Below are 57,671 nucleotides of genomic sequence, written 5' to 3'. Positions count from 1 at the left end.
CTTCCCGCGCTCAACCCAAACCAGCTCCCGGATTAGGTAATATTCCCGCAGGTAGCCCCTTTGCGTCCGCAGCTTCTACTGGGGGCGGCCAAAGCGGGAACCCGGGAACCTCGGGCGCACCGGCGGCAATTACTTTGCCAGATAGTTCTGATCCGGTCGCCAACTTGGAGCGGCAAGCTTTGGAGTGCCTATTGCAGCTCCCGGCCAGCCTTTTCGGCATCGGAGTAGAAACGGTTTCCCCCGCAGCCTTTAGAGTACCCATGTTCAGCGCCCTTTTTGCCGCCATTTCCAGTGTGGGAGGCTTAGAAAAATACGCGGAACTATGGCGAGGTGCCGAGGATGAACTGGGGATGCCAGGGAAACGCGCAGTAATCCTAGCTACTAAACGTTGGGTTGAACTGCTTAATACACAGGTTGGGCAGCAGTTACAAAGTCTACTGTCCGCGCTAGTGGTGTCCCCGCTCCCGCAAGACGATCCCGAGCGTTTAAACGATTACGCGCGGGGAATGTGGGGAGCAATGATTCGCGGCGACCTATCCCGCCAAATTGCGGAGACAAAGGCACGACTACAACGCTGTGACCCCCAAGATGAGCAGTATCAACAGATTTTTTCCGAATTAATGGACCTGGAGAATACCCGCCGTAACCTGCAAAAATATAAATAAGCAACAACTTAGGTACGCAATACTAATTTAAGTCATAGCGCTATTGCTATTTAAATTTAGGGGACGCTATTTTGCATATTAGAATAAAAAAAGCTTTTTACCAGGGAATATGTCTTTTTATTTGTGGGTGGGACATTTCTAAATTTATTTCCTTTTCTTTCGTATATTCCTCGCGTAGATTGAAATTGTCTTAATAAGAAATCTTCAAAGGGGGAACTCAAATGGCAATGCCGGGAGTAAATTGTTCAGCTAGTGATTGCGCTTTCAACGATAATGGTTGCAACGCTTATGCGGTAACCATTGCTAAAGGTGGATGCGTAACCTTTATTTCTCTGGATGAAAAGGGCGGCCTCGGGAAAGTTAATTCCCAGGTTGGTGCTTGCCAGCTTGCAGATTGCAAGTTTAATAAACACCTGCTGTGCCAAGCCGATTCCGTTAAAGTTGGCGCTGATGAAAAGTGCCTTACCTTTGCTACTGCCTAGGTAATTGGGACAGTAAGTAACTAAGTACCCGGGTTCTTACTTAATAAGTAAGGATCGCAGATTAAAGGGGGCTGAGGAGTAATACTATTCCTCAGCCCCTTTAACTATTGGTCCTACCCGCGGCTGACACGTAGCTTAGGGGCAGCCGGACTAAAGCTGCTCTCGGTAGATGGCCCCAAATCTACAGGGAATTGCATTGTTTACAGCAACTGGGCGCGCAGCTGCTCGGGGGAGGACGGTGAATACCAGGCGGGAGGCAGATCCAGGACACTGGCAGCCCCGCGGTGGCCATGTTCGTGCAGACGAACCAGAGCACGAGCGCTGGCAGTCACCATCGAGCCAGTGAAATCGGGGTTGGAATCTAGCTGCAGCTGGAAGCGGACCAAGTGTTTGATTCCCTCGCGGGTATGTCCCACCCGAATCACTTCCCCGCCGTGAGGCATACCCGAATGATCCCGCGCCAGTTCCTCAGCAGAAATAAAGTTAACGGTGGTTTCATAGTCCGCAAAATATTTAGGCATCTGCTTGATCTCGCGGGCAATCGCTTCTTTATCAGCACCGGGAGCCGCTACTACGTAACAGAGCCGAGTATGTTTATCTGCCGTGGTTAGCTGGGGATTCTCACCGCTTTCAACCGCGCGCATCGCCTCTTGGTTGGGGACAGTGTACTGCACAGCGCCCTCCACCCCTTCGATGCGGCGAATAGCATCCGAATGGCCCTGGGAAACCCCGCGTCCCCAGAAAGTCTGAGTGTATCCGTCCGGGAGCACCGCACCGGTGAGGGTGCGGGCAATGGAGAACAATCCCGGATCCCACCCGGTGGAAATCAGGGCAGAATGTCCCGCTTTCTTGGCGGCGGCATCCATATCTGCAAAGTAGGCGGGAATATCGGCATGGGTGTCAAAAGAATCTACGGTATTGAAGTAGGCAACGGCGGCTGGTCCTTGGGTACGCAGATCGGTGGCACTGCCTCCGCAGCAAATACACACATCTACTTTCCCCGCAAAATCAGCCATTTGAGACAGAGAATAAACCGGAGTACCTGCAGTTTTCAGGCTCTCCGGGTCCCGGCGGGTAAAGACTGCCACCGCTTCCATATCGCCGGCGGCATTGACTGCTCGTTCTACTGCCTGTCCCAGGTTGCCATATCCATTTATTGCTACTTTTATCGTCATAGCCAGATATTACAATCTGGGATTGGCTCCATGTAAAAGCTGCCCAAAACTTAGACAGTTAGGGAGCTAAGTTTTGGGCAGCTACGGGAACTTGCTTTAGGCATCTAGCGGAAGATCTGGGTATTTAGACTGCCAGGTCTCGCGATAGTAGTCGGCCAGTTTCAGCTTGCTGGCGGCAGCATCATCGGCAATCACCACCACGTCCAGGTGGTACTGCAGAATCGAGGCAGGGCAAAACGCGCTGACTGCGCCTTCTACCGTGCCGGCCACCGCATCGGCTTTTTGCTCCCCGAAGGCCAGCATAATGGCTTGCCGCGAGCGCATAATCGTTGCTAGACCCTGGGTAATGGCGCGGCGGGGAACCTTGTTTTCATCGCCATCAAAGAAACGAGCATTATCGGTGATAGTGCGAGGAGCCAGGGTAACTACATTTGTGGGGTTGACCAGGCATCCAGAAGGTTCATTGAAGCCGATATGGCCATCGGCGCCGATACCTAGAATTTGTAGGTCTACCCCGGAGGTGATCGCTTCTTCGTAGCGCCGCGCCGACTCTTCCGGGTCGGGGGAAAGCCCATCGGGGGTCTTTAGACTCGAGTCCTTGAGCCCGGTTTTTTCGTCGCCTACCAGTTCGCGGCGCAGTACATTGCGATAGCGTTCTGGGTGGTCAGGGGCAATTCCTACGTACTCATCCAATGCCCACCCGGTGCAATGCTCTAAAGTGAAATCTGTTTCCGCATGCGCCTTCCGCAGCTCGGCGTAGAGGCCCTCGGGGGTAGAACCAGTGGCTAGCCCCAGCCGAAAACCGGGTTTAACCTGGGGGATAATCAGTTTTGCTGCCAGCTTGGAGCCAGCTTCCGGAGTGGGGGTAATCGCAATTCGCATCTAAGATCTCCTTTTCTAGGATTTTTCCGTCATTGGTTAGCGAAAATCATTGCTATTTTCTCACGTCTAGCGGGGCTAACGGTGACGGCACGCGTTAGCTACAATATGTTTCCCAGAAAAATAAATCCGGCGGGTGGAGAAAAATCTTCCCCACCCGCCGGATTTATAGTTGCAGTTCCTAGCGGGAAATCCGTCAATATCTTATGAGGATCCCAGGTAATACCGCTTAGCCAATTCCGGTATCAGCTGCGGAAAAGCTAGATTTTTTCCGGATGAATCTTCCACACCTGACTGGCATAGTCACCGATAGTGCGGTCAGCGCTGAAACGCCCGGATTCACAAATGTTGATCCAGCATTTCCGTGCCCATTCGATCTGGTCAGCGTAGTCTAGAGCTGCCCGGTCACGCACCTCGCGGTAATCAGCAAAATCACCCAGCACATAGTACACGTCTGCAGGTTCGTATCCGTTAGAATCCAGAAGCGAACCTAGCAGATCATGGAATAGGCCGGTACCATCATCATCCAAGGTGCCATCGACAAACGCGTCCAAAGTCCGTTTGAGTCCCGGAACGGTTTCATACAGGTGCCGAGGATCGTAACTGCGCCGCAGCTCTGGTAGCTCTTCCTCTTTCGCCCCAAAAATGTAGGCGTTTTCTTCCCCGACCGAATCCACAATCTCGACGTTCGCGCCGTCTAAAGTGCCCAAGCAGAGCGCGCCGTTCATCATGAATTTCATATTGGAGGTACCCGACGCCTCTTTACCGGCAGTAGAAATCTGTTCGTGGATATCGGCTGCCGGAATAATATGTTCCGCCGGCGACACATTGTAATTTTCGACAAATACTACTTGGATAACTTCGGAAACCTCAGGATCGCTGGCGATCAGTTCCCCAATAGTGTTAATCAACTTGATAATGGCTTTAGCGCGTACATATCCGGGTGCAGCCTTTGCTCCGAAAATAAATACCCGATGCGGCCACGGTTTCTGCGGATTTTCTTTGATTCGGAAATACAAATCCAAAATATAAAGCGCGTTTAACAACTGACGTTTATATTCGTGCAAACGCTTAATCTGGACATCGAAAATCGCTGCCGGATCAATCTTTTCTCCGGAGCGTTGCTCTAACCACTTGGCGAAATCCCGTTTGTTATCGGCTTTCACCCCTATTAGCTGCGCCATCACATCGGAGTCATCTGCCAGGTTACGCAGGCTCTTGAGCTGATCCATATCGGTCACCCAATCGGTAGAACCCAGCTTTTCGGTAAGCAGACTGGCCAGGCGGGGATTGCACTGTTTAAGCCAGCGCCTCGGAGTAACCCCATTGGTCTTGTTGTTAAATTTTTGCGGCCAAATCTCGTACCATTCTTTCAAAGTTTGCCGCTTAATGATCTCGGTGTGCAGGGCGGCGACCCCGTTAATCGAAAATGCGGCATAGCAGGCAATCCACGCCATGTGGATCCGCCCGCCATGAATCGGTGACATGTAGTCGATGCGGGCAGCATCAAATCCGAGGGCTTCTAGCTCCATACGGAAACGGCGGTCAATTTCGGCTACGATCTCCAAAATTCGCGGGAATAGCCGCTGGAAAATGGCGTATTCCCAGGTTTCTAGAGCTTCAGCTAGCACCGTATGGTTGGTGTAGGCGAAAGTGTTCTGTACTATCTGCCAGGCACTTTCCCAATCCATCCCGTGTTCGTCAAGCAAGATTCGCATCAGTTCCGGAATTGCCAGTACCGGGTGAGTGTCATTTAGCTGAATGCAATTGTACTTAGCGAAATCATGCAGGTCATCGCCGTGGTGCTTCACGTAGTTCTCTACCATGTCCTGCAGGGACGCAGATACAAAGAAGTATTGTTGGCGTACCCGCAGTACTTTACCTTCAAAAGTAGTGTCGTTGGGGTAGAGCACCCGGCACAGGTCGGCAACCCGTTCCCGTTCAATAATCGCATCGGTGAAACGCTGCGAGTTGAAAGCCTCGTAGTCGAACTCTTCCATCGGCTCTGACTTCCACAAGCGCAAAGTATTTACGTTGTCAGTGCCGTAACCGGTAATCGGCATATCGTAAGGAATCGCCCGCACCTGCATATCTGCAAAGCTAATAAACCGCGGTTGTTCCTCCCGGCGAATAACGAAGGGATAGCCTTCCTCCATCCAGGGATCCGGGTGTTCGCGCTGGTTTCCGTTTTCGAAAGACTGTTTAAACAGGCCGTAACGGTACAAGATTCCATATCCGCGCACCGGCAGGTTCATAGTGGCGCAAGAATCCAGGAAACAGGCTGCTAGGCGTCCCAGGCCTCCGTTGCCGAGGGAGGCATCGTGTTCGGCCTCTAGCACGTCGGTGAGGTTCATCCCGAAGGCGTTAGTAGCCTTTTTAGCTTCTTCGAGAAGTCCCAGATTAACCAGGTTGTTGAGCAGGGCTCTGCCCATTAGGAACTCTGCCGAGAAGTAATGCTCTTGGCGTCCCGCCGCATACTTGTCGGTAGTTTCTTCCCAGTTGTCAGCGATGCGCTCTACGATCGCTTGCGACATTCCCGTCCAAAACTCCATGGGAGTAGAGTCTTCGGCGCGACGTCCAGAAATAGAACGGGTAAATGAACCTAAAGAATGGGTAAGGTTGTCTGCCATATTCAATCTCCTTGCAAAACTACAATTCCAGGCTATCGGTTAAAGATAAAATGACCGACCTAAAACCAGGTTTTTGGTAGTGTCATTAGTTACACCTGTTTTATAGGGGGTAATAATCCGCCTGAACAGCTCTTTTAGGGGCTATTTGAAGTGGTTTAGGCCATAGAAGACCTAGATTTCAATCCATAAAGTTTGCCCCGGCGCAATTTGGTTTTCACCGCGATTGTGCGAGGTGGCGGCAGGAGCTATCCCCGGGGTTGCCAGCACGGTTTTTGCCGAATTCCCCAGCGCTGCCTCTGGCAGCGGGCGCCAGCCCACCCCCAGGTTAGCTACCACCACCACTTGGCGGCCGCTCGCCCCGCTAACCTGCAAAGCCAGTACCTCGGGATCGCTTTCTAACCAGGTAGCTTCCCCCATTCCTAGGCCGAGGTCGCGCCGGACAGCAAGCATTTTGCGATAAAAGTGTAACGGGGAGTCCGGGTCAGCTTCCTGTACCTGGACCGATAGTTTGCCCCATTCATCCGGCTGCGGCAGCCAGGCCTCTTTCGCACCCGCTGGTGAAAATCCGAAGTTAGAGCCGGGATCATCATTCCAGGGGAGCGGTACTCGGCAGCCATCGCGTCCTCGTACCCTAAAGCCAGAACGCTTCCAGGTGGGATCTTGCCGAGCATCGTCTGGCAGCAAGGTGGCATCTGGCAGCCCCAGTTCTTCCCCGTTATAAAGGTAGATAGAGCCGGGGAGTCCCGCTAGGAAAGCAGTTGCTGACAGGGCGCGATTCAAACCGGTTTCCCGATCTGGTTGCGGGTCGGTTATTCCGATGCCATTTTCAGTATTCGCCCCGCTGGGGTAGCCGAAACGAGTGGCATGACGAACTTTGTCGTGGTTAGAAAGCACCCAGGTGGCGGGGGCTCCTACCGAGGCGGATGCCTCTTGGGTGCGTCGGATTACCTTCCGCAAAGCATCGGGTTCCCAGGGGCAGTTAACTACCGAGAAGTTGAAGGCTTGCGACATTTCATCTTCGCGCACATACAGAGCTTCTTGTTCCGGAGTATTCACCCAGGCCTCAGCCACTAACATCCGGTTGCGGCCATATTCGTCCAGTACTGCGCGCCATTCGCGGTAAATGTCGTGAACTCCGGGCTGGTTATAGAACGGCCCCACATCCGGGGCGCGGCCGTTATCACTGTCCGGGCCGGAATAGTTCAGGCGATCTGGACCCACGGTGTCATCGGGCAGCGTGGGATCCTTAACTAGGCCGTGAGCCACATCCACTCGAAAACCATCGACCCCGCGATCCAACCAAAAACGCAGGTAAGAGCGGAAGAACTCGTGAACCTTGGGGTTTTCCCAATTGAAGTCAGGTTGGGAGGCATCGAAAATATGTAGATACCACCAGTCCCGGTCGCTGGCTTTACCGGTTAGGGGTTCGACTTTTGACCAGGCGGATCCGCCGAACATAGAACCCCAGTTGTTGGGGGTGGTATCCGCGCATTTGCGGAACATATACATATCTCGCGCCGGATCTCCCGGCTCTGCGGCTAGCGCTTGCTGGAACAGGGGATGATCCCAGGAAGAATGGTTAGGAACCACGTCAATGATGGCTTTCATTCCGCGCTCATGCAGCTCACCGAGTACTTTATCGAAAGTCTCCAGGTCACCATATTCGGGATTTATATCTAAGTAATCGGCAACGTCATAACCGGTGTCGTGTTGGGGGGAAGGATAGAAAGGAGAAAACCAGACTGCGTCGATTCCTAGTTTTTCCAGGTAATCAAGTTTTTCTAATACCCCGGCCAGATCGCCAATCCCATCACCGTTGGCATCGGCAAAAGAACGGGGATAAACCTGATAGATAGCGGCGCTGCGCCACCACTGATCCCAGTCACATCGTTCAACGCGGCTCATAGACTACTCCTCTTTGGATAGTTAGTGCTGTTAGTTCGTTTTAGCTGGTGGCAGGGATATTTCCCGTCGCGGCCCGGCTCCTGTTTAGTTCCTCAAATTCTATGAACTTGTCCCCGAGATATCGACTTATTCTCACCGGTGTAAGTGTTTTGGCATTTTCTCTCAAGTAACAGCTAATGCAGATTTGCCTAAAGTTATTTGTAGGCGAGCACCGGGCTAGTCTTCACTACCCTTGCGGCGGCGCCGACGTGCCCGACGCGGACGGGGCTGACGCTGGGTGCCGGCACCTTGGTGACTATCGCGTTCCCGGCGCCGATCACGTCCGCCTCGCGAACCCTTTCCGCGTCCCGAGCGGCCGCGAGAATTTCTCCCGCGTCCATTCCGGCCCTGTCCGCGCCTTGAAGAACCGGTTTCCCCCAGATCTTCTAGTTTTTCCGCGGATAGACCGGCACGTTTGCGCATAGAACGCGGCAGGCGTGCCCCCGCTTCCTCGGGAATATCTAAATCGGTATAGAGGTGAGCGCTGGTGTGGTAGGTTTCCACTGGCTCTTCTTTGCCCAGGGAAAGCTCTTTATTGATCAGTTTCCAGCGAGGCACATCGTCCCAGTCCACAAAGGTAATCGCGGTTCCAGAATTTCCGGCGCGACCGGTACGTCCAATGCGATGGATATAGGTTTTGGCGTCCTCGGGGCACTGATAGTTAATTACGTGGGTAACATCGTCGACATCGATGCCGCGAGCCGCCACATCGGTTGCTACCAGCACATCAACTTTTCCGTTCCTAAAAGCTCGTAGTGCCTGTTCGCGGGCTCCTTGCCCCAGGTCACCGTGGAGCGAAGCAGTCGCGAAACCGCGCTGCTCCAAGTCGTCTGTCACCCGGGCAGCGGTGCGTTTAGTGCGCGTAAAGATAATGGACAGCCCGCGCCCGCGCGCCTGCAGAATCCGCGCCAGCACCTCTACTTTATTGAGGGCGTGGCAGCGGTAAATCACTTGCCGAGTGGTTTTTACCGTCGCTCCTTGATCATCGGGATCTTGCGCGCGAATATGAGTGGGATGCTCCATATAACGCCTGGCTAAAGCCACTACCTCGCCGGGCATAGTGGCTGAAAACAGCATAGTGTGGCGATTTGCGGGGGTGCGCGACAGTAGTACCTCTACATCGGGCAAGAACCCCAGGTCTAACATTTCGTCGGCTTCATCCAACACCATAGTGCGTACCGATGACAGGCTCAGATGTCCCTGTTTCATCAAGTCAATCAGGCGACCGGGGGTGCCCACTACGATCTCGACACCTCGTTTTAGCGCCTCAATCTGGGGTTCGAAAGCGCGCCCCCCATAGATTTCGCAGATACGTACATTGCGATGGGAAGCCGCCTGCGCGGTTTCCCGCGCCACCTGGATGGCCAGTTCGCGGGTGGGCAACACAATCAGAGCCTGCGGATGGCCGGGATCTAAGAGGTCTTCGTAGCCGTCCTCACCCGGGCCTACCACTTCCTCAAGAGCAGGAAGCGCAAACCCCAAAGTTTTACCGGTGCCGGTCTTAGCCTGGCCGATAATATCGTGGCGCTCTAGCGCTACCGGCAAAGTTAGCGCTTGAATCGGGAAGGGGTGGACGATTCCGGCATCTTTAAGCGCCTGGCAAAGCGGAGCCGAGACCCCGAAATCGGCGAAAGTTTTTTCGGAAAGATCCATCGAGGAATCGCCCACTACGTCGGCTTCCGCCTGCTGAATTTGCGGCTCGTGCGCCGCGGAAGTATCAGCGATTCCACTGGTCGTTAGTTTATTTTCTTCAGTTGTCAATCGAATACCTTTCACGGGGAGTTTTCCCCTGGAACTGTTAAGGTAGCCGATCGCGAAAAATCTTGGCTCTGTGCAGCAGAGCCCGGCACATGTGCCCTATAAAAAATACTTCGTTTATAAAAACGATCGGTCAACCCGTCTTCTTCCCATCCATCCTAACCTACCGTCCGGGACGGTAAACAATATGGGTAACGCAACTTACAGTTTGATAGCAGCTTTTTGACAGTCATCAGGCCCGTAGTGCCGCCAAAATCGAGAATCAAACCCGCAAGCGCGTTAATCTAAGAGGGTGAGTGATGCACAAAGACTAGGACTTATCGGGTACTTCACCTTGGCAATGCAGCAGCGGCTAGCAAAAGACGCTTCGCTGTGCCCCACGGTAGAACAAGAAATCGCTTTAGGACGTATGTCAGCGCAGGCATGGGAAAACTATCAGCAGGTTGCTCAGGCCAGTAAAAAGATCGGTGTTGATCTAGCCGAAGAGATGAAGCAGTATCTGGGGCTAACCATCCAGCTAGAGGAGCGCCTGCGCCCTACTGACTGGTATGAACGCCTAGTTAAAAGTTACGTAACTATTGGGGCGATGGCCGATTTTAACCACAGCTTGACCGGGGGACTTTCCCCGCAGGTGCAATCGGAACTCTTAGAGGTTGCTTGGGATTGCGGGCATGAAGCATGGGCAGTACCGGTAATTACTCAGGCGTGCGCGACCCAAGCGACGGTACCTGCTCGACTGTCTCTATGGGGACGGCGGGTACTCGGGGATGTACGTTCTACTTTCCGCCAAGCCATTGTGGGGTATCCCGATCTAGCAACTGAGGGCGGGGAGGATATCCCGGAGGAAATCAAGGAGCATCACCGCGCCCGCATGGAGCGTACCGGGCTAAAAGCCTAAAACTCCAGTAGAGGCCCCAAAATAACGGGTGGACTAACCCGACCAGTATTCTGGCCGGGGCCGAAAGCCTGCCTCAGCTGGCTTTCGGGTATAGCAGGTAGAAAAAGTCTCGTTTTAGCGGGTGCTTACCCGATTCCAAATCCCACCCGTTGCGGCTGGGACTCGCTTATCTGGCAGTAGGCGATTACTCGCGGGTTGATCAGGACCTGCTGTCCTTGCTTATTGGTGAGCGAGAGCAACTCTTCCGGTTTATCTAAAGCTGCCTGCAGGGTAGCTTTGATCTGTTCAGCTTCCATTGCTACTTCCAGATCCAAAGTTTTGGCTACGCCTTTAAGCCCCAGTGAGATATTCACATTTCCCTCCGTTTATCTATTTACTAGCCTTATCCTACCTGTAGGGCGCGACTAGGTGCCCGCTTGCTTGCTAACAGCTAAAGCTTTCAAAAAATAATAGCTTCTTATACCGGGCTTTTGCCTGCAACAAACAAACTGCAATAGCTGATACTTTGTGGAGGTAACTAGCGGGCGCCGGGATCTAGGTGAGGTGCTAAAAACAAATCGATACCGAGAAAGCACCTTTTCCCTATAATTGCACGCATGGCAACCTTTTCTCTGCGCTCTGTTCCTTTCCCAAAAGAATTGGAGATACCGGAGCTAAGTGAAAAGGAAAAGGCTCTGCTTGACAAGCTAGAATCGCCCAGTTCTCTAATAGTTTGTGGACCTGCTGGCAGTGGGAAAACCGTATTAGCTCTGGCCGCTATGAAACTGCTGCATAAACGCGGCAAGCAGATAGTGGGGATAGCTCCTTCACGCTCACGCGCAGAATATCTAAATACTGCCCGGACTAGCCGGAACTTACCTATTTCTCGTCCCTTTATTACTCCGCCGGCCCTGGCTTTTCGGTTGTTACAGCAGTTTGCAAGTAGCCGGCAGCAACAGCTTCCAGAACCGGTGCTGTTAACCGGTTCTCAAGAAGATGCCAGAATTCATGAACTGTTAAGACAGGTAGAGGCGCCTTGGCCGGAATATATTAGCCCCGAGGTCAGACAAAGTGATTACTTCTGCTCGGAAATGCGTGCCCTGTTTGCTACTTGTGCCCATTGGGGGATTAGTGCCCAAAATCTAGATGAGTTAGGGCGCGAACTCGCGGTTCCCGAATGGCAGGCGGCTGCGGTGTTACTTAGCCAATATGAACCATCTTTTAAAGACAACAGTTGGGATGCTGCCCGGATGCAAGATCGCGCGGGACAGGTGTTGAACCGTTGGGAACAAGACGCTGCTTTGCTAGCGCCACCGCAGCTGCCAGATTGGGTGGTGCTGGATGACCTGCAAGATTGTCCTGCCTCTGCGGTGCGGCTATTAGCAGAAATGGGTAAGCGGGGCACTAAAATTTTCGCCCTCTATAACCCCCAGGTGGCAGTAGAAACTTTCCGCGGCGGGTATCCCCACGGTGCCAAATACTTAGCAGAACAGCTAAAATGCCCCCAGGTAACCCTGGATAAATCCTTTCGGGAAACCCCCGGGGGACTAAACCTTTTAGACCCGCTGGCTAGCGAGACTGACACGGATAGCGCGCGGGAACAAAAGTTCGCGGAGTTTTCTACTCTGTCTTCGCAGGCGCGTGCCATCGCCGAATACCTGCGCTACCAGCACTTGAACCGTCATATTGCCTGGACAGATATGGCAGTTATCGCCCGTAACCATTCCCAAATAGATGAAATAGTTTCGCTTTTGCGGGGGCTAGAAATTCCGGTAAACGAGCGCCGGCGGCCTATACTCTTCAAAGCTAACCAGGTTACCGGCGCACTATTGTCGCTTTTCACCTTGCCGGGACAACGCGAGCTCGCCGAGCTGCGCGCGAGGCGAGATCCCAATGCTTCCTATGAGGAAATTTCTTGGTCTGGAGAAGAATATTTCCTAGATGAAAATCTGCTTTCCCCGCGCGGTAAAACCATCCGCAACCTATTGCGCTCTCCGCTATTTTCCTTAGATTCCCTCCAGATGCTGCGCCTGGAACGTGCCCTGGTGGGAGCCGGGATAGCGTTAGAAGCCAAAATGGAAGAGTTTTATGCTGCCATCGGCACTCCCCGCTTCCCCCTTACTCAGGTGCAAATGGTCGAGGGGGGAGAGATATTTATTCTTTGTCACCAGGTATTAACCGCGGCGGTGTCAACTTTGCGGGAACCGCCCCTGGTGGTTTTAGAAAAAATTTGGTCATTGTTAAATCTGGAAGAGGGTTGGTGTAAACGGGCTCTAGACGGAGAAGATTTCGCCGATCAGGCCTTAGACGCGGTGATTGCCCTGGTGCGTCATGCCGAAATTTGGTCACAGCGTCACTTAAATGCTGATATGAGCGACTACTGTAGGGTGCTCTTGCGGCAAACCCAAGCCGAGGACGTGCTGACTGAAACCCACGGGGTAGGCTCGGCGGTAGCATTAGAAACCGTATTTTCAGCAGCGGGACGCACCTGGGATACCTGCGTATTAATCGGGATGCAGGAGGGAGAATGGCCGGCGACATCAGAGCGGGGTTCGATGCTGCGTTCTGGGGAAATTTCTGATCTTCTGCACGCGAATGCGCTACTAAGCCCCACTGGAAAGTTGCAGCTAGTTCCGGGAGAATCTCGCCGGCGTGCCCTGGAGACAGAACGCTGCTTAGCCCGGTGCGCCCTCAGCCGCGCTCGCACTAAGATGCTGGTAACGGCACGTTCCGACTCTGAGGATGTCCCCTCGATATTTTTCGAGACTCTGTGTAAACGCTTGGAAAAAGGTAAGTTTGTTGCCGCGCAATACCTGGGCAGCGAATGGGAGCAAAAGACAGGAACTCTCGCTGAATCGGCTGCGGAGAATGTTGGTCGCCAGCAGTTATTTCCCTCTTTACGTTCTTTGGTGGGGTATTTACGGGCAGTACTGGCTGGTAAACCGGATCCCGAAACTCGCCAAAAAGCGGTGGAAACTTTGGCGTATCTAGCTTCCCAGGGAGCCGAGTTCGCTAACCCTAATACTTGGCGTCAGATAGGAATAGATAAAAGTTGGTGGACCAACCCGGCAGGATTGAAAGTCGGCGGTAGCCGGGCAGCTGTATCTCCTTCTACTTTGGAGCAGCTGAACGAGTGCGAGTTTCGCTGGCTGCTTTCGCGGCGGGGAGGACAGATAATTCAGCCTACCGGTAACGCTGCTTGGGGCACTCTAGTGCACCTAATTGCAGAAGAAATGACGGATAGCACCTTAGAGGAGCGCCTAGAGTACTTTTACTCGCACTGGCCGCAAGAAACGAAAGCTTTCTTTTCCCGCCAGGATAGGAAAAAACGAGAAGAAATGGTGCGGCGCCTCAGCCGTTATTTAGATGAACATAAAATGCCGGCGGTAACCGAACTTAGTTCCTATGCGTTTATAGCAGACTCGGCGGTGCTCGCCGCCCGGATAGATCGTTTAGAAGCCGGTGAGGAGGGGATTAGGATAGTTGATTTTAAGACGGGTAAAACTCCCCCCGCCGAAAGAGAAATCGCTGACCACTTGCAACTTGCCTGCTATCAATTGGTTTTAGAAGCCGCGCTAAAGGCAGGCAATCAGCGATCCCGGGAAGTGCTGGCGCCGGTGCTAGCTGTAGCAACCGAGCAGATTCAAAGCGCCAGTTTGATCTATCTGTCCAAACATATTAGGAAAACTCGCGGGGTAACTGATTACGAAAAAATACCTAAAGAAATGGTGCAAAATCCCCTAACTGATGAGCAAAAAGCACTATTGGTAGACAATGTTATGCACGCGGCGCAGGTGGTTTCCGGATCGGTATTTCGGGCAGTTGAGAATCAAAATTGTGACCGCTGTGCTCTGCGTTCTTGCTGTCCCCTACAGAGCGAAGGTGAACAAGTACTATGAGTAACGATCAGACGATCAGCTACTCCCCGGCGCAGATTGCCGCAGCGATTGGGCAATATCGTCCAAACGCTGATCAGGAAAAAGTTATTACTGCCCCCATTGACCAACCGATGATGGCGATCGCCGGGGCGGGAGCTGGAAAAACCGCCACTATGGCTTTTCGCGTGGTGTATCTGGTGGCTAATGGCTTGGTTGCTCCAGATCGGGTGCTGGGGCTGACTTTTTCTAATAAGGCCGATGTCGAACTGGGAAGCCGTCTCCATAGTTATCTGCAGTTACTGGCCGGCAATCCCGATTTTCCCGAGGTGGCCGACTATCTTACCGATAGTGAAACTGGTGGGGTAACTTTGCCGGTAACTGCCACCTATAATGCTTTTGCCAACCAAATTGTGCGTCAATACGGTTCTCGGCTGGGGGTCTCCCCGGCCTGCACGCTCTTGGATGAGGCGCGACGCTGGCAGATTATGTATGAGATTGTCAGCGAATGGCCAGGGGAGCTGACCACCGACAAGAGTATTGCTACGACGGTAGCCAATGCTTTATCTCTCGGCTCCCAGTTACGCGACCAGCTATTAGATGGCGAGCAGTTGCGAGCGGATTTAGCACAGATGCGGGAACTGTATAGCTCGGGGAGGCAGGCAGGAAATTCCAAGAAACCCAATGCCGGTATGCAAGAATTCTTGGAGTCTTTGACCCATCGGGGAGAACTGCTAGATATTTTTGCAAGCTACGAAGAATATAAGAAAGAAAATGGCTACCTCGAATATGCCGATCAAATCTACTATGCGGCCATGTTGGTAGCGCGTTTTCCCGATATTAGGAAAACGCTCCGGCAGCGCTATGACGTAATTTTACTGGACGAGTTTCAAGATACTTCGGTAGCGCAACTTAAACTATTTTCAACTATTTTTACCGGTAAAGGAGCGATGGCAGTCGGTGACCCCAATCAGGCTATTTACGATTGGCGGGGAGCTTCCGAACTGTCAATGCGAAATTTTTTAACCGAATTTGGGGTGCCGGCCGAAGAAACCAACAATCATATTCAAGATATGCCGATCACCTACCGCAACCGGGAAGCGATATTGCAGGTAGCAAACCAGGTGGTGCAGCCTTTAGGTAAGCTCGCAGCAGGAGAAAGCGCGCAGCAAGTTGAAGCACAAATCAGAGCCCTGGTTGCAGTTCCTAGCCCGGAATATAAATTTGGTTCCGCGCCTATGCCAGAGGACTTCGCCGCCCCGCCCTCCGCTATCAAAGCTAAAGAGCTGGTTACCTGTCCGCAAAAGCAAGACGATCCCGGGAAAGTCCAATTCTACTTCGCACAAGACTGCGAAGAAGAAGCGGAATTAGTGGCGGATTTTTTTGCCGAACGCTGGGGCAGGCGAGACGAAATAGCTCTCAAGAATAAACAGCTGCCAGCGTCTAAGCAGGAAAGTCTACCCACGGGGGCTATCTTGCTGCGTAAACACTCCCAAGGACCGCTAATCACCCAGGCTCTGCGCCGGCGAGGACTTCCGGTAGAAATCACCGGGGTAGCGGGACTGATCTATGACCCGGCAGTTGCCGATGTAATCGCCGCGCTGCAAGTATCTGCAGATGCCGGCCGGGGCGATTCTCTTATGCGCCTAATCAGTGGTTGCGGGGTGAGCCCGGCCGATATCGATCTTTTGTGGCGGTGGGCCAAACATTTAGCTAACCCCGAGGGGATCCCAGACATTGAGCCTCCAGCCTTCTTAATGGATGCGCTAGATAACTTACCGGAGCCGGGGTGGACTCCCCCCGGAGCGGGCAGCGGGTTTAGCGAGGAAGCACACCGGCGCCTGAATATCTTGCGCTCCCAGCTAGCTACGGTGCGCCGTCACCTTCATGATCCTCTGGGATTATTGGTGCAACGCACTATTTTCGCCTTGCGCCTGGACCTAGACGTTAAAGTTCGTCCCGATGGGGGAGTATCGCAGCGCTGCCTCGAAAGCTTTGTGAAGGTCGCTCGCGAATACGAAGCCACCGGGGTGAGCGTAAATCTTCCGAGCTTTTTAGATTGGCTCAGGTTAGCTGACGAACAGGGAAGCGGCCTAGACATGCCGCTACAAGAACCTGACCCGAATGCTATCCAGATCATGACCATCCACGCCGCCAAAGGGTTGGAATGGACCTGGGTAGCGATTCCGGGGCTCGATGAGAACCGTACCTATCAGGGTAATCTTCCCAAATCGCCTTTTAAGGTAGGAAATGGCACCTGCAGTGAATCGTCTTGGATTAAGGATATTGCGATGATCCCCTACGATCTGCGTCCAGACAAGCAAGTGCTTCCTACTATTGAGCGGGGCCTGGAAAACAGCAACTACGATTTTGAAAGTCAACCATATTCGACCAATGCCAAAGTGTTGGACAGCTATAAGTGTGCTTTAGGTTTTACCTCGCAGTTAGCGGACCGACGTCTGGCTTATGTCGCTTTTACCCGCGCCGAGTCGCAATTACTAATTGGAGGGAGCGCGCATACTGCCGCGACCGTAACCGAGCGCGTTCCTTCCCAATTTTTGGCGGAAATAGATACCACTGGAAAAATGCGGGAGCTTCGTAACCGGGAGCCGGCAGCAGATGACGATTGGGACCCGGCCCCGCGCGAAATCTTGTGGCCTACGCCCCCGTCCGGGCAGCTATCGCGACTATCAAGTGCCGCGTCCGAGCTTAGTGGCTTAATCACCAAGATTAATAATGATCCCTTCTTAAATCGGCTTTTAGCTACCAGCAGTGAAGAAGAAGCTTTAGACATGGCAAGCAGTCATTCGGGTTGGATGCGGCAGGCGGTACAGCTAACTCGCGATCAACAAGCTGAACTGCAAGCTCGCTGCGTAGTGGAGTTGCCAATTTCTAGCGGAGTTACCCGAGCTAGGCGCCTACAGGCGGACCCTGCTGGTTTTGCTCTCAGTCAGCGTCGCCCGCTGCCTGAATTTTCCACCGGGGGCGCTACTTTAGGAACTTTATTCCACGAATGGGTAGATCAGGAGCTGCGCGGGCTTGTTTATTCCTTGCCCCCGGATTTAGATGCCGGGCTGGCCAAATCGCTGCGGTGGTTACAGCAGAAATGGAAATCCGGGAAAGTACATCCTGATCGTGGGTGGGAATATCTGGAGTCCGAGATCGAGTTCGCGGCTCCTTTGCAGACCAAATTGGTGGCACGCATTGATGCGATTATGCGTAATCCTCACACGGGTCAGCCCACGATCATTGACTGGAAGACTGATTCCTTAACCTTTGATAGTTCCGGCGAGATTGCCGCTGAAAGTGAAGAGAAGGTAGCAAACTATATGCGCCAGATCAATACTTATCGCTTGGTGTATGCCTATTCTCGCGGGTTGCGACTGGAAGATATCGAAGCCGGGCTATATTTTGTGCGCTACGACTTGCTGTGCGACCTGGACGATTGGCGTAAGCGCCTAGATCTACCGCAAACGCTCGAAGAACTATTCCCCGACTTTATCTAGGACTAGGCGTCCCGTCTTGTTCTGCTGCAGCTGGCGGATCGATCTCGTTTTTGGACGCAGAGTCGTGATCAGCCGGTAGAGGCTCACTCGCGGGGGATTCTTCGGGAGCGTTGGTTTCGTTTTCCTCGTGCTCCTTTGGATACTGTTCTAGATCCTGTCCGTTTTCCTCCTGCTGGGGTTCATCCTGTTCGCTTTCCTTACCCTCCGGTGGATCCTCAAGCCCGGAGTTTTCGCGGAGGGCGGGTAGCAACCCGGTGCTATCCAAAGTATCGGCCAGCTGCGAGATCAACTCGCGAGCGTCAGCAATAATGCTTTCGTTATTTTCTCGTACTCCATGCATCAGCCATTCCAAGAGCACCAGCTCGGAATTAAGCTCGATTCGGGCGCTAAGTTTGGGGTCTTCATATAGCCGTAGCTGATGGTATTGCGCTAGCAGTTCGCGGGCAAACTCATCCGAGGAGGAGGAAACTACCCAGGCTAGGTCGCGGGCAGGGTCACCGAATCTAGCTTGTCCAAACCCGGTTATCCCGGTAATTGTTTCGTCCTCTATATATAGGTATGCCTCTTGCAAATCTGCGTGGATGAAGGCGCTGGCAAATCGCCACAGGGAAATATCTTCTAAGCGTTCCTCCCAACGTTGCCAGAGCCGCGGCGGAATGGCCTGGGTGGAAGCGGCTTCATCTAGCAGGCTCAGCCAGCGTCGCCGAATCTGATCGGCAGTGAAAGCAGGGCGGTCGGCAGCTTGTAAAACCCGGGCGGGAAGATCATGTAGGGCGGCCAGCGCGCCTCCTAGAGAAGCGGCAAGTTTATCTGAAACCGTCAAATCTTCAGAGCGGGCGGGTCTGCCCGGGAAGGCGGGATGTACGAGGGCGTGTTTTCCTCCCACTATCCGCACCGTATGTGCGGGCCAAGGCAGGCAGAAGGGTAAGCGGGCGCCATCATGGGAGAGCGCTTCCATAATCTGACTTTGGATTTGTAACTGGAGATCGCTGTGTTCGGTAAGGGGACAGGTAACTAGCCATTTACGATCAGCGGTGTCTTCGACTGCGCATACTCGCAGATCCTCGGTTTCAAACCGTGGTGAGCATAGCGAAACGAAGTCAGTGTCGGGAAGTGCAGCGGCTGCCATCGCCGCTAATGGAAGGAAGTTGTCCAAGTCATTCACGGTTTTAGGTTATCAACTACGCCGGAGTTGTGGGTTTAAGCCAGGGGGAGTTCTTCTTTTTATATGGGACGTGCCTATAGGAAATGGCTTCACCGCGAATCTTTCCGGCGGAGTTTCGCGTTGCGGATATTAGAAGGGATAGCCCAAAAGCAACGATAAAAATTGATGTGACGCCACGCACCAAATGGTTTGAAGTGATGAGAAAGTTATTAAATAGAGCCCATGTAGCTTTGATTTCTAAGAAAAAATATGCAAAATATCCATTACTTACCAGATGGTAAAAATTAAAAGAATAATCTATCTGTAATCAACGATGGGATTATTAATGCAGGTAGAAGTTGATTTATTAAAACTTAACGACTTTCCACTCAATAAGTTTTTACGAAATGTGACGTAGATCACGCATAAATTTGGGCTATTAGCTTGCTTTCATTTGACCGGGTGGTAATATTAATACCAACAAGAAAGAATTCAGGTCATGAGGGAGACTGAAATGAACAAGGGAACTTCGATTAAGAAGATGGCTGCTTGCGGGATTGCTGCTGCGGCTTTGATTCCTGCTGGCGTGCTGACCGCACAGGCTGCCGAAGGGCTGTCCAATGATGGCGTTCAGACCACCGTTCAGATTCAGGCTCGCACGACCGAGGTTAGCGGCAACCTAGCCGCTAACGATGTTGATGCTACGGCTTATGCGGCCAACAATCTCTCCGCGATTGACCGCATGGGCGGCGCCGGCTCCCTTGCCGGAATCGTTATCTTGGGTGGTATCGGTGCAGCCGGTGCTATTAGCCTTACACGTTCCTTCATGATCGGGTAGATCCTCTTACTACCTGATAAAAACCCCGGGCACCCCTCAACTGCCCGGGGTTTTTCATATCCATTTTTGGTGATAGCTAGGAGCCGTAGGCGATAGGCGTTTTCAAATTATGGGGAGCAGACGGCGCTGATAATATGAAAGCAAAAAGGACTTTTGATGGTTTCTTCTCAGTTAGATCCATTTGCGCCGGCAGGGGTGAGGTTTCGCCCGGTTTCTCTAGAGCTGATAAAGGTGCGTCTGGCAGCTGTGGCGTTTTTCTTGCTGTGCTCAGCTGCGGTGGCGATTATTTTATTTTTCTTACTGCCGCAAAAGTGGATCGGTCTCCTGCTAATCGCGGTGGTGGTGGCAATTGCTCTTTGGCTGCTGTGGCTAATTCCGCGGCAAGTGCGCGCTATGGGGTGGGCAGTTACCGGAACTGACCTACAGATTAGGCGGGGAATAATGTTTAAGTCCCTAACAGTGGTGCCTTTGGGCAGGCTGCAATATGTGGATGTAGAAGAAGGCCCGATTGCTCGTCACTTTGAGATCGCGCAGGTCAAACTGCACACTGCCTCGGCTCATACCGATGCGCAGCTGCCGGGAATACCCCGCGAACAAGCCGCCCAGCTGCGCGAAGAAATCTCCGAACTGGCCGAAGCCAACCTTGAAGGTATTTAGATGGCCGATCAACACCGCGATTTTATAAAGGAAAACCCGCGAGAACTTCTAGGGGATAACCGCGCCGTAACTGCAGATACAAACCAGTCTGTTACTGAGGCCGAGTCCGATAGCCGCAGCAGTGCAGAATACTCCTCCTGGCGTCGGGTACATTGGCTGACTCCGCTACTGCAAGTATCGCAGGCATTAGTGATCATTCTGGTAGTGGTCCTTACCCAATCGCTAAATAACCTGATTATGCTGGTCAAGAGTCTCCGAGAGAATTTGCCGGGACATCCCATGTTATTGCTGCTGGTAGTAGCGGTTCCGCTGGCGATACTAGTGCTCTTAATCGTCTACCTTTACTTTGCGTGGCGAGCGACTTCTTGGAAAATAACCGCCACCGATGTGCAATATCGTCGCGGGATTTTCTTTAAAAAACACCGGAAGATTCCCCTGGATCGGGTGCAATCAGTAGATGTTTATCGGCCGCTAGCTGCCCGCATTTTTGGCTTGGGAGCGCTGCGGGTGGAGTCCGCGGGTGGCCAAGGCTCGCGGGTAGAAATCCAGTTCCTGGCCAATAAATATTTAGATCAGGCCCGGCGAGAAGTAGTAGCTCGTATCGCTGGGCGCTCCCTCCGTGATGAAACCTCTCAACAGACGGGAGCTAAAGGCCTGGCTGGCACCGATCTTTTTGCCGAGGACGACTACCACCTAGCCGCAGACGAATACGAAGTTTATCGGGTTTCACCAGGACGTCTGATAGCCTCCGTGCTGTTGACTTCGCAAACGGTCTGGTTGCTGATAATGGCGCTGATTGTGGCGATTGGCGCTATCGTAGTGTTCATCATGGCGGATCTAACTGTGCAGGGGTTAGTCGCGGGAAGCCTTATCCCCACCATTATTTCCATTGGAATTATTCCCCTGATGATACTGTCTTATGCCTGGTCACGTTTTAACTCCGGTTTCAATTTCAGCGCCAATATCACTCACGATGGGATTCGGATTACTTCGGGTCTGCTCGCTCTAAAATCCCAGACCTTGCCGCCCGGACGTATTCATGCCATCCGGTTTATCCAACCGCTACTGTGGAGACCTTTCGGCTGGTGGCAAGCAGAAGTTACCCTCGCCGGGCATGGGGTGGAAACCAGCGGTAACCAAAAGAAACAAGCTGCCGACAATCTACTTTTGCCAGTGGGAACCTTGGAACAGGCAAAAGTTATTTTGCAGATGGCGATCCGAGATTTAGGGGCCAGTGAGGGCGCAGCAGCCGACAGGCTACTGCAGGCGGCTTTTAACGGCAAGAACTCAGGTTCGGAATCGAAAGTTATATTCACTCCTTGCAGCGAAAAAGCCAAGATTCTAGATCCCCTTGCGCGCTTTCGTCGCGCCTTTGCTGCCACCGCGACCGTGCTTATCTACCGTGACGGGTGGCTGCGGCGCAAAGTTACCTTCGCACCCCACGAACGCGCCCAATCGGTTACTACCAGCGCCGGTCCCCTCCAGCGAAGCCTAGGACTGGCGGGTGTGCGCCTAGATTTAGTACCCGGTACCGCCCAGATGAAAGTTCCACACCTAGATGCAACGCTGGCAGCTCAACTTGCTGAACATGAACTGGCGGTCTCAAAAATACGTTCCCAAGTGGAGCCGAATGCCCAGTGGGCAGAGCGTATGCTACAAACCCTCCGCCCTACCGGACAATAATTGCGACGTGCTTGCGTGCGGGGCTGGCTCGATAAAAGTACTCCAGGGAACCCCATTTTTCTCGCTTCAGCGTGAATGGAGATTGATAACAGGAGGCTAAAAAGCGTGTTTCCGACTAAAAAAGATGGTGACAACGCGTGTGCCTCTGACCTGAATCAGGCGGTGAACGCGCAAAACTTAGGCATACCCGGATTCTTCCGCGCAGTATTTCAAATGGGTAACAACATGCATTGTCAGAACTTCAACACAAGGTTATGATTACAGGGTGAAAGATAGCTGGCGGGTGCTGACTCGTGATGTAAAGCGGATTTTTTCGGTTCCGCGATCGCTGATTATCATCATCGGTATCTTGGTCACTCCAGCCCTATACACTTGGCTAAATATTTTGGCCTTTTGGAACCCCTATAACGCGACAGAAAACCTGCCCATAGCAGTAGTGAATAACGATGTGGGGACGGAATCCGCACTGACTGGTGAGCTCAATGTTGGCGACCTGGTAGTCGACAAATTATCAGATAATAAGCAGCTCGGCTGGCAGTTTACAGATCAAGCCACAGCCAATCACAAAATCAGAACCGGGGAAGTTTATGCGACTTTTGTCATCCCCAAGACCTTTAGTAAAGACTTAGTTGATATTTTCAGTGGCAAACTCGATCAGCCGACCATCGAATACAACGTGAATGAAAAGAAAGGCGCTATTGCGCCAAAAATTACTGATGTGGGAGCAAATGAACTCGATATTCAAATCACGTCAACTTTCCGGGGTCAGGTTGGAGAAGCCATTGCGCAGGCTTTACGCGACGGTGCCTTAGAGATTGACGCTAATGTTGTTGGTGCTCAGGGCAGCGCTTTAGATGCTTTGAGCGGTATTAACCGGGATCTGACCGATGCGCAAGGCACCTTGGATTCCGCCAGTGCATCTTTGACGGGTTCCTTACAGACTATGAAAAAAGTCCGGGCTACGCTGGCTGCAGCTGACCCGGCATTGGCTGATGTTTCCGCGGCTTTGAGCGATGCGCAAGACATTTTAAGGACGGTCGTCTCTGATGCTTCCGAATTTGCTGCAATGGCGGGGCAAGCCAGTATTAACGCCCAAAAAGCACTCAATGAATCCTCGGCGGCGGCAGATTCGGCGGTGTCAAATGCGACAAATAAACTCACCGAAATAGACTCACAGCTGGAATCCGGCATTAAACGGGCGAATACTTCGATAGAAAAAATGCGGGATCAGATTGCGGTTTTGGAAGGATTCCCGCAAACACAAAAGCTCGCTGCGGAGTTGAAAACCCAGCTGAACGAGATGCAGGACCTGCTCAACAAGATCGGGAAAACTGGGTCAGATGCGGCAAAGGCTAGCCAGGATTTGCAGGCACTGATGAAATCCTTTGATCAGGCTCTGACCAACGCGCAACAGGCTGCCACTAATCTGCGCGAACAGTCTACTCGAACCGCATCTCAGTTAAATGCCCAGGTAACGCAGCTTTCGGCGCAGCTGGGAGCCATCAAATCTGCGGTGAGTACCGCGCGGATTTCCCTTAAGGAAATTTCGGCGCTGACCCACGGAATCGATGATCAGATTGTAGACACACAAAATGTGCTTGATCAGGTGCAGAGCAATCTCAACGCGCTGTCCAATATAACCAGCGGAGCTCAAACCGATGTGGCAACTCTCGCTACCGCGCTCCGGACGGGGAGCTTGAAAACAATCATTGGGTTGGATCCGACCAATATCGGACGTTACCTGACCTCACCAGTAAAGTTCGACCAACAGACGCTTTTTCCCATCAACTCTTATGGTTCGGGAATGGCTGCCATGTTCATCAATCTCTCCCTGTGGATTGGTGCGCTTATCCTGGTCATTATTTTCCGAGTAGAAGTCGATAAAGAAGGCTTTGACTGGTTGAGTTTGCGCTCGGCTTATCTGGGGCGATTCATGCTCTCCGGGGTGCTTTCTATAGGGCAGGGGTTGATAGTCAGCGTGGGCAGTTTGCTGCTGGGAGTGCAGGCGGCAAATGTTCCCGCTTTCATCGCTACTTCCATGCTGATCGGACCGTGTTATTTGGCAATTATCTATGCCTTGGCAGCCGCATTCAGTCACGTGGGGCGCGCCCTGGCAATATTGCTGGTGGTGTTGCAGATTCCCGGTGCCTCGGGTATCTATCCGATTGAACTCATGCCCAGATTTTTCCGCCAGCTTTCCCCGGTGCTCCCGTTTTCTTACGGCATCGACGCGATCCGAGAAACTATCGGTGGGTTCTATCACGGGCGTTTCTGGCATGTTATGACGGTTTTATTGCTTATGAGCGTCGCTGTGTTCCTTCTGGGGTTTGTGGGGAGACGTCGTTTCGGTTACTTCACCCAGCTGTTCTATGATGATTTGGCTCGCACTGAACTGGTCGTGAATGAAGACGTTCAGCTGCAAAGTCGCGGTTACCGCTTGAGCAACATCATTGCGCTGCTGGCGAACCGGAAAGAATTTTCCACCCGTATCCGGCAACGTCAAGAAGAATTCAATGCCCGCTATCACGCTTTGATTAATGGAGTGAGCAGCGTGGGGATTTTGGGACTGGTTGTACTCGGGATGATTTCCTGGCTCACCTCCGCCAGTAAGCCACTGCTCCTGGGGATACTAGCGATTTGGGGAGTGGCCATCATGGGGACTCTGGTTGGCGTAGTGGTACTAAAGAGTTCCATCGAACGAGCCGAGAGCTTATCACATCTGACGGAAGATGAACTTTTCGAGAGCCTAGCTCGCCAGCGAGAAACGAATGTTGCTAAAACCGAAAATCGATCGGAGAGCCAAAGCAGCGGAGATTACCGCAGCCGCAGTAAACGTCACCTCATTAGCGCGTCTGTGCGGGCAGACGCTGTGGATGAAAGTACTGAGAAGCCGGCTGGCGAAACCGATGCCTCCGCAACTAGCGAGGAGCCCCGATGAACGAAGTACTTTTCATCATCCGAGACGATTTCCGTCAGATTCGCGGCAGTATCATGGTTCGGATTTCCATGGTTCTGTTGATTGCCGTGCCCTTGTTCTTCACCTGGTTCAACGTGCTGGCGACCTGGGATCCCTTCTCAAATTCGGGACGGCTGAAGATTGCCGTGGCTAACACCGATGAGGGTTACACCAGTAAAATACTGAACGTCAAAGTCAATGTGGGGAATACGGTGCTAAAGGAACTGGCAGTAAATGACCAGTTTGATTGGGTAATAACCAGCAAAGATAAGGCTTTGGAGGGTGCGCGTTCGGGGGAATATTACGCGACAATTGTGTTACCACCGGATTTTTCACGGTCCATGTTTACCTTCTATGCCGGCGGAGCTGCCCCGGCAAATATCACGCTGCACACCAATGAAAAAAAGAACCCGCTTTCAGCTAATCTCACTACGCAAGGCGCTCAGGGGGTCACCGCGCAAATCAACACGACTTTTTCGCGAACCTTGGCAGAAGTGGCCGTAGGTATTGCTGAGGACGTGTCCTCTTATATAGACACTGCTGACACTCAGGCAGCTCTGGATCGGCTGAGTAACCACCTCGAAACCCTATCTGCGGAACTGAATTCCGGGGCGAATACCGTTAGTGCTCTGTCAACTTTGATAGGTTCGGCGGTGCCGCTAGCCACCGGAGCAAAACAGTTGGCTGCGGGGGTACAGGACTCCTTCGAGGGGGCTGTTGACTCCACATTTGATTCCAGAGGAAAAGGCGCCGCCGGAACAACCAATCCCTTCACATCCGTCTCTTCTCGGCTCGATGATGCTGTGCGACTGGCTGAAAACAATATTTCCGACCTGCAAAAGCAGTTAGACAAATTGCTGAATTCGGTCAATAGCGCCAGCCAAAGCAGTGCGGACACAGTCGAACAGCTTAAGACCTTGTTGGATAAGCAAAACGCTGGCTTCCAACAGACGCGGGACGCGCTCGAGCGTGCTCTGGGGTCGGAAGGGGCGGATTTAGTAGGGAAGGATCCGGCTGTCGACCGATTCTTGGCCGAGATGGATGCGGCGATTGCTCGTCAACAAATCCTGGCGGAGCGACTGGGAAGTATTGCGGCTGACCTGCGCAGGGGAGTAACTGTAGATTCTGACCTGAGAAAGAAAGCCCGCCAAGCCATAGCAGATGCGCAAAAAGCTATTGACACCGCTCGGTCCAATTTTGAGAAAAACTTACAGCCAAAGATTGAAGGTCTGCGTAAAAATCTGGATTCTGCCGGAGAAAATGTGAAGGTTTTCCGTTCCTATCTGCAGCAGGTGCAAGCCGATCTTTCGGACAGTGCGGGCGGGATGATTGCGAGTATGCGTCGCTCCCAAAAAACCCTGGACAATACCGCAAAACGGATGCGTGACGGAGCCCGCCGCTTGAATCAGGCTCGGGAACAGATTTCGTCTGCCCAGGCGAAAGGGGACTTGAAAAAAATCGCCACCACGCTGGGAGCTGACCCCAAAGATTTTGCCCGCCTAATTTCTTCCCCCATAGCGGTAAAACGCAATGCGGTGTTCCCCGTAGCCACCTTTGGGGTGGGGATGACTCCGCTATTCACCGTTATAGCCCTGTGGGTTGGGGCGCTGCTGGCGGGGGTTTTCCTGCGCACTGACGTTTCTGAGAATGTGGCTAAACGCTACCTGGCCAGCAGGGGAGCCCGGAAAGATCCTGACGCAGCTACTGGTGCGGATGCGAATGCGGAGGAATCTTCCCGGTTGGAAGGGGCGGAAACGGAACCTAGCGAAACAGTATCGACTCCATCCGCAGAAAAAAAGCCTATATTTACCGGGGCTCAAGAGTACCTGGGCCGTTACCTTATGTTCTGGGTAATTGGGATGGCGCAATCCACATTGCTGATGGTCGGGCTAATTGTGTTTGTGGAGATTGAACCAGCCCATCCCTTCCTGCTGATTTTGGCAGGCTGGGTTATTTCCACTGTGTTTACCGTTATTGTTTATACACTCGTCGTGGCACTTGCTAATGCGGGTAAAGCCTTAGCAGTGCTGTTGCTGGTGTTACAGATTTCTGCTGCTGGCGGAGCCTATCCGTTGGAACTGCTACCGCAATGGTTCCAAAACATCAGTCCCTGGCTGCCCGCCACCTATGCGATTAACTTGATGCGTTCGGCTATCGCCGGGATTTACGCAGGGGATTTTGCCTATAACCTGGTGATAATCCTGCTATTCCTGATTCCGAACCTGGTGCTCGGACTGGTTTTACGGCGTACGATAGCCGGGCGGATCCACGATATGGCTAAAGAGGTTGAAAAAACGAAAGTCATGTAGCCAAAGTGGAGTGAGCGAGGAGGCTAGGTTTTTCCCCGCCCCTACTTGAACGGGAGGAAAAATCCAGCCTCCTCGCGCCCTGGCAGCCCCGCTCCGCCGCACAATCAGCTAGGCAGGTTTTCTTTGGCTTGGTGAGTGCGCTGGTCGTAATCTTCTACGCTGTTGTTCGATTCCCCACCTAGCGGGGATGACACCAGAGGAACTTTCTTGAAGGTTAGCGCCGGGTCATAGGGCATGGGGCGCTGACCTTTGCGGCGTGCCGATGCGATCATAGTCGCCACCCAGGACAGTAGCGTCCAGATCCCCAGCACTACTAGTGCTTTGCCGAAATGTAGTTCTCCGCCCGCAATGGCCGCGCGAATAGTGCGCGCCACATGGGTCATGGGGAACAGCGGGCTAAGGAACTGGAAGAACTTAGGGGCAGTTTCTACCGGGAAAGTAGCCCCGGTGGAAGTGATTTGCAAGCACAGCAAGATCACCGAAAGCGCACGTCCGCGGTAGCCTAAGGCGGCTACGCATGCCTGGTTTACCGCCACGTATCCGATAGAGGCCAGTACCGCTATCAAGATTAAGGCCCCGAAGTTTTGGGCATCTAGCTTCAAGAATAGTTGCAGGCCGGTCACTACCGTGATCGCTTGCAGTGCGCCAAAGAGCGCCCCGATGGACATGGAACGGAAACCGCAACGCCAGAAACTTTCTTCCGGGCGGCGCCGCAAATCTAGGGCGGGGAAGATCAAGAAGATGGCGATCCCGCCGATCCACAGACACAGCGCCATGAAGAAGGGGGCGAATCCGGCACCGTTATCATGTACTGGGTTTTCTCGTACAGATTTTACGTCTGCCACCCCGCTCGCAGCTTTAGAGACTTTTTCTGCCTGTCCCCGGTCAACGGTGGGAACCTGATTAGCGCCATCGCGCAGCCCATCTTCAAGGTCAGAGGCGCCGGTGGTGAGCTTGTCGATTCCGCCAGAAAGCTGCTTTCCGCCCTCGGAGGCTTTACCCGCCCCCTGGGAAAGCGAATCGAGGCCGCCGGAAAGAGAACTGGCGCCCGCGCGCAGCTGCGCAGAATTCTTATCTAAAGTGGCCGCACCAGAAGCAAGTTTGCCTACCCCTTGTTGCGCCTGATTTAGCCCGTTCGCCAGCGCAAAAGTACCATCTTTTAGGGTTGGTTTTTGCTTTCCGGCTTGAGCCGGCGGGGTGAGGGCGGTTTGCCGGCTAAGTTCATTAACGCCGCGTTCGGCTGCGTTGAGTTTCGCCTTGAGTTCCTCAGGCTTTAGCTTCGATAGCTTACCTACACCTTGGAGCAGTCCCTGCGCCTGCGTGATCTTGTCAGAAAGCTGTTGTAGGGTCAGTCCCTGGTCTTTAGCCATTTTGGCTAAGGGGGCGCACTCGGGATAGGAGGGAAGCATTGGGAGAGGAACCTGCTTGCACTGGTCAACGGCTCTCTTAAACTGGGTTAGAAACTGGGAAATCTTAGCGATGTCGCCCCCAGAAGCGGCAAGGGGAGCGAGGGTGTCAACCAGGTCGTTCCCGCTTTTAGCCAGTTCCCTAACCTGGGGTTGCATGGCGGCTACCTGTTGGTGAATCTGGTCAACGCCGCCATCAACTTGCTTAGCTCCGGCGGCCAGCTTCGGCATATTGCCATTGAGCTGCCCTAGACCGGAGTTGAGGCTGGAAACCCCGCCGGTATAGGCGGTGATTCCATCGCGTAGTTTCAGGGAACCATTGCGGATTTTAACGCTGCCATCAGCGAGATCTCCCAAGCCTACCACCAGGGTGTCGGCTCCGTTTTCTAGCTGAGTTCCACCTTCACTAAGTTGACCAGCACCGGAGGCAGCGTCCAGGAATCCCTCTTTTAACGGACCGGTGGAAAGTAAAAGTTGATCGATATATCCGGAGGCTCCCTCGTGAGATAACGCGGCTTGCAGTGCTAAAGCAGCGGAAGTGGCCATCGTTCCCTGCAAATAGTTCACGGCGTCATCAGTGCGCAGTTCTAACTGAGCTTTCTTGCCTGGAACTTGTGCCTGGGGGTCTGCCAGTTTCGCGTAGGAGCTGGATAGATTATTGGGAATCAGCAGGAGGGCTTTATAGGTTCCGTCTTCTAGACCTGATTTGGCTTGGGGGAGGGAAGCTTTTTTCCAGTCGAAACCGGGGGCATCGTTCTTATAGAGTTCTTTTTCCAGACTTTCGCCCAGGTTGAGGGTTTTTTCGCCATTTGCACTGGTGGCGGTAGCTGGCTGATCCAGGTTTACCACCGCCGCTTTTAGCAAGTTGACCCGTTGCATCGGGTCTTCGTATGCCCAGGTAAACAGGCCGGAATACATTAACGGAATCACCAGGATGCCGAGAATTACTATCACGTTGGAAAGAGTGTTCCAACGGTATTTCTTCTCCATCGTGCCTCCCAATTTTATTGGCTTACTTCTTTTCTAAACGGTTACGATACACCAGTGTATCCAGCGGTGTTAATTGCCGGTAGAATCTTTTTTCTTATAGTAAACAAGCTGCCAGCGACAATCCCCGGAGATAGGGCGAAACTCACTATCGGAGCGTGCCGTATCCACCTGCCAAAGCTGCGGACGAATCTGGGGAGCGTGGGCGTAGTCAGGCTGGTCACCCACATCTAAATCCAGATAAGTAACCACCAGTTCATCAGCTACTGCCATCCCTTCCTCATAGAGGCGGGCCCCGCCGGTTATCCAACATCTTTCCGCCCCGGAATCCTCCGCTAGCTGAAGAGCCCCTGAAAACGAGGAAGCTACCTGTGCTCCCTCGGCCCGGTAGCCCTGCTGGGAAGTTAAAACAATATTTAACCTGCCGGGTAAAGGCTGTTTTCCTAAGGCTTCAAAAGAGCGCCGCCCCATAATAATCGGGCTCCCCATAGTGGTGGCTTTGAAATGTTTAAAATCAGCGGGAACATGCCACAGCATTCCCCGGCCATCCCCAATAACCCGGTGCGCTGCTTGCGCCCAAATCATGCCAATCTTCATCATTTGCCTCCTAAACCGCTATCGGCGCTTTAATAGTCGGGTGGTGGCGGTAGTTTTCGATCTCGATATCTTCCCACTTATAGGTATAAAGATTATCGGCGCGGCGCAAATGTAAAGCGGGGAAGGGGTAAGGATCCCGGGAAAGCTGCTCACGCACCTGCTCCACATGGTTGTTGTAAATATGGCAATCCCCGCCAGTCCAAATCAAATCCCCGACTTCCAGCCCGCTTTGCTGAGCCAACATATGGGTGAGCAAAGAATAGGAAGCGATATTGAAAGGAACCCCCAGGAACATATCGCAAGAACGCTGATAGACCTGCAGAGAGAGGCGGCCGGCGGCTACGTAAGCTTGAAAAAGCAGGTGGCAGGGGGCAAGTGCCATTTTATCTAGTTCCGACACGTTCCAGGCCGATACCAACATCCGGCGCGAGGAAGGGTCATTCTTAATGGTGTCAAGCAGGTTTTCGATCTGGTCGATATTGCCCTGTGGGCTGGGCCAAGAACGCCACTGGACCCCGTATACCGGCCCCAGCTCGCCCTCGGCGTCGGCCCAGTCATCCCAGATATGAACCTTTTTTTCCTGCAGAGGACGCACATTAGAGGTACCAGATAAGAACCAGAACAGTTCCTCGGCAACTCCCCGCATAAATACTCGCTTAGTAGTAATTAAAGGGAAAGATTCTGCCAGGTTATAGCGCAGCTGAGCTCCAAACAGGGAACGGGTACCGGTTCCGGTACGATCTTGCTTCTCGCTGCCGGTTTCTAAAATTTTGGCCAGTAAATCCTCGTATTGCCTGTCCGTCACGCGCCCTCACCTTTCGCTAGTCCTTGCCCATATTCTAGCCGGTTATTAGCAATTATCGCGCCGCACTCAGCTGAGAGCGGCAAGCAGGGGAGGAAAAAGTACTGTTGGAATCCGCAGCGTCTTAATCGGCGAAGAAATCAGCTTCCACTTTGGAGGAGCGGGCCGGCTCGGCAGTAACATCAATCACCGGTGCCAGTTCCACCAGCAAATCCTGGGAAGAAATATCACGAATCGGTCCCAAGGCGGCTTGTACGCCCTCGGTGGTGCGCCGCGCTACTGCCTTACCTGATAGGTACCCCACCCCGGCACCAATTCCAAAGGGAATCAGTCTCCCAGCGATCCGGCCTGCGGTACGCCGAGTAAGTTTCTTAGATGCATATTTCATCAGAGCTTTGTTAACTTGCCCCAAAGTCGGGGAAGACAGATTCTTCAGCGAGGAGCGAGCCCAAGCTAGGGTACTGAGTCCCAACTGGTCGGAAACAATCGCGGCGCCCTCTTCTCCGAGCAGGCTAGATAACACCAAAGCTCGGCGCTCTTCGCGATCGGCCGGGCGTACTCCGTGTAGACGCGAAACTCCCAGAATGTAAGTGGTGGTCTGTACCGCATAGACGGCTAGTTCCCCGGCGGTCAGTCCCAAGGCCACCCCGGTGCCACCGCCCGGCAGAGCCGCACCTGCTCCCACTGCTGAGGACGCGTAGGCGGTACGGCGGATATATTGCTTACTTAAAATCTTTTCTAGGTCTGCGGCATTTGCCTGAGGATGGGCCTTTACTAGTTGCAGCAGCTTGTTGTCAATATGTTCACTGGGAATATCTAGGAGGGCATCTACTACCTCCCCAAAACTAGAGGCTCGGCGAACTTTCGTCACTGACTCGCGCAAAGCCGTGGCAATCTCTTTGCTGGAGGCACGATTTTTGGAGCGAAAAAAATGGGGAGTCTTAAAGTCAAACATGAGAGATTTTCTCCTGGCCGTCCTAGTGGTTAAAGTGGGTACAATCTAAATGCTATTTCAGGTTAGCCGCCTCCGCGGGACGCGGCCAGCCTACCGGCAGATGAAACCTTGAAGAAAGGGATAGCGCTTGCGTAAATTCGAGCTAGAAGTTGAGTATCCGGCCTTACCAGAGCAAGTTTGTCAGATGCTCACCGACCCGAGATTTTTGGAATTTCGCTGGACGCAAATGCCGCAAGCTAACTGTCAAGTTCAGGTGGAACGGGCAGGGGAAGAAACTTTTGTTTCGCGGGCAAAGGTAAGGTTGGCTGAACTGGCTGCTGCCTCTGCCTACGCGCGGTTGCTCCCCGAGGAGTTGGAAATCGAAGTGGTAGAAAACTGGATCAATAATCCTCGCCCCGGTCTTTTTGCTCAAGGTGACTTCGAGGTACGGTTCGGCAAAGTTCCCGTACAGGTAACAGCGGGAAGCTTCCTGGAGATTTCCCCCGACGATCCCCGGCAAACCCGGCGGAAGATTAGCGGTACCCTCCAGGTAAATATGCCCCTAATCGGAGGCAAGATTGAGCGAGAGCTGCTATCACATCTGCAGGTTTTCGCTGATGGGGAGGAAGAAGCGGCGACGCGGTGGTTGGCAAATCGGGCCAGCTAAGGCTATGCCGATCCCCTCGGTTCCGACCTCAATCGACACCTAGCATAGACTGGTATTCGTGAGTGGGATGCGGGAACTGATCCGCCGCTACGGGCAGGATCTATCAGAGGGCGATATCGACCATCTGCATATGTTGGTGGGAGACTGGCAGGTGCTATCCGACATAGCCAGTGCCGACTTAATCTTATGGATTCCGGGTGAGCAGGGCCGTTTTGTGGCGATTGCCCACGCCCGCCCCGGATCCGGCTTTACTATCCATCTTGATGACGTGGTGGGGTTGTCGGCGTCGCCAAAACGTTCTGGGATGTTGGCGGAGGCGGTTGGCCCTGACTCGCGACCTACAATTCCCGAGGTGAGTTGGGCAGGGTCTTATTCAGTGATTGCCAGCGCCCTGCCAGTGCGGCATAACGGCCGGGTAGTGGCGGCCCTTACCCAAGAGGTGAACATTCAATCTCTGCGGGTGTTTGAACAGCAGGAACAGTGGTTTCATAAAACCGCAAATGTGCTTTGCGAAATGATTTCTGCCGGGGTGTTTCCCAATTCTGCGATCCCGCCGGCCACTAAGCATGGGATGCCGCGTTTGATCGATGGGGCTATTAATTTGGATGCGAGCGGGCGGGTACTTGACCTGACTCCGAATGCCCGTTCCTGCTTGCGCCGTCTGGGGGTGCGAGAAGAGGTCAATGGCGCGGTACTTGCGGAATTAATAACCGAGGTGATCTCAGACCAATCTGAGGTAGATGAAGCTTTGCCAGTGGTGGTGATGGGTAAAGCTTCTTGGGTAGCGGAAGTAGAATCTTCCGCCGGAATCGTGTCTTTTCGGGCGCTGCCGCTTAAAGAGGACGGTAAACGCGTTGGTGCGCTGTTGCTGTGCCGAGATGTAACTGAGATGCGCCGTCGGGAACGCGAACTAATGACCAAAGATGCCACTATTCGCGAGATTCACCATCGGGTAAAAAATAATCTGCAAACGGTTTCGGCACTTTTGCGCATGCAGATTCGACGCTCGGATTCCCCGGAGGTAAAAGCGGCGCTGGGGGAGGCGGAACGGCGGGTGGCCGCCATTGCGCGCGTGCATGAAGAGCTATCGTTAAATGTTGACGAAACCGTTGAGTTCGACAATATGATCTCTCGCCTCTTGCGGATGTCGGCGGCAATGGCTACTACTGATCAAACAGTTGAAACCGCTTTTACCGGCAGTTTTGGGATGGTAGATGCCGATGCTGCTTCGGCGTTGGCAGTGATAATTTCCGAATTGGTAGCCAACGCGGTAGAACACGGCCTGGGGGAGCGAGGGGGCAAAGTCACCCTAGAGGCTAAACGAGATGGGAATAAACTCGATGTTTGGGTACGCGACAACGGTTGCGGACTGGAGGATAAGCCATTGAATGGTTTGGGAACTTCGATTGTACGCACTTTAGTGCGCGGCAATTTGAATGGCACGATTGACTGGAGCTGCCCCGAACAAGGTACCCAGGTACATATCCACTCCCTTCTTGAGGAGGATGCTAGATAGATGGGGAAATCACGTAAGCGCCGCGGGTGGCCGGAAGTCCCTGAACCTTTAGCGGGCAAAGTGGTAGATAACCACACTCATTTACCGCTGTGGGACGAGCAGATCCCCCTGGTCGAGGGGGTGCGTCTGAGCTTAGCTGAACAATTGGAGCGCGCCCAAAAAGTGGGGGTTAGCGCCATGATTACCTCTGGTTGTCAGGTAGATGAATTGGCCCCGACGGTACGTCTCGCTGAAGAGCATCCTCAGGTGTTTTGCGCGTTGGCGATTCACCCTAATGAGGCGGCTTTGCACGCGAAAGTGGTGGCGACTGCCCCCGATGGGCAAACCTATCAGCTACAGGAATGGCATCAGCGCTATTCTCTAGAGCAGGCCGTTCAGCAGGTTTATGAAATGGTGACCTCCTCAGAAAAAGCGATAGCTATTGGGGAGAGCGGCTTGGACTATTTTCGCACTTCCCCTCAGGGGCGAGCGGCGCAGCAGCAGGGCTTTCGGATGCATATTTCCTTAGCTAAGGAGTTGGGCCTGCCCCTGCAGATTCATGACCGCGAGGCCCACGCCGATACTATTCGGATTCTGCTGGAGGAAGGTGCCCCCGAGCGGACGGTTTTCCACTGTTTTAGCGGCGATAAGGAAGTTGCGCAGGTACTTGCAGAAAATGGCTGGTATGCCTCGATTGCGGGACCGGTTTCCTATAATGCCAATCAGTGGTTACGGGAGGCGGCGGCGGCAATGCCTGCTTCGCTATTGCTGGTAGAAACCGATGCGCCCTATTTAACCCCTCATCCGCACCGGGGACAGCCGAATGCCTCCTATATGAGCGTGTGGACAGTGCGTAAGCTAGCGGAAATAACCGGGCGGAGCGAAACCGAGATGGCGCGGCAGTTGGTTGCTAATACTCGTGAGGTTTACGGTGAGGCGGTTACCGCCTTCGCCGCTTAACGAACACTGCTTAACGGACGGTTAAAGTATCTTCACAAACCCGGGTAAGGCTACTAAAATAGAGGCTGGTATTGCCTTAGGTATAGGTCACATCGGGGTAGCCAGTTGATAACAATCAGGTTACAGTTGTGGTTAAAGAGAAAATAGCTAAGGATGCTGCAGCTACTACCGACGCAATAAGGAACCACGTGAGCAGGAGACATCGACGCACCAGCGCCAAAGTAACGGCGATATTCACCGGCATCGCCACCGCCATTGTTCTAGGCGGGGGAGTTGCCGTGGCCAGCGAATATAAGACGGTCACGGTTACCGTTGATGGGGCTAGTCGCCAGGTGCAAACCATGAATCGTACCGTCGAGCAAGTCGTTTCGGATATGGGAATAAAAGTTGGTCCCTACGACCAAGTAATTCCCGGTCTTGACACTCATATGTCTCGGAACCAAAAAATTAAAATCGTGCATGCCAGCCCGGTGGTGTTACAGGGAAGCAAAGACGCAAAAATCGGTTGGGGAGTGACCGACCATGATGCCCCCCAGTTGCAGGCAACTTTTAGGGTTGATGGCCGGGAAGTTAGCGGCTCCTATACCGAGGGCGCAGATCCGCGGGTAGCGGCGCAGGCAGCGGGGATTGAACTTTCTGCTCTTGATCGGGTGATGGTGGAAGCAACTACTCCCGCCACCGCCACTATTAAGGTTTCGCGGGTGGAACGCGGGGTAACTAAGCAAGAGCAAGTTACGGCTCCTCCCGTCAAAGAGGTAACAGACCAGAACCTAGCGCCCGGGGCGAAAGTTGTGGAGGACGAAGGGAAAGAAGAAGTCACCGCGAAAAGTACTTTCGTAGAAAAAGTCGATGGACAAGTCGCTTTTCAGTCCCCCGAACAGGTGACTACGGTGGTTAAGGCCGAACCCAAGATTGTCAGGGTAGGGCCTGCAGATACCTCGGGTAATACCGATACCGACTATGGGCCGGTAGTACCGGCGGGAGCAGCTCAAGAAATTGCCCACGAGATGGTAGTTTCACGCGGTTGGTCAGAAGGACAGTTTACCTGCCTGGTAAAGCTATGGAATCGCGAATCTGGATGGAATAGTCGCGCGGAAAATCGCAGTTCTGGTGCCTATGGGATTCCGCAATCTCTGCCGGGAAGCAAGATGGCCTCTGCTGGTGCGGACTGGCGTACTAATCCGGCTACCCAAATCAGGTGGGGGCTAGATTATATCGCGGGACGCTACGGCGACCCCTGCGGTGCCTGGAAGCATTCCGAAGAGGTCAACTGGTACTAGTAGGCTAGAGGGGTGGAAAAAAACCCGCCTGTTAAGCTGCTAACTCCCAGCGTAATTCATCAGCTGTGCCGCCAGCTGGATATTCGCCCAACCAAACAGTTGGGGCAAAACTTCGTCACCGAGCCCAATGCTATTAGAAAAATTGTGCGCGAATCTGGGATCAAAACCGGTGACCAGGTGCTAGAAGTTGGCCCCGGACTAGGATCGCTAACTTTGGGTCTGCTAGAGGCGGGCGCGCAGGTAGCCGCCTGCGAGATCGATCCCCGCCTAGCTGGGTTTTTGCCGGCAACTATTCTAAGTCACGCCCCTGGTGCTGCCAGCCAGATGTATCTGCTTCAAAAGGATGCCTTAAAGCTAGTCCCGGCAGATTTAAGCGGCATGGTCAGCATTGCCGAGGACGCTAAGGGAAGCGCGGATCTGATACCTGGCGCGAGCCGGGACTTTTCCCCGACGGTCTTGGTATCTAACCTGCCCTATAACGTAGCAGTTCCCGTACTTTTGCATTTATTCGCGGCTTTCCCTAGCTTGGAGCGCGCTTTAGTGATGGTGCAAAAAGAGGTAGCGCTGCGTTTGTGCGCCCTGCCCGGCTGTAAAATCTACGGGGTTCCCAGCGTGAAAATCGCCTGGTATGGCCAGGCGCGAATGGGATCTGAGATTTCACGGCGAGTTTTTTACCCGCAACCGAACGTGGATTCGGCGTTAGTAGAGATCGTGCGCGATAGCAAAACCTTCATCGCCCGCGAAGATAGTGACGAGACCGAGAGTTTGCAGGGCAAACAGGCAGGAGACCAGGCGCTTAGGCCGGTAGCAGATAAAGAAGCGGAGCGGGAAGCGGTGTTTAACCTGATTGACCAGGCATTTGCTTCCCGGCGCAAGATGCTGCGGGCGGGACTAAAATCTTGGGCCCGGCCCTTGGCGGTTGTACCGCTACTTAAAGCGGCGGGAATCGATCCCACCACGCGCGCGGAAAATTTGGAGGTTAATCAGTTTTCCTCGCTCTCCCGCCTGCGTCGCGCCCTGCTGTCCGGTTTCGAAAATGTGCAGGAGGCAGCGGCAAAACCCAGCGCGCAAATCCCTTCTCAGGCAGCAACGGCGGGTGAGGCCGCGCCTGGTAGCACCGGCAATATTGAAGGAAAAACTGCTACCGCCAGTGCAAACGGTAAAATAAATCTTTTTTTGGCCTGCGGGGAACCGGCAGCTGGTTATCACGGCCTCTCGACGATATTTCAAGCGGTGAACCTGCGAGAAACCGTGGAGATTACTTTGCAGCCCTCCGGTATTGACTTGCAGATGTCCTTTAGTGCGCCCTTAGGGGCAGTAGGTTATGACCGCCGCCGTGACCGGGAGGCACTTTGGGGACTAGATCCTAAAAATAACCTGGCTACCCGAGCCTTCATGCTGGTAGCCGCGCAATGTGGTTATCGAGGAGGAGCGCGGATCAAGGTTGACAAACAGGTGCCAGTAGCTGCTGGCATGGCGGGAGGGTCTGCCGATGGCGCGGCAGCACTCCTAGCCGCTAACCAAGTGTTGGAAACAGGACTTAGCCGGGAGGAGCTTGCCGAATTGGGAGCGAGCCTAGGCGCCGATGTTCCCTTTGGGCTTTATGGGGGAACGAGTTTTGGGGATCGGCGCGGTGACCGGATTACCCCCCTCCCGCCGGCGAAACGTTTGCACCTAGTGGTAGCGGTCTCCCCTAAGACGCTGCCCACCCCCCAGGTTTTTAAGCAATTTGACCAACGCGAAACGGCACGCGACATACTTCCAGATTTAGCCGATTTGGCCCCCCTCCTGACAGCGGTTTATGCCGGGGACTTAGCTGCATTGCGTGAACTGATTGGCAACGATTTGCAAGCACCGGCGCTGCAGCTGCTTCCCGAGTTGACCGCAACTTTAGAGGCGGCAAAAAAGCAAGGGGCTCTCGCCCTTATCTCTGGTTCTGGCCCCAGCGTGGTTTGTCTGGTAGAAACCGCTGCTCAGGCCAGGAAGTTGGCAACTTTTATGGCGCAGCTTCCGCAGGTAGCCTATGCGCTTCCCCTGGCCTTTAGCGCCTCTGAACTGGATCTCTCCCGAAAGCAGTGGTTGGCGTGAGTACCTTCTTAGCTGGAACTCACGAAGCCGGCGCCCTCGCCGGGCCGCGTCGCCTGCTTGCCGGAATAACTGTCAGCCTCGCTCCCTGCGACCGGATCGGAATCTTAGGGCCCAATGGTGCCGGAAAATCTACGCTGCTGCGTCTGCTGAGCGGAACCCAAGAACCCGATAGCGGCAGTGTCACCTTTGCTCCGGGGGTAAGTTTTGCCTGTCTATCCCAGCAGCAAACCCTGGATCCTGCGCTGAGCGTGAAAGAGGAAGTCCACGGGAACATCCCCGACTATCAGTGGGCATCTAAGCCGCATTTGCGCCAAATTGATGAGGGACTCCTGCCGGATATAGATCTATCCACTAAATGCGCCGAGCTTTCTGGGGGACAGGAGCGCCGGGTAGCCTTGGCGCGCACCCTGGGCAAAGATGCCCCCATTCTGGCGCTAGACGAGCCCACTAACCATTTAGATGTGGAGGGGGTAGCCTGGCTGGCCCGCTATCTCAATAACCGTTTTAGCTCTGGAAATGGCGCTTTGGTGGTGATTACCCACGACCGTTGGTTCTTGGATGCGGTTTGTAACCGGATTTGGGAGGTAGTGCCGGGAGTTGACCCCGGGTTTGGGCGCGAACAGATTCCTGGGCACGTGGAAGAATACGAGGGTTCTTACGCCGCCTATGTACTTGCCCGGATGGAGCGGGCACGGCAAGCCCAGGTGGCGGAAGAAAAACGTCAGAACCAGTTGCGCAAAGAACTTGCCTGGTTGCGGCGGGGAGCCCCAGCGCGTACCTCCAAACCGAAGTTTCGGATTGATGCCGCCGAAGCCCTGATTAGTGATGTTCCCCCGTTGCGTGACAGCGTAGAGTTAGTGCGCCTGGCCTCGGCGCGCCTGGGGAAACGAGTAATTGAGCTCGAGGACGTGTCCTTTTCTTATCCCGGGTCGAGGCGAAAAATCTTAAACCGGGTGACTTGGCGGTTAAATCCCGGTCAGCGGGTAGGGATTATCGGGGTCAACGGTGCGGGTAAATCCACTTTACTGGGGATTATGAGTGGGAAACTTACTCCCACCCAAGGCAAAGTTAAACGGGGAAAAACCGTGCAGCTAGCCACCCTAGAGCAAACTCCCCAGATCCGGGGGATGAATCCCGATTTGCGAGTGGTAGAAGCGATCTCCCAGATCAAGGAACGAATCCAGTGGGGAGAACGAGAGATAACCGCCGCCAAATTGGTAGAAAAACTGGGATTTAGTAAAGAGCGTGCCTGGACTCGGGTAAGTGACCTTTCCGGTGGGGAGATGCGGCGGCTACAGATCGCCTCCCAGCTGCTGGCGGAACCGAATGTATTGATTTTGGATGAACCCACGAACGACCTGGATACCGATACTTTGGCACAGCTTGAAGATCTGCTAGATTCTTTCCCCGGCACCCTGGTAGTGGTTAGCCACGACCGCTACCTGCTGCAACGGGTAACCGATTCGCAGGTGGCGCTACTGGCAGACGGTACTTTGGCGGCGCTGCCCGGCGGGGTGGAGCAGTATTTACAATTGCGGGCAGCCGGGGAGATTTCCGCAGGTAGCGACCGCGGGGATACAGCTGATAAAACTACCGGTGAGGGTAGCGCGAAAACCGGCAAGCAAGCACAAAAAAGCGGGGCAGAGATTTATCGGGCGCGGAAGTTACTTTCAGCTACCGAAAAGAAATTAGAGAAGTTGCAGGGACAGCTCAAACAGGTAGATCAGGAGTTAAGCGAAGGTGCCGCCGATACTTCCCCCGAAGGCTGGGAGCATCTGCAAAGGCTTAATCAACGCCGCGCCCAATTGGTTAGCGAGGAGGAAGAGCTAGAAGAAAACTGGTTGCGCCTGTCAGAAACTTTGGAGTAAACCAAGATGCCCTTGGGGAGCGGGAACCAGGTGGCAATCAGCGTAAAAATGGGAAAGCCTGCAGGTATTTACCGCAGAGGACGCACCGGGGTGCCTTCGAAAGGTAACAGTAGTCGCCGCAGCAGTCCCGAGAGCACTTTTCGTTCCTCCTCATCTAAGGGAGATACTAAGTCTGATTCGCGCCGCAGGAGTTCCTTGAGGGCCGCATCAACTCGGGTAACTCCCTTGTCCGTAAGGGACACCAGCACGGCGCGGCGGTCATGAGGGGAGGGGGTGCGTTTTACTAGCCCCTTCTTTTCTAGGCGATCGATGCGATTGGTCATGGTGCCGGAAGAAACCAGCAGTTCTTGCAGTAAGGTACCAGGGGTTAAAGAATAGGGGGCGGCGGCGCGGCGTAGCACCGACAGCACATCAAATTCCCAAGGCTCCATCCCTTGCGCACTAAAGGCCTCTTTACGAGCCAAATCTAGGTGGCGAGCCAGACGAGCGACCCGGGAGTAGACCTCCATTGGAGAAACGTCCAAGTCAGGGCGTTCAATCTGCCAGGCAAGAATAATGCGGTCGACTTCGTCAGTAGCGTCAGAGGTAATATTCTGTGGAATCACAAGCTAAGTTTACTCGAAGTCGAGACATCGGTCTATGCCTCGACGTACCTTACGTATATTGAGCGCGTGATTGGATTGGTGCCTCATTAGCGACTCGCTGTGGGTGGTGGCCGACAACGATGTCGTGCCTACCACCCACAGCGAAACGTGAGTTCTACCTAAGTTGTTGTCAGTTATTACTCTCGATCGTGGCGTAGGTATCCGAGAACCACGGAATCAGCCGTTCATATGCGTCGTTGAACAACCTATAGGGCTGTTCGTAGCGGTTGTGAATTGCGATGTCCGGGGTTATATCGGTGTCTCGTTTCGACAGGCGTTGGGCAACCGAAAAATCATCAAAGACTCCGGTGCCTACACCGGCCAGAACAGCCGCGCCGATCGCGTTAGCTTCATCTACGATGTTGCGGGGCGCAACTGGTATGTTCCAGATATTTGCCATGAGCGAGCACATGACAGGGGACTTTGCGAGGCCACCAATGACGTCAATATGGTCGACGTTGAATCCAGCATCGGAAAAGGCCTCCAAGCCGACTCTTAGGTTAAAGGCAACGCCCTCGAGTATTGCCTTCATCATATGTTCCTGTTTGTGGTCCATGTGTAGGCCAGCGAAGACCCCTCGAGCCAGCGGATTCCAGTGCGGTGAACGCTCTCCAATGAGATAGGGGAGGAAGAACAGCCCCGACAGTGCAGCGTCAACCCCATCGGCCTGATCAAGGAACTCTTCATAGGTCTTCCCACCCGAGAGGACATCCATGCCCCATGAAACGGATGCCCCACCGGCCTGCATCGTTGCTGTCGGAACGAACTGTCCCGGAATCACGTGGTTAAATGTCATCGATCGCATCTTAGGATCGAGTAGAGGTTTCGATGAGGAAAGCGAGACCCATGACGATGAGCCTAGATAGGAATATGCGCCCGACTCTTCATCGATAATTCCCGCTCCGAGGGCTGCAACGGGGCCATCGCCGCCGCCAATGATGACTGGTGTTCCCGCCATCAAACCTGTTTCTTGCGCGGCCTCGGCCGTCACTTCGCCTACTTTGTCGGTAGAGGCGATGATCTCGGGGAACAGCGAACGTTTAAGTCCTGCGGCGTCAATGATGTCCCACGCCCATGTTCCAGCGGACTGATCGTAGGCATTCGTTGACGATGCGTCCGACGGGTCCGTAACGAGACGGCCAGTTAATCTCATCGCAACGTAGTCTTTAGCGAGGCAGAAACGCTTGATACGGGAGAAGTTTTCCGGCTCCTGGGCGCGAAGCCACATCAGCTTTGTCAGGGAGTAGGTGGGGTTTAGTCTGTGACCGGTAATCCGGTAGCAGTCCTCCATCGATATCGTTTTCTCAAGCTCGGCCGCCTCTTTGGTTGACCGAGTGTCCGCCCAGATGATAGCCGGACGGACAACCTCGTCGTGCTCGTCAAGGGGAACCAGTCCCATCATCTGGCCTGAGAATGAGATTCCATTGATATCGGCTGCGGCTGTGTTGGATTTTTCAAGCAGAATTCGGTTGGCCTCGGCCACCGCATGGAACCAATCGTGGGGATTCTGCTCTGCTTTGCCGTCTGTGCCCCAGTCAGCACCATAATTGACGGTGTGCGAAGCAAGCATGGTGCCATCGTCTGACACCAGGGTTGCTTTGTTTCCAGTTGTTCCGAGATCGTGCGCAATCAGCATGTGTACTCCTTTGTTCTCTTGCTTAAGATTGAGATCTGCGTTAGCTCGCTAGTTACCGTAACGCTTATTGAATTCCTCAACGAGGGCAACGCCTGAGGACGTTCCAATACGGGTGGCCCCCGCTTCAACAAACGCCAAGGCGTCATCAAGGCTACGAATGCCGCCAGCTGCCTTGACCTGGACATCATCGCCGACGATGCTCTTCATTAGCTCAACATCGGGCAAGGTGGCTCCTCCGGGCCCGAAACCTGTCGAGGTCTTGATGAAATCGGGCTTCACTTCACGTGCGATGTTGGCCAGAGTGGTCTTTTCCTCGTCTGTGAGGTAACAGTTCTCAAAAATGACTTTTGAAACGACGTTCGCGTCCCGGCATGCCTTAACGATCCGGGTCATTTCCTCGGTGATATAGTCTTGATTTCCTGCTTTGAGCTCGGTGATGTTTACGACATAGTCAATCTCAGTGGCGCCATCAGCGATAGCAGACCGGGTTTCATTGACTTTCTCGTCAATTGTGAGCTGGCCGAGGGGGAAGGAAATCGCGGCTCCGACTCCTACCCCCGAACCGTCCAATAGTTCCGAACACATCGACACTGGGTATGGATTAATCGCTACCATGGCGAATTTGTATTGTCGCGCCTCTGCGCACAGCACGTCGAACTGTTCCTTCGTTGCATCGGGCTTCAACAATGTGTGGTCAATCATCGCGGCAAACGTTTGGGTATCCAGATTCATATCAAACTCCGTTGTTGTTGAACATGTGCTTGTACTCACACAATTGTACCGACGCCTGCGGTGAATTACTAGAGGTCGGCGTACTAATCAAGGTAGAAAAAGCACGCGAGAAACGGACAACCAAACTCACCATCGGCATCAAAACCCACGCCGCCTAACCCCCGCTTCGCGTTCAAATTGATATGAGGCACCACATGCCGGGTTACTCTGAAGAGCATCACGAAGTTAGGTTTATTCAAAATATGGATCTGGCCACAGAAATTAGTAGCTGGTGAAGTTCTTTCATGGACGGGCAAGCAACTAAATAATGACTGCTAGCATCCGTTTTTATCTCTCGCCGAGCGTCATTATCCGGGAATACCGTCAAAAAATGATTAGCGGCCGCAGCCGGGAAAACTCTAGGTATAGCAACGCAGTTTTAGAAACTTTTTTCGGATGTGTAAGATAGAGGAAGTATTCCGCCCTGGTGTATAGGTAACACGCGGGCTTTTGGTGCCTTGAGAGCCGGGTTCGAATCCTGGGGGCGGAACTGGCATCTGAGGTGCCTACTATTTCCAATCCGGCTACCTGCAAGGGGGCAAATCATGGAAAATACACCCGCTGCAGCGATTATTCTAGCTGCTGGTAAAGGTACTCGGATGAAATCTGCCCGTCCCAAAGTGCTGCACCCCTTGGCGGGAAAAGCCCTGCTGGGACACGCCATTGATGCGGTAGCTGCCCTGAAACCGGGGGCACTATGCGTAGTTATTCGCCATGAACGCGAAGCGGTAGCTCAGTACATAAACAGCTATTGCCCGCAAGCAGTTCTAGCTGATCAAGATGAAATTCCCGGAACCGGGAGGGCGGTGCAATGCGCCCTTCAAAAACTGAATGAGCAAGGTCAGCTCAGCGGAACCGTGGTCATCACTTCCGGTGATGTACCCCTGCTGGAAAGCTCCACCCTGGAAAAACTGCTGGAAACCCACCAGGCAGACGATAATCAGGTAACTATTTTGACCACCGAGGTGCCTGATCCCAGTGGCTACGGGCGGGTAATCCGCTCTGATTCCGGCGCAGTTAGCGCCATCGTAGAGGACCGCGACTGCCAGGAAACGCAGCGGCAAATCCGAGAAATCAATGCCGGGATTTATGCTTTCGACGCCGAATTCCTCTCCCATGCCCTTTCTGGTCTCGGTACCGATAATGATCAGGGCGAAGTGTACCTGACTGACACTATTGCCTTGGCAGCAAGTAATGGGCGCGCAGGTGCCTTTCTTATCGATGACTATATGCAGGCAGAGGGATGCAACGACCGGGCACAGCTGGCGGGATTGCATCGCGAATATAACCGGCGGATCCTAAAGCAACTGATGAAAGACGGGGTTAGCATTATTGACCCCGAAACCACTTGGATTGAAAAAAGTGTCACTATTGCTGCTGATGCCCGCGTTTTGCCGGGATGCGATTTACATGGAAATACTGTGATTGGCGCTGGCGCCGAGATCGGGCCTTTTACTTCCCTAACTGACGTGAAGGTGGGGGAGGGCGCTCGGGTGCGCCGCTGTGATTTGCAGGCAGTAAATCTGGCGAGCGGCTCCAACCATAGTTGCGAAACCAACCTTTAGGGCGTTTCATGGCTTGTAGAATCAAAATAATGGCAGGGCGAATCTAGCCAAAAATGAAAGGTAATACGCGATGACGGGGATTAAATCTACAGGTCAAAAACACCTTTTGATTGTACCGGGACGGGCGTACCCCGAACTTGCACAAGGAATTGCCGAGGAACTCCATACCGAGGTATTACCGACTGTCGCCTACGACTTTGCCAATGGCGAGATTTACGTGCGATTTTCCGAGTCGGTCCGAGGGGCAGACTGCTACGTGGTGCAGTCACATACTGCACCTTTGAATAAGTGGGTAATGGAGCAGATGATTATGGTGGATGCCCTCAAACGGGCATCGGCCTCGCGGATAACCGTGGTAGCGCCCTTCTTCCCCTACGCACGGCAGGATAAAAAACACCAGGGGCGCGAACCCATCTCTGCCCGTCTGATCGCGGACTTATTTAAGACTGCCGGTGCTGACCGCTTGATGAGTGTCGATTTGCACGCTGCCCAAGAACAGGGATTTTTCGATGGACCCTGGGATCACCTCTATGCGCAGCCCGTCCTGATCGACTATGTGAAAAGGCGGGTAGACCAAACTAATTTGACGATAGTTTCTCCCGATGCGGGCCGTATCCGGGTAGCGGAAAAGTGGGCCAATAAGCTGGGTGGATGTGAGCTGGCCTTCGTGCACAAGACTCGAGACACCACTCGTCCTAATGTGGCGGTTGCCCACCGGGTAGTGGGCACGGTTGAGGGGCGTACCTGCGTACTGGTTGACGACTTGATTGATACTGGCGGAACTATAGCGGAAGCCGTGAAAGTACTGCTGCATTCGGGGGCAAAAGACGTGATTGTGGCGGCCACCCACGGGGTGCTGTCTCCGCCTGCCGCCGAACGCCTCTCTACCTGCGGGGCGCGAGAAATTATTGTTACCGATACCCTGCCGATTTCGGTAGATAAACGTTTCCCACAGTTGACGATCCTGCCAATTGCGCCCCTGTTGGCCAGCGCGATTCGCACCGTTTTTGATGACGGTTCGGTTACCGCCCTCTTCGGTCAAGATTAGGAAAAACGCCTGGCGCTAAATGTGAGTTGCCAAACCTTTTACACCTTCCGGTTTTACCTCGCCGGATTGGGACTATATCCTAAAAGTAGGTAGCCTCGGCGAGGGCGCATTAGCGCCGTTATCGACGTGGCCGTGGGAAATCCCACGTCCTCCGGGGTCCCGAAGATATCCGTTATCCTAAGGAGGAAAACAACTATGGCAGCAGAACTATCTGCACAGGTACGTAAGGAAACCGGTAAGGGCGCAGCGCGTCGCGCCCGTCGGGCGGGACAGATTCCGGCAGTGCTCTACGGGCACACCGTAGAAGAAAACCTGCACTTGAACCTGCCGGGGCATGAAACTTTTCTGATCGTTAAAGATAACCCCAACGCGATTATTAACCTCGATGTGGATGGGGAACAGCACCTGGTACTGCTAAAGGAAATCCAGCGTCATCCGGTACGCCGCGATATTTTGCATATCGACCTATTGGCGGTTAGCCGGGACGAAAAAGTGGAAGTGGAAGTACCGGTCTCGGTGGTTGGCGAGCCTACCCCTGGTACCGTGGTCAACTTGGAAATCTTCAACTTGCCGGTGGAGGTATCTCCCTTGGAGATCCCCGAAGAAATCGTTATCAACGTGGAAGGCTGGGAAGAAGGCCGAGTATTGCGTGCTAGCGAGATAGAACTACCTGCAGGGGTAGTTACCACGCTGGACGACAATCACGATGTACTCTCTATTACTCTGCCGGAAGAAATGCCGGAAGAGCCGGTTGTGGAAGAGGAAGAAGAGAGCGAAGAGGATTCCGAGGAAGAAGAAAAGGAAGAATCCGAAGAGTAACCACTACTTGTATAGTTTCGGGGAGGGCAGCTGTCCTCCCCGAAACCAATTCTGTGGGGTAGAGATTTTATTTGGGGGTTGAAGTGGAACCGTCTTGGCTGGTGATAGGCCTGGGAAATCCGGGTGATAAATATGCGGGCACCCGCCATAATGCCGGTCACTTGGTGATCGAGAACTTGGCGCAAACCCAAGGAGAGCAGCTGCGGCGCCACAAAACTGGCTGCCAGGTAGCGAGCTTCCATGTGGGAATGCCCGGCACTTTGGGGCCGACTCTGCACTTGGCGAAGCTTGATTCCTTTATGAATACTTCCGGCGTCCCCACCCAAAAACTCGTGAAGTTTTTTGGGATTGATCCCACTCAAAATTTGCTGATAGTCCATGATGACCTGGATTTGCCCGCCTACGATTTGCGGCTTAAACGCGGAGGCGGAGAGGGCGGACACAACGGCCTGCGCTCCATCAGTCAAAACCTGGGGACAAAAGACTATGCCCGTTTGCGGATCGGGATTGGGCGTCCTCATCCCCGTCAAGACCCTGCCGACTATGTGCTCTCGCGTTTTCCCCGGGGGGAACAACGCGCCCTCGAAGACGTCCTAGATCGCGCGGCAGCAGCGATAACTGAAGTGGTAACGGCAGGTTTTACCCGCGCGCAACAGCGCACAAACTCCCACGTTCAATAGGAAGCTAACTAGAAAAGCTACCTACTGGACGACGGAGGGAGTGCTGATTTTTACCTTCGCATCCTTGGGGTTTAACCCCGGAAGTACTCCCGCATTCTGTCCCAACTGTGCCTGTAAATCCACCAGACTAGCCAGGGTCTGAGCCACCAGAGCCTTTTGCGTATCGGGAACCACTGCCAGCAAATCCATCTGCACCTGGCCGGCAAGACCTAATCCCTTGACAACCGTTGTTTTATCGGCACCGCCCAGACCCGCATAGGGTTGGTAAACCGCATCGCGCGGATCGGTACCCAATTGGGTAATCAGTTCTTGCTCCTGCCGCAGCAACAGCGGGGTGATTACATCAGAAGCCAAGTTTTTAAGTTTCACATCCTGGCCTTGAGCCACTTGTTTCTCGATGTTGAAACGTAAAGCATCTAATTGGCGAATTCCTTGTCTTAGCTCACTTGCTTGCTGCTTGGTAAGCGGGCTCGGCCCAGTATCCTGCCCGTTCTGGTCTGCTTTAGTTTTATCGGGGCGCCATTTTCCGTCTTGGTAGCGCTGCGCAGTGAGTGGAGTGGTCTTGGCAGGCGGAAGGGTTAGGGAAGCCGCTGCGGCGATCTGTTTATTTTCCCGCTCCATGGCGACTCCCGTCGCGAATAAAACCTTCGCTAATGACATTGTTTCCTGTGCATCCGCGGTAGCTTTTTCATCTCCCTCGCTAGCGGCTAGTTGCTCCCGGGCCAAGGTCGTAATCTCCCCGGCGTCCTTGAAGGTATCAGCCTGACAATCTGCAAGTTTTTGAGCCAAGGCTTTCCCGTTTCCCGGAATCCGGTAAACCGCGGGCTCAGGCAGATTCTCCGGTTTTTCTTTCTCCGACAATTTCACCTGGAGGTTTGGCCAACGGGGCCCCAATACTTTGCTGCGAGCAGCGAAGTTGCCTTTGAAAGCCGCCAGCTTCGGGTCGCCGGCGAAAATACGCTCGATTCCCGAACCGATCGCCTCTTGACAAGCGCTGGCACGATATCGCGCCATCTGGGTTACACTCGCTCTCACAGCGTTGCCGGAGCCATCATCAAAGCGTACTCCGCAGCCAGACAGGCTTAGCGAAGCAACTAACAGACCCGTTAGGGGAACAATCCAGGTTTTCTTCATCAAAGTTAAGTTTGCCACGGGTAACATATTTTTTAAAATGTTTAATCAGCGAGGGGAAAAATGGCTAAAGAAAAAACCAAACTTGAAAATGAACTCTATGAGTTACTGACCCCAGATTGTCAGGCGGCCGGTCTTTTCCTGGAGGAGGTGTCCTTAAAACGCGCCGGTAAATATACCCGCCTAGTGGTGACGGTAGATTTGCCCCACGGGCCGGGAGCCGTGCGTGAAGATCAGCTTTCTCAGGTGACCTTAGAGATCTCTCGACATCTAGATGAGGTAGACCCCATAAACGGCACCTATAACCTGGAGGTCTCCACGCCGGGAATTGAGCGACCGCTAAAGGATGAACGTCAGTTTTCGAGGGCGATTGGGCACCGCGTATTAGTTAAGAGGTGTGATGGCCCCAGCGAAGAGGGTAAACTGGTAGCTACGACAACTGAAGAAATCGAACTGGAAACCACCGCGGGGCAGCGCACTATCGCCTTGGAAGATATTGCGCAAGCTCAGATGGTGGTGCAGTTCTAAGGCTCGTAAGGAGCATCATGGATATTGATATGGCCGCGTTACGCATGGTAGAGGCGGAGAAGGGCGTCAGCTTAGATACCCTCATGGATGCTATCGAGGACGCTCTGCTAAAGGCATACCACAACGCCCCCGGGGCGCTTGATGATGCCCGGGTAGAAGTTGATCGCAAAAATGGCCATGTGATGGTGATGGCAGCCGAAATCGATGAAGACGGCAATAAAATCGGGGAGTTCGATGACACCCCCTCGGGATTTGGGCGCATCGCTACTACCACTGCTCGCTCCATCATTATGCAGCGGCTGCGGGAAGCCGAGGACGAGCAGGTGCTGGGGTCTTTCCGGGATAAGAAAGGCGAAGTAGTTTCGGGGATCATCCAGCAGAGCCGAGACAAAGACACCGTGGTGGTGAAAGTCGGCGAGTTCGAAGCGGTTTTGCCGAAAGCCGAACAGGTTCCGGGAGAAAAATATCACCACGGGCAGTGGATCCGGGCGGTAGTGGTAAAAACGATGCTCGGTGAAAAAGGGGCTCGGATCGAGGTTTCCCGCCGTCACCCCGACTTGGTGCGCGGACTCTTCGCCCGGGAAGTCCCGGAGATTACCTCTGGGGAGGTGGTTATTGAATCGGTGGCGCGGGAAGCTGGTTACCGTACCAAGATTGCGGTGCGTTCCACGCGACCGAATATTAATGCCAAGGGTGCCTGTATCGGGCCTATGGGGCGGCGCGTGCGGGCGGTCATGAATGAGCTTAACCACGAAAAAATCGACATTATTGACTATTCCGAGGATGTAGCGACTTTTGTTGCTAATGCGCTTTCACCTGCGCATGTTACGTCTGTCACGGTAGAACCCGCCGAACATGTATTGGCGCATGTGGTAGTACCGGATTTCCAACTATCTCTGGCTATCGGTAAAGAAGGTCAAAATGCGCGTTTAGCTGCTCGTTTAACCGGAGCAAAGATTGATATTAGGTCGGATCTTGACCCGGAATCGGACAGCGAGGAAGCCTAAACGCTGGGGATAATTTATTTTTTAAGTCTGTCACTGGCTTCGGCTTATTTAAGCTAAGGCGCTAATATAGATTACGGAACCTAACTTTGGTTGCAAAGGACGCACCGGTTCTCGGCATTGCCTGACCGGTGCTTTCTTGTGAGCAAGTGAGGAACTTTTAGGCAAGGTTACCGGCATCTACACCCAGTGGATGCCCGATACAGGAAAGCAGGGTTGGAAGCTGATGGTCACCCGATGAGCAACCAGCGATGATCTGCCAATTTAAGCAATAGCCTGCTCCATGCTGGGCAGGCCAGCAAGGAGAATTGTGGCAAAACTTAGAGTTCATGAGTTAGCGAAAGAGCTCGGAACCACTTCGAAAATTGTGCTGCAGGCACTAAAAGACTCGGGGGAGTTCGTCAAAAGCGCGTCCTCGACTATCGAGGCTCCGGTGGCGCGGAAAATGCGAGAGCATTTTGCCAAACTAGCGGAAGAAGCAGAAACAGCGGCTCCCCAGGCGAAAGCGGCGAAGAAGAAAGACGCTGCTGCCGCCGCTAAAACTAAGGTAACGAAGGCGCGGGCGAAGAAGAGTACTAAACCTGCCGCTCCTAAACCTGAGAAACCAGCGGCAACGGAGACTGCGCCGGTGCAGGAAGAACCCGAACAGAAGCTGGAATCACCCACCCCTGCCAAGAAAACTGGTACCGGATCGGCCCCCAAGCCGGGTCCGAAGCCGGCCGTTAAAGAAACTGAGGCGAAGCCGCAGGAAAAGGCAGCTAAGCCGGCACCTAAATCCGGCAGGTCAGCGGCGAAACCTGGCCCCAAGCCAGCTCCTCGTCCCGGCGCTCCGCGTCCGGGTAACAATCCGTTTGCCTCGGCGCAGGGAATGCCACGTCAAGGTGGTCCGCGTCCGGGCAATAATCCGTTTGCCTCGGCGCAGGGAATGCCACGTCCAGGTGGCAGTTCGGGGCAGCGTAAGAACGCTGGCCGCGGACGTCCCGGTCGGGGAAATCGTCGGGGGTCGGGGGCAACTCCGAACGTGATGCCCACGCATTCCGCAAATGCCCCCATGATGGATCAACCAGCGCCTTCCCGCGGTCAGCGCCGCGGTGGCGGTCAAGGCGGGCCGGGGGGCCCTGGCGGCCCGGGTCGTCCCGGCGGTCACCGGATGAACAACCGGGGTCGCGGCGGTTTTGGTGCTACCCAAGGTGCCTTTGGTCGGGGCGGATCTTCGAAAGCTAAACGGCGCAAATCAAAACGCGCAAAACGCGCCGAGTACGAGCAAACAGCTCCGAAGATCGGCGGCGTACAGGTTCCTCACGGAGATGGTTCGACGCCTTTGCGCTTGCGTTCGGGAGCTTCCCTAGCGGATATGGCAGATCGGATCGACTGTGATCCCGCATCCTTGGTAACCGTGCTGATGACCTTGGGAGAGATGGCTACCTCCAACCAGTCTTTGGACGAGGATACTTTGGTGACGCTCGGCTCAGAACTGGGCTATCAGGTAGAGGTAGTCTCGCCCGAGGACGAGGATCGCGAACTGCTCGAATCCTTCGATATTGACCTTAAAGAGGAAGAGCAAAGCGATGAAGAAGATGCCCTTCCGCGTCCGCCGGTAGTTACGGTTATGGGTCACGTTGACCATGGTAAAACCAAGCTATTGGACGCGATTCGCGATACCGATGTGGTGGGCGCCGAACATGGGGGAATCACCCAGCATATCGGTGCCTACCAGGTAAATATCGATATGGATGAGACTCGCCGCGCCATCACCTTTATCGATACTCCCGGTCACGAAGCGTTCACCGCCATGCGTGCGCGCGGGGCGGAAGTTACCGATATTGCGATTTTGGTGGTCGCTGCCGATGACGGGGTTATGCCCCAAACGGTGGAGGCGATCAACCACGCCCAGGCAGCTAATGTGCCGATTGTAGTGGCGGTAAACAAGGTTGATAAGCCTGAGGCCAATCCGGATAAAGTTCGCGGCCAGCTTACGGAATATGGCTTGGTCGCCGAGGAATACGGCGGCGACGTCATGTTCGTTGACGTCTCGGCAAAGCAGCGTAAAGGCATCCACGAATTGTTAGAGGCAGTGCTGCTAACTGCGGATGCAGCGCTGGAGCTGAAAGCTAATCCGGATGCTCCCGCACGCGGGGTAGCGATCGAAACTCGCCTGGATAAAGGACGCGGGGCCGTGGCCACTATTTTGGTGCAGCGCGGTACCTTGCGCGTTGGCGATTCGATTGTGGTGGGCTCGGCTCACGGTCGGGTACGCGCCATGCTCGACGAGTACGGCAACCAGGTTGAGGAAGCTGGTCCTTCCTTCCCCACGGCGGTGCTGGGCCTTACCAGCGTGCCGGGAGCAGGAGATTCGCTACTGGTAGCCGAAGATGAACGCACTGCTCGCCAGATTGCCGATAAGCGGCAGGCACAGCAGCGCGCCGCCCAACTGGGCAAACGCCGCAAGCGGATTTCACTGGAAGATTTCAATGCCGCTTTGGAACAGGGCAAGGTAGACACTTTGAACCTGATTTTGAAGGGCGACGTTTCCGGTGCAGTCGAAGCCTTGGAAGATTCACTGCTCAAGATCGATGTGGGCGAAGAAGTGCAGCTGCGGATTATTCACCGCGGCGTGGGCGCTATCACCCAAAACGATATCAACTTGGCCAGTGTGGACAACGCGGTAGTTATCGGCTTCAACGTGCGCCCGGCGCAGCGAGTGGCCGAATACGCCGATTCGCAAGGCGTTGATATGCGGTTCTACAACGTCATCTATCAGGCGATTGAAGATGTCGAGAGCGCGATGAAAGGTATGCTCAAACCCATTTATGAAGAAAAGCAGATGGGGATGGCAGAAATCTTGCAGGTGTTCCGCTCTTCCAAGTTTGGTAATATCGCCGGTTCGGTGGTGCGTGAGGGTCTGATCAAGCGGGGCGCGAAGGCCCGCTTAGTACGGGACGGCGTGGTAGTTGAACCGGAACTGCAGATCTCTTCTTTGCGTCGCGAAAAAGATGATGTCACCGAGGTTCGCGAAGGCTTCGAATGTGGTATTTCGCTGGGTGTCAAAGACATCAAGGTTGGAGACCAGATCGAAACCTGGGAGATGGTGGAGAAACCACGCGATTAGCGTTACTGGTCGGCTTTTTGGGCGCGAGCGTTTTGCGCCCAAAAAGCCGCATTAGGTAAAGGAGTTTTCATGGCTGATCAGGCGCGTAGACGCAGGGTCGAAGACCGGATTCAAACTACGGTGGCTCGGCTTTTGGAGCGGCGCATCAAAGATCCCCGTATTGGTTTCACTACGATCACTGATTGTAAAGTTACCGGAGACTTGCAACACGCCACTGTGTTTTACACGGTTTATGGGGACGAGGATGACCGCAAGAAAACTGCGCGCGCTCTAAATAGCGCGAAAGGTTTGATCCGCTCGGAGGTCGGTAAGGCGCTAGGGATTCGCCTTACCCCCACTATCGAGTTCGCTCTTGATGCCCTGCCGGAACAAGCTGCCAGCTTCGAGGAGAAACTGGCGAGTGCACTGCAGTCTGACCAGCAGCTACACGGGATTTCTCAGGCGGCGTCCTATGCCGGAGAAGAAGACCCCTATCGTAAACCTCGGGAAAAGAAGGTTTACGAAGAGGAGCCGGCGGTACCGGCTTTCACCGAATGGACTGGTGAGGACGATATTTTGGATGAGGACGCGGACGAGGAAGCGCCTGCAGATTCCCCAGAATCCGGTGCGGTAGAAACTTTCGGCGCAGATAAACACTTTGAAAGTTAAGTAGCTGCACTTATGGATACTGCCAAAGGCGCGCCCGATTTTGCTCCCGCAGGCGCTGAGCTTCCGGTTCCGCGTGCGCAAACAACCGCTCCTGATGGGGTATTAGCGGTAGATAAACCCTTAGGGGTAACCAGTCATGATGTAGTGGCGCGTCTGCGCCGCCTGACGGCTACCCGCAAAGTGGGGCACGCCGGTACCCTAGATCCGGCGGCCTCTGGAGTGCTAGTAGCCGGTATCGGACGGGGAACGAAACTGCTGCAATACCTGCAAGGACAGAAAAAAACTTATGTTACCCGGGTATGTTTCGGGGTGGAAACCGATAGTGAGGACGCTGAAGGTACGGTCACCGCGAGGCGCGGGGCTAGCCTAGACGACCTGGAGAATCTGGAGAGCATACTGCCGACGTGGCGCGGGCCAGTAATGCAAGTGCCAAGCGCATTTTCCGCCTTGAAAATTCGCGGGCGGCGGGCGGCCGACCGGATTCGAGCCGGTGAAGAAATACACATGGAACCCCGACCGATTACTATCTATGAACTGGTCGCTCTGGGGGCGCCGCAAGCGGGAGAACTCGCTGGGGTAGGGGTAGTTTATCAAGATCTCAGAGTTACCTGTTCGGCGGGTACCTATATTCGCGCCCTCGGTCGAGATTTAGGGAATCAGCTGGGAGTGGGGGCGCACCTAGTAGCACTGCGCCGCCTAGCGGTCGGTGCCTTTACTGCCAGCGAGGATGTTAGCTCCAACGTGCCTTTTAGTGCCTATAGTCTGGCGGAACTGGCGCAAATAGTCAGCTCCGGCAAAGAACTGCCGCTAGTGAGCCTCGATAAAATCTGTGGGGAACTGTTTCCCAGCTGCCAGGTAACCCCGGAAATACTCACCGCCCTAGGTTACGGCCAGCGCCCCGAAATCACCTCTGAAATTCCCGGTGAACTGGGCGAAGGGGGCCAGGGGACACCCGCAAAAGTTTATGGGCTGTATCTGCCCGGTAAAGAAATATCGCTATTGGCGTCGCCAGTGGAGGGCAAGTGGCGATCTGTACTAAGTTTACAAAGTAGGTAAAAGGAGGAACATGAGCGAAGAAAATAAAGGTACTTGCGGTTGTGGATGCGGCTGCGGTGGCAAAGGCAAGGGCAGGAAAACAGCGGAAGAAAAACGTACCGGGGAACTGGGAGTACCGGCGAATGGCCGGCCAGAACTCAGCGTGCGGCAAAGCGAAAAATAGATCGTGGAAATCTGGACTAACTCCCCGCAGCTGGAAAAAGGCCAGCGCAGCGTGGCTGCCATCGGGATTTTTGATGGGGTGCATAAGGGACACACCCGGATTTTAAAAACCGTAGTGGAGCGGGCGCGCCGCGCGGGAGACAAAGCGGTAGCGATTACTTTTGCCCCGCACCCCTCCCAGCTGCACCATCCGGAAAATCCCACCCTTTTAATCCAGCCGCTGCCTGATCGCCTCGATGCCATGGCGGCATTGGGACTAGATGCCACCTGGGTGGTGCCGTACACCTGGGATCTGGCGAATCAAACTCCGCAATGGTTTATTGACCACTATTTCGTGGCGGGCCTGCATGTTAAAGAACTGGTGGTGGGCGAAGATGTGCAGTTCGGCAAGGGTAACCGCGGTGATATTGAGACTTTGCGCGAGGCGGGTCGCACCCGAGATTTTCAGGTTATCGAGATTGCCGATATTACTGATGACGAGGCGCGTCGCTATTCTTCTACCCGGGTGCGAGACTGCCTGGCTAGGGGAGACGTCCAGGGGGCTGCCCGCATTTTAGGGCGCAGTTACCGCTTGCGGGGAATTGTGGAACGCGGTTTTCGGCGCGGACGCCAACTGGGTTTCCCGACTGCAAACCTGGGGGGAACCGAGGGCTTGGCGATTCCTGCCGATGGGGTATATGCCGGGCATTTGGTGCGTTCAGTGCCGGGAACCAGCGCGGTTGAGCACTTGCCAGCGGCGATTTCGGTCGGTACCAATCCCCAGTTCGCGGGGAAGAAAACTACGGTTGAGGCCCATGTATTAGGACGGGCTGACCTGAATCTTTATGACGAGCCGGTGGCGATTGATTTCCTGGCTCGTCTGCGTCCCATGCTCAAACTAGCAAGCGTAGAGAAATTGCAATCGCAGATGGATGAAGATTTGCGGGCTTGCAGCGAAATACTGGGAGTTCCTCCCGCAGGCAGGGTTAATCCCGAAGAAGTAACCGCGCTTTAGGTTTGCTAACCGGTAGCCACTCGGCATCTCTGGCGGTAACTGGTTACTGGAGCAGACGGCAACCAAAAAACCTATTGCCGCACATTCGAATCCTGAGAAGAGCTATATTTTTAGTGGTGGGACTCGCACTATCAAGACTGAATATAAAAGGCTAGGGAGGATACGGAATGGAAACTTTACACTTTGCAGTTGTCGCCTTGAGCTCTGTGTTACTTTCGTCAGTCCTCGACCAGATGATTTCCCGCGTCTCCCTGCCTTTGGTGCAAATCGGGATTGGTTTGCTAATGGCCGTTTTTATCAGCGGCCCTCTTGAATTTAGTTTAGATCCCGAGCTGTTCTTGGTGCTCTTTATCGCTCCCTTACTCTATGATGAATCCCGAAATGTATCTAAACGATTGCTATATCGGCATCTTTCGGCAGTGCTTAATTTGGCAATCAGCTTGGTTATTTGCAGTTGCTTAGCTGTAGGCTTCCTCTTGAACTTTTTACAGCCGTCAATCCCGTTAACGGCGGCTTTTGCTTTGGGGGCGGCGTTAGGTCCGACCGACGCGGTTGCGGTAGGAGCCTTGTCGGGTACGGTAAAACTTAATTCGCGGCAAAGCGCTTTACTAGCTGGTGAATCGCTGATTAATGATGCTTCCGGAATTGTTTCTTTTCAATTCGCGGTGGCGGCTGCCGTCACTGGTTCTTTTTCTTTAACCAATGCGGCGGGAGCTTTTGCCGTGTCGTTTTTGGGGGGACTATCCCTAGGGGTATTACTGGGGATTATATCTTTGCTGATACTAAAGGCAGTGCGGGGGATTGGGCTCGAGTCCACGGTTTTCCACGTGACTTTTGAACTGCTCTCACCTTTGGTTTTCTTTATTATTGCTGAAGAGCTGCACGTTTCCGGGATTTTAGCGGTAGTTGCCGGTGGTCTTTTGGTTACTTTACTTCCGCAGAGGACGAGTGCTTTTGCTGCTCGGGTACGTCTGGTGTCCGGTTCGGTTTGGGAAGTTGTCGCGTTTATTCTCAACGGGATTGTGTTCATCATGTTGGGTACGCAAATCCCGGGGGTGTTTAACAGTACTTGGCGTGAAAATTCTAATCCGTTATCCCTGATTGGGCTAGTTTTTGCGATAACTGCCCTCAGTGTAGTGCTGCGTTTTGTATGGGTTTTGCTTTTCGATTGGCGTTACTACCTGCGTTTGCAGCGGCGGAACAAATCCTCAATAGAGTTTACCGAGGTTTTTGCGGGCGGCAAGGTTCGCGCCCTTAAACTTATTCAAAATGCCCTGGTCACTACTTTAGCTGGACCTAAAGGGGCAGTTACCTTATCGATTGCTTTTACTTTGCCGCTGGTGACGGCGGGAGGTAAAGAGTTTCCTGCCCGCGGCGAGTTAATCTTTATTGCTTCCGGCGTTATTCTATTGAC

The 57,671-nt window shown here is 53.8% G+C and carries 43 protein-coding genes and 1 tRNA gene (2 of these 44 running past the window's edge); 29 read left to right on the top strand and 15 right to left on the bottom strand.

The window, feature by feature from the left end:
- Both dnaG and AC1EKS_RS05835 read left to right on the top strand, forming a co-directional pair.
- Positions 1–665, top strand: partial view of a DNA primase gene (gene dnaG / locus AC1EKS_RS05840; protein ID WP_481009387.1) — the final stretch only. The gene continues 1,357 nt to the left of window position 1, outside the view; only the last 665 of its 2,022 coding nucleotides appear in the window; the start codon falls outside the window, past its left edge; it ends in the stop codon at positions 663–665.
- A gap of 221 nt (positions 666–886) precedes the next feature.
- Positions 887–1,147 (top strand): DUF1540 domain-containing protein, encoded by a 261-nt coding sequence (locus tag AC1EKS_RS05835; protein ID WP_481009386.1) that lies wholly within the window; start codon positions 887–889, stop codon positions 1,145–1,147.
- Between the two features lie 200 nt (positions 1,148–1,347).
- On the opposite strand, the gene AC1EKS_RS05830 is transcribed toward AC1EKS_RS05835, so the two are convergent.
- The 5 genes from AC1EKS_RS05830 to AC1EKS_RS05810 form a co-directional block, all read right to left on the bottom strand.
- Positions 1,348–2,322 carry a diaminopimelate dehydrogenase gene (locus AC1EKS_RS05830; protein ID WP_481009385.1) on the bottom strand — a complete coding sequence of 325 codons (975 nt, stop codon included), beginning with the start codon at positions 2,320–2,322 and terminating at the stop codon, positions 1,348–1,350.
- Between the two features lie 96 nt (positions 2,323–2,418).
- Entirely contained in the window at positions 2,419–3,204 is a 786-nt protein-coding gene (locus AC1EKS_RS05825) for a glucosamine-6-phosphate deaminase (protein WP_481009384.1), read from the bottom strand.
- 257 nt (positions 3,205–3,461) lie between these two features.
- Complete coding sequence (locus tag AC1EKS_RS05820; RefSeq protein ID WP_481009383.1) at positions 3,462–5,831, bottom strand: glycogen/starch/alpha-glucan phosphorylase; 2,370 nt, start codon at positions 5,829–5,831, stop codon at positions 3,462–3,464.
- Between the two features lie 171 nt (positions 5,832–6,002).
- Positions 6,003–7,736, bottom strand: a complete 1,734-nt coding sequence (locus AC1EKS_RS05815) for a glycoside hydrolase family 13 protein (RefSeq protein WP_481009382.1) — start codon at positions 7,734–7,736, stop codon at positions 6,003–6,005.
- A gap of 216 nt (positions 7,737–7,952) precedes the next feature.
- A complete protein-coding gene (locus AC1EKS_RS05810; protein ID WP_481009407.1) occupies positions 7,953–9,467 on the bottom strand; it encodes a DEAD/DEAH box helicase in 1,515 nt (504 codons plus the stop codon).
- Positions 9,468–9,825: 358 nt separating this feature from the next.
- Here AC1EKS_RS05810 and AC1EKS_RS05805 point away from each other — a divergent pair, with 358 nt between their 5' ends.
- The gene (locus AC1EKS_RS05805) at positions 9,826–10,431 is read left to right on the top strand and encodes a ferritin-like fold-containing protein (RefSeq protein ID WP_481009381.1); all 606 of its coding nucleotides are present in this window, start codon (positions 9,826–9,828) and stop codon (positions 10,429–10,431) included.
- Between the two features lie 125 nt (positions 10,432–10,556).
- Here AC1EKS_RS05805 and AC1EKS_RS05800 read toward each other — a convergent pair whose 3' ends face one another.
- A complete protein-coding gene (locus AC1EKS_RS05800; protein WP_481009380.1) occupies positions 10,557–10,784 on the bottom strand; it encodes a DUF3107 domain-containing protein in 228 nt (75 codons plus the stop codon).
- Positions 10,785–11,027: 243 nt separating this feature from the next.
- Between AC1EKS_RS05800 and AC1EKS_RS05795 the strand changes: the two genes are divergently transcribed.
- Both AC1EKS_RS05795 and AC1EKS_RS05790 read left to right on the top strand, forming a co-directional pair.
- Entirely contained in the window at positions 11,028–14,309 is a 3,282-nt protein-coding gene (locus AC1EKS_RS05795; protein WP_481009379.1) for a PD-(D/E)XK nuclease family protein, read from the top strand.
- The gene (locus AC1EKS_RS05790; protein WP_481010308.1) at positions 14,306–17,791 is read left to right on the top strand and encodes a UvrD-helicase domain-containing protein; all 3,486 of its coding nucleotides are present in this window, start codon (positions 14,306–14,308) and stop codon (positions 17,789–17,791) included. The genes AC1EKS_RS05795 and AC1EKS_RS05790 overlap by 4 nt, the downstream gene beginning before the upstream one ends.
- Here the strand turns inward: AC1EKS_RS05790 and AC1EKS_RS05785 are convergent.
- Positions 17,784–18,956 carry a phosphotransferase gene (locus tag AC1EKS_RS05785; RefSeq protein WP_481009377.1) on the bottom strand — a complete coding sequence of 391 codons (1,173 nt, stop codon included), beginning with the start codon at positions 18,954–18,956 and terminating at the stop codon, positions 17,784–17,786. The two genes, AC1EKS_RS05790 and AC1EKS_RS05785, sit on opposite strands and share 8 nt — an antisense overlap.
- A 478-nt stretch (positions 18,957–19,434) precedes the next feature.
- Here AC1EKS_RS05785 and AC1EKS_RS05780 point away from each other — a divergent pair, with 478 nt between their 5' ends.
- The 5 genes from AC1EKS_RS05780 to AC1EKS_RS05760 all read left to right on the top strand — a co-directional run bounded on the left by AC1EKS_RS05780 (position 19,435) and on the right by AC1EKS_RS05760 (position 27,378).
- A complete protein-coding gene (locus AC1EKS_RS05780; protein WP_481010307.1) occupies positions 19,435–19,773 on the top strand; it encodes a hypothetical protein in 339 nt (112 codons plus the stop codon).
- A 156-nt stretch (positions 19,774–19,929) separates the two neighbouring features.
- Complete coding sequence (locus AC1EKS_RS05775; RefSeq protein WP_481009375.1) at positions 19,930–20,430, top strand: PH domain-containing protein; 501 nt, start codon at positions 19,930–19,932, stop codon at positions 20,428–20,430.
- Entirely contained in the window at positions 20,431–22,113 is a 1,683-nt protein-coding gene (locus AC1EKS_RS05770; protein WP_481009374.1) for a PH domain-containing protein, read from the top strand.
- A 265-nt stretch (positions 22,114–22,378) separates the two neighbouring features.
- A complete protein-coding gene (locus AC1EKS_RS05765) occupies positions 22,379–25,051 on the top strand; it encodes a YhgE/Pip family protein (protein ID WP_481009373.1) in 2,673 nt (890 codons plus the stop codon).
- Positions 25,048–27,378, top strand: a complete 2,331-nt coding sequence (locus AC1EKS_RS05760) for a YhgE/Pip domain-containing protein (RefSeq protein ID WP_215522848.1) — start codon at positions 25,048–25,050, stop codon at positions 27,376–27,378. Before AC1EKS_RS05765 ends, AC1EKS_RS05760 begins: the two co-directional genes overlap by 4 nt.
- A 104-nt stretch (positions 27,379–27,482) precedes the next feature.
- Here AC1EKS_RS05760 and AC1EKS_RS05755 read toward each other — a convergent pair whose 3' ends face one another.
- The 4 genes from AC1EKS_RS05755 to AC1EKS_RS05740 all read right to left on the bottom strand — a co-directional run bounded on the left by AC1EKS_RS05755 (position 27,483) and on the right by AC1EKS_RS05740 (position 32,125).
- A complete protein-coding gene (locus AC1EKS_RS05755; RefSeq protein ID WP_481010305.1) occupies positions 27,483–29,774 on the bottom strand; it encodes a YhgE/Pip family protein in 2,292 nt (763 codons plus the stop codon).
- A 69-nt stretch (positions 29,775–29,843) separates the two neighbouring features.
- The gene (locus tag AC1EKS_RS05750; RefSeq protein WP_481009371.1) at positions 29,844–30,371 is read right to left on the bottom strand and encodes a dihydrofolate reductase; all 528 of its coding nucleotides are present in this window, start codon (positions 30,369–30,371) and stop codon (positions 29,844–29,846) included.
- Positions 30,372–30,378: 7 nt separating this feature from the next.
- Complete coding sequence (locus tag AC1EKS_RS05745) at positions 30,379–31,173, bottom strand: thymidylate synthase (RefSeq protein ID WP_481009370.1); 795 nt, start codon at positions 31,171–31,173, stop codon at positions 30,379–30,381.
- A gap of 121 nt (positions 31,174–31,294) precedes the next feature.
- The gene (locus tag AC1EKS_RS05740; RefSeq protein ID WP_481010304.1) at positions 31,295–32,125 is read right to left on the bottom strand and encodes a hypothetical protein; all 831 of its coding nucleotides are present in this window, start codon (positions 32,123–32,125) and stop codon (positions 31,295–31,297) included.
- 127 nt (positions 32,126–32,252) lie between these two features.
- Here AC1EKS_RS05740 and AC1EKS_RS05735 point away from each other — a divergent pair, with 127 nt between their 5' ends.
- From AC1EKS_RS05735 to AC1EKS_RS05710, 6 genes are all read left to right on the top strand, one after another.
- Positions 32,253–32,771: a DUF2505 domain-containing protein gene (locus AC1EKS_RS05735; protein WP_481009368.1), complete on the top strand. Its 519-nt coding sequence runs from the start codon at positions 32,253–32,255 to the stop codon at positions 32,769–32,771.
- Positions 32,772–32,838: 67 nt separating this feature from the next.
- Positions 32,839–34,287 carry a sensor histidine kinase gene (locus AC1EKS_RS05730; RefSeq protein ID WP_481010325.1) on the top strand — a complete coding sequence of 483 codons (1,449 nt, stop codon included), beginning with the start codon at positions 32,839–32,841 and terminating at the stop codon, positions 34,285–34,287.
- Positions 34,288–35,226, top strand: coding sequence for a TatD family hydrolase (locus AC1EKS_RS05725; protein WP_481010302.1), 939 nt, complete (start codon positions 34,288–34,290; stop codon positions 35,224–35,226).
- A gap of 128 nt (positions 35,227–35,354) precedes the next feature.
- Positions 35,355–36,506 carry an aggregation-promoting factor C-terminal-like domain-containing protein gene (locus AC1EKS_RS05720; protein WP_481009366.1) on the top strand — a complete coding sequence of 384 codons (1,152 nt, stop codon included), beginning with the start codon at positions 35,355–35,357 and terminating at the stop codon, positions 36,504–36,506.
- A gap of 12 nt (positions 36,507–36,518) precedes the next feature.
- Positions 36,519–38,594 (top strand): 16S rRNA (adenine(1518)-N(6)/adenine(1519)-N(6))-dimethyltransferase RsmA, encoded by a 2,076-nt coding sequence (gene rsmA, locus AC1EKS_RS05715; RefSeq protein WP_481009365.1) that lies wholly within the window; start codon positions 36,519–36,521, stop codon positions 38,592–38,594.
- Positions 38,591–40,462, top strand: a complete 1,872-nt coding sequence (locus AC1EKS_RS05710) for an ABC-F family ATP-binding cassette domain-containing protein (protein WP_481009364.1) — start codon at positions 38,591–38,593, stop codon at positions 40,460–40,462. The genes rsmA and AC1EKS_RS05710 overlap by 4 nt, the downstream gene beginning before the upstream one ends.
- Before the next feature lie 68 nt (positions 40,463–40,530).
- On the opposite strand, the gene AC1EKS_RS05705 is transcribed toward AC1EKS_RS05710, so the two are convergent.
- The 3 genes from AC1EKS_RS05705 to deoC all read right to left on the bottom strand — a co-directional run bounded on the left by AC1EKS_RS05705 (position 40,531) and on the right by deoC (position 43,474).
- Positions 40,531–41,067: a MarR family winged helix-turn-helix transcriptional regulator gene (locus tag AC1EKS_RS05705; protein ID WP_481009363.1), complete on the bottom strand. Its 537-nt coding sequence runs from the start codon at positions 41,065–41,067 to the stop codon at positions 40,531–40,533.
- Between the two features lie 169 nt (positions 41,068–41,236).
- The gene (gene xylB / locus AC1EKS_RS05700; RefSeq protein WP_481009362.1) at positions 41,237–42,742 is read right to left on the bottom strand and encodes a xylulokinase; all 1,506 of its coding nucleotides are present in this window, start codon (positions 42,740–42,742) and stop codon (positions 41,237–41,239) included.
- Positions 42,743–42,790: 48 nt separating this feature from the next.
- Positions 42,791–43,474, bottom strand: coding sequence for a deoxyribose-phosphate aldolase (gene deoC, locus AC1EKS_RS05695; RefSeq protein WP_481009361.1), 684 nt, complete (start codon positions 43,472–43,474; stop codon positions 42,791–42,793).
- A 457-nt stretch (positions 43,475–43,931) separates the two neighbouring features.
- Between deoC and AC1EKS_RS05690 the strand changes: the two genes are divergently transcribed.
- The 5 genes from AC1EKS_RS05690 to pth all read left to right on the top strand — a co-directional run bounded on the left by AC1EKS_RS05690 (position 43,932) and on the right by pth (position 47,625).
- Positions 43,932–44,003, top strand: a tRNA-Gln gene (locus AC1EKS_RS05690).
- A 55-nt stretch (positions 44,004–44,058) separates the two neighbouring features.
- Positions 44,059–45,078: a bifunctional UDP-N-acetylglucosamine diphosphorylase/glucosamine-1-phosphate N-acetyltransferase GlmU gene (locus tag AC1EKS_RS05685; protein WP_481010300.1), complete on the top strand. Its 1,020-nt coding sequence runs from the start codon at positions 44,059–44,061 to the stop codon at positions 45,076–45,078.
- 70 nt (positions 45,079–45,148) lie between these two features.
- Complete coding sequence (locus tag AC1EKS_RS05680) at positions 45,149–46,126, top strand: ribose-phosphate diphosphokinase (protein ID WP_481010298.1); 978 nt, start codon at positions 45,149–45,151, stop codon at positions 46,124–46,126.
- A gap of 195 nt (positions 46,127–46,321) precedes the next feature.
- On the top strand, positions 46,322–46,945 hold the full coding sequence (locus AC1EKS_RS05675; protein WP_481010297.1) for a 50S ribosomal protein L25/general stress protein Ctc: 624 nt from the start codon (positions 46,322–46,324) through the stop codon (positions 46,943–46,945).
- Positions 46,946–47,028: 83 nt separating this feature from the next.
- Complete coding sequence (pth, locus tag AC1EKS_RS05670; RefSeq protein ID WP_481010323.1) at positions 47,029–47,625, top strand: aminoacyl-tRNA hydrolase; 597 nt, start codon at positions 47,029–47,031, stop codon at positions 47,623–47,625.
- Positions 47,626–47,646: 21 nt separating this feature from the next.
- Here the strand turns inward: pth and AC1EKS_RS05665 are convergent, their stop codons facing one another.
- The gene (locus tag AC1EKS_RS05665; RefSeq protein ID WP_481010295.1) at positions 47,647–48,777 is read right to left on the bottom strand and encodes a hypothetical protein; all 1,131 of its coding nucleotides are present in this window, start codon (positions 48,775–48,777) and stop codon (positions 47,647–47,649) included.
- 42 nt (positions 48,778–48,819) lie between these two features.
- Between AC1EKS_RS05665 and AC1EKS_RS05660 the strand changes: the two genes are divergently transcribed.
- From AC1EKS_RS05660 to AC1EKS_RS05625, 8 genes are all read left to right on the top strand, one after another.
- The gene (locus tag AC1EKS_RS05660; protein WP_481009355.1) at positions 48,820–49,284 is read left to right on the top strand and encodes a ribosome maturation factor RimP; all 465 of its coding nucleotides are present in this window, start codon (positions 48,820–48,822) and stop codon (positions 49,282–49,284) included.
- A gap of 17 nt (positions 49,285–49,301) precedes the next feature.
- Positions 49,302–50,291, top strand: coding sequence for a transcription termination factor NusA (nusA, locus tag AC1EKS_RS05655; protein WP_481010293.1), 990 nt, complete (start codon positions 49,302–49,304; stop codon positions 50,289–50,291).
- 307 nt (positions 50,292–50,598) lie between these two features.
- Positions 50,599–53,397 carry a translation initiation factor IF-2 gene (infB, locus tag AC1EKS_RS05650; RefSeq protein ID WP_481010292.1) on the top strand — a complete coding sequence of 933 codons (2,799 nt, stop codon included), beginning with the start codon at positions 50,599–50,601 and terminating at the stop codon, positions 53,395–53,397.
- Between the two features lie 69 nt (positions 53,398–53,466).
- Entirely contained in the window at positions 53,467–54,045 is a 579-nt protein-coding gene (gene rbfA / locus AC1EKS_RS05645) for a 30S ribosome-binding factor RbfA (protein WP_481010290.1), read from the top strand.
- 12 nt (positions 54,046–54,057) lie between these two features.
- The gene (truB, locus tag AC1EKS_RS05640) at positions 54,058–55,101 is read left to right on the top strand and encodes a tRNA pseudouridine(55) synthase TruB (protein ID WP_481010288.1); all 1,044 of its coding nucleotides are present in this window, start codon (positions 54,058–54,060) and stop codon (positions 55,099–55,101) included.
- 10 nt (positions 55,102–55,111) lie between these two features.
- On the top strand, positions 55,112–55,264 hold the full coding sequence (locus tag AC1EKS_RS05635; RefSeq protein ID WP_022864983.1) for a hypothetical protein: 153 nt from the start codon (positions 55,112–55,114) through the stop codon (positions 55,262–55,264).
- Between the two features lie 3 nt (positions 55,265–55,267).
- Positions 55,268–56,257, top strand: coding sequence for a bifunctional riboflavin kinase/FAD synthetase (locus AC1EKS_RS05630; protein WP_481010287.1), 990 nt, complete (start codon positions 55,268–55,270; stop codon positions 56,255–56,257).
- A gap of 167 nt (positions 56,258–56,424) precedes the next feature.
- Positions 56,425–57,671 carry the 5' portion of a cation:proton antiporter gene (locus AC1EKS_RS05625; protein ID WP_481010286.1) on the top strand. 817 nt of this gene lie beyond the right edge of the window, so the window shows 1,247 of its 2,064 coding nt (coding positions 1–1,247); the start codon lies at positions 56,425–56,427; its stop codon lies off the right edge, out of view.

The organism is Varibaculum sp. C0165D1 (genome assembly GCF_056590355.1).
This window is presented reverse-complemented; position numbering and strand designations above follow the sequence as displayed.

Coding starts and splice junctions, on each gene's coding strand:
- AC1EKS_RS05835 (WP_481009386.1), top strand. CDS start 887: ATGGCAATGCCGGGAGTAAATTGTTCAGCTAGTGATTGCGCTTTCAAC.
- AC1EKS_RS05830 (WP_481009385.1), bottom strand. CDS start 2,322: ATGACGATAAAAGTAGCAATAAATGGATATGGCAACCTGGGACAGGCA.
- AC1EKS_RS05825 (WP_481009384.1), bottom strand. CDS start 3,204: ATGCGAATTGCGATTACCCCCACTCCGGAAGCTGGCTCCAAGCTGGCA.
- AC1EKS_RS05820 (WP_481009383.1), bottom strand. CDS start 5,831: ATGGCAGACAACCTTACCCATTCTTTAGGTTCATTTACCCGTTCTATT.
- AC1EKS_RS05815 (WP_481009382.1), bottom strand. CDS start 7,736: ATGAGCCGCGTTGAACGATGTGACTGGGATCAGTGGTGGCGCAGCGCC.
- AC1EKS_RS05795 (WP_481009379.1), top strand. CDS start 11,028: ATGGCAACCTTTTCTCTGCGCTCTGTTCCTTTCCCAAAAGAATTGGAG.
- AC1EKS_RS05790 (WP_481010308.1), top strand. CDS start 14,306: ATGAGTAACGATCAGACGATCAGCTACTCCCCGGCGCAGATTGCCGCA.
- AC1EKS_RS05780 (WP_481010307.1), top strand. CDS start 19,435: ATGAGGGAGACTGAAATGAACAAGGGAACTTCGATTAAGAAGATGGCT.
- AC1EKS_RS05775 (WP_481009375.1), top strand. CDS start 19,930: ATGGTTTCTTCTCAGTTAGATCCATTTGCGCCGGCAGGGGTGAGGTTT.
- AC1EKS_RS05770 (WP_481009374.1), top strand. CDS start 20,431: ATGGCCGATCAACACCGCGATTTTATAAAGGAAAACCCGCGAGAACTT.
- AC1EKS_RS05760 (WP_215522848.1), top strand. CDS start 25,048: ATGAACGAAGTACTTTTCATCATCCGAGACGATTTCCGTCAGATTCGC.
- AC1EKS_RS05755 (WP_481010305.1), bottom strand. CDS start 29,774: ATGGAGAAGAAATACCGTTGGAACACTCTTTCCAACGTGATAGTAATT.
- AC1EKS_RS05750 (WP_481009371.1), bottom strand. CDS start 30,371: ATGATGAAGATTGGCATGATTTGGGCGCAAGCAGCGCACCGGGTTATT.
- AC1EKS_RS05740 (WP_481010304.1), bottom strand. CDS start 32,125: ATGTTTGACTTTAAGACTCCCCATTTTTTTCGCTCCAAAAATCGTGCC.
- AC1EKS_RS05730 (WP_481010325.1), top strand. CDS start 32,839: ATGCGGGAACTGATCCGCCGCTACGGGCAGGATCTATCAGAGGGCGAT.
- AC1EKS_RS05725 (WP_481010302.1), top strand. CDS start 34,288: ATGGGGAAATCACGTAAGCGCCGCGGGTGGCCGGAAGTCCCTGAACCT.
- xylB (WP_481009362.1), bottom strand. CDS start 42,742: ATGCTGATTGCGCACGATCTCGGAACAACTGGAAACAAAGCAACCCTG.
- deoC (WP_481009361.1), bottom strand. CDS start 43,474: ATGAATCTGGATACCCAAACGTTTGCCGCGATGATTGACCACACATTG.
- AC1EKS_RS05685 (WP_481010300.1), top strand. CDS start 44,059: ATGGAAAATACACCCGCTGCAGCGATTATTCTAGCTGCTGGTAAAGGT.
- AC1EKS_RS05680 (WP_481010298.1), top strand. CDS start 45,149: ATGACGGGGATTAAATCTACAGGTCAAAAACACCTTTTGATTGTACCG.
- AC1EKS_RS05675 (WP_481010297.1), top strand. CDS start 46,322: ATGGCAGCAGAACTATCTGCACAGGTACGTAAGGAAACCGGTAAGGGC.
- AC1EKS_RS05660 (WP_481009355.1), top strand. CDS start 48,820: ATGGCTAAAGAAAAAACCAAACTTGAAAATGAACTCTATGAGTTACTG.
- nusA (WP_481010293.1), top strand. CDS start 49,302: ATGGATATTGATATGGCCGCGTTACGCATGGTAGAGGCGGAGAAGGGC.
- rbfA (WP_481010290.1), top strand. CDS start 53,467: ATGGCTGATCAGGCGCGTAGACGCAGGGTCGAAGACCGGATTCAAACT.
- truB (WP_481010288.1), top strand. CDS start 54,058: ATGGATACTGCCAAAGGCGCGCCCGATTTTGCTCCCGCAGGCGCTGAG.
- AC1EKS_RS05635 (WP_022864983.1), top strand. CDS start 55,112: ATGAGCGAAGAAAATAAAGGTACTTGCGGTTGTGGATGCGGCTGCGGT.